The organism is Bacillus sp. GW823-FHT06A11 (genome assembly GCF_058795355.1).
Map to the genome: position 1 here is coordinate 945765 of NZ_JBXAHS010000002.1, position 57671 is coordinate 1003435.

49 protein-coding genes and 1 riboswitch (2 of these 50 cut by a window edge) are annotated in these 57671 nt (G+C 35.8%); of the genes, 47 read left to right on the forward strand and 2 right to left on the reverse strand.

Features of this window, described 5'->3' with window-relative positions:
• From rnpM to mutL, 46 genes are all read left to right on the forward strand, one after another.
• A protein-coding gene (gene rnpM, locus AC1Q8L_RS13485) for an RNase P modulator RnpM (protein WP_000071125.1) crosses the window boundary here: on the forward strand, window positions 1-244 show its 3' portion. 29 nt of this gene lie to the left of the window's left edge; 244 of the gene's 273 nt are visible here — the last part of the coding sequence; its start codon lies off the left edge, out of view; its stop codon occupies window positions 242-244.
• A complete protein-coding gene (locus AC1Q8L_RS13490; RefSeq protein ID WP_001286522.1) occupies window positions 245-556 on the forward strand; it encodes a YlxQ family RNA-binding protein in 312 nt (103 codons plus the stop codon). It begins immediately after the preceding gene.
• Between the two features lie 4 nt (window positions 557-560).
• Window positions 561-2627, forward strand: a complete 2067-nt coding sequence (gene infB, locus AC1Q8L_RS13495; RefSeq protein WP_000036347.1) for a translation initiation factor IF-2 — start codon at window positions 561-563, stop codon at window positions 2625-2627.
• The gene (locus AC1Q8L_RS13500; protein WP_000634350.1) at window positions 2624-2905 is read left to right on the forward strand and encodes a DUF503 domain-containing protein; all 282 of its coding nucleotides are present in this window, start codon (window positions 2624-2626) and stop codon (window positions 2903-2905) included. Before infB ends, AC1Q8L_RS13500 begins: the two co-directional genes overlap by 4 nt.
• 15 nt (window positions 2906-2920) lie before the next feature.
• Complete coding sequence (gene rbfA, locus AC1Q8L_RS13505; RefSeq protein ID WP_000776437.1) at window positions 2921-3277, forward strand: 30S ribosome-binding factor RbfA; 357 nt, start codon at window positions 2921-2923, stop codon at window positions 3275-3277.
• Between the two features lie 86 nt (window positions 3278-3363).
• Window positions 3364-4287 (forward strand): tRNA pseudouridine(55) synthase TruB, encoded by a 924-nt coding sequence (truB, locus tag AC1Q8L_RS13510; protein WP_000399362.1) that lies wholly within the window; start codon window positions 3364-3366, stop codon window positions 4285-4287.
• 43 nt (window positions 4288-4330) lie between these two features.
• Window positions 4331-5302 carry a bifunctional riboflavin kinase/FAD synthetase gene (gene ribF / locus AC1Q8L_RS13515; RefSeq protein WP_000766705.1) on the forward strand — a complete coding sequence of 324 codons (972 nt, stop codon included), beginning with the start codon at window positions 4331-4333 and terminating at the stop codon, window positions 5300-5302.
• A 100-nt stretch (window positions 5303-5402) separates the two neighbouring features.
• On the forward strand, window positions 5403-5672 hold the full coding sequence (gene rpsO / locus AC1Q8L_RS13520; RefSeq protein ID WP_001229392.1) for a 30S ribosomal protein S15: 270 nt from the start codon (window positions 5403-5405) through the stop codon (window positions 5670-5672).
• Window positions 5673-5832: 160 nt separating this feature from the next.
• Entirely contained in the window at window positions 5833-7971 is a 2139-nt protein-coding gene (gene pnp, locus AC1Q8L_RS13525; RefSeq protein ID WP_000076745.1) for a polyribonucleotide nucleotidyltransferase, read from the forward strand.
• Window positions 7972-8123: 152 nt separating this feature from the next.
• Window positions 8124-9023: a polysaccharide deacetylase family protein gene (locus tag AC1Q8L_RS13530; RefSeq protein WP_000868221.1), complete on the forward strand. Its 900-nt coding sequence runs from the start codon at window positions 8124-8126 to the stop codon at window positions 9021-9023.
• 87 nt (window positions 9024-9110) lie between these two features.
• Window positions 9111-10352 (forward strand): M16 family metallopeptidase, encoded by a 1242-nt coding sequence (locus AC1Q8L_RS13535; RefSeq protein ID WP_000593001.1) that lies wholly within the window; start codon window positions 9111-9113, stop codon window positions 10350-10352.
• A gap of 134 nt (window positions 10353-10486) precedes the next feature.
• Complete coding sequence (locus tag AC1Q8L_RS13540; protein WP_001239757.1) at window positions 10487-10738, forward strand: YlmC/YmxH family sporulation protein; 252 nt, start codon at window positions 10487-10489, stop codon at window positions 10736-10738.
• A 170-nt stretch (window positions 10739-10908) separates the two neighbouring features.
• Complete coding sequence (dpaA, locus tag AC1Q8L_RS13545) at window positions 10909-11811, forward strand: dipicolinic acid synthetase subunit A (protein WP_000954735.1); 903 nt, start codon at window positions 10909-10911, stop codon at window positions 11809-11811.
• Window positions 11808-12407, forward strand: a complete 600-nt coding sequence (dpaB, locus tag AC1Q8L_RS13550; protein ID WP_000053596.1) for a dipicolinate synthase subunit B — start codon at window positions 11808-11810, stop codon at window positions 12405-12407. The genes dpaA and dpaB overlap by 4 nt, the downstream gene beginning before the upstream one ends.
• Before the next feature lie 150 nt (window positions 12408-12557).
• Window positions 12558-13604 carry an aspartate-semialdehyde dehydrogenase gene (gene asd / locus AC1Q8L_RS13555; protein WP_000414846.1) on the forward strand — a complete coding sequence of 349 codons (1047 nt, stop codon included), beginning with the start codon at window positions 12558-12560 and terminating at the stop codon, window positions 13602-13604.
• Between the two features lie 23 nt (window positions 13605-13627).
• Window positions 13628-14860, forward strand: a complete 1233-nt coding sequence (gene dapG, locus AC1Q8L_RS13560; protein WP_000692450.1) for an aspartate kinase — start codon at window positions 13628-13630, stop codon at window positions 14858-14860.
• An 11-nt stretch (window positions 14861-14871) separates the two neighbouring features.
• Entirely contained in the window at window positions 14872-15750 is an 879-nt protein-coding gene (dapA, locus tag AC1Q8L_RS13565; protein ID WP_000564763.1) for a 4-hydroxy-tetrahydrodipicolinate synthase, read from the forward strand.
• A gap of 926 nt (window positions 15751-16676) precedes the next feature.
• On the forward strand, window positions 16677-18347 hold the full coding sequence (locus AC1Q8L_RS13570) for a ribonuclease J (protein ID WP_000823089.1): 1671 nt from the start codon (window positions 16677-16679) through the stop codon (window positions 18345-18347).
• 103 nt (window positions 18348-18450) lie between these two features.
• Complete coding sequence (gene tepA, locus AC1Q8L_RS13575) at window positions 18451-19200, forward strand: translocation-enhancing protein TepA (RefSeq protein WP_000139807.1); 750 nt, start codon at window positions 18451-18453, stop codon at window positions 19198-19200.
• Window positions 19197-19400 carry a YlzJ-like family protein gene (locus tag AC1Q8L_RS13580; protein ID WP_000605020.1) on the forward strand — a complete coding sequence of 68 codons (204 nt, stop codon included), beginning with the start codon at window positions 19197-19199 and terminating at the stop codon, window positions 19398-19400. The genes tepA and AC1Q8L_RS13580 overlap by 4 nt, the downstream gene beginning before the upstream one ends.
• A gap of 212 nt (window positions 19401-19612) precedes the next feature.
• Complete coding sequence (locus tag AC1Q8L_RS13585; protein WP_001118792.1) at window positions 19613-21994, forward strand: DNA translocase FtsK; 2382 nt, start codon at window positions 19613-19615, stop codon at window positions 21992-21994.
• A gap of 203 nt (window positions 21995-22197) precedes the next feature.
• Window positions 22198-22299: riboswitch (purine riboswitch) on the forward strand.
• A 233-nt stretch (window positions 22300-22532) separates the two neighbouring features.
• Window positions 22533-23258 carry a GntR family transcriptional regulator gene (locus tag AC1Q8L_RS13590; RefSeq protein WP_000114182.1) on the forward strand — a complete coding sequence of 242 codons (726 nt, stop codon included), beginning with the start codon at window positions 22533-22535 and terminating at the stop codon, window positions 23256-23258.
• A 92-nt stretch (window positions 23259-23350) separates the two neighbouring features.
• Complete coding sequence (locus AC1Q8L_RS13595; protein ID WP_000725773.1) at window positions 23351-24427, forward strand: BMP family lipoprotein; 1077 nt, start codon at window positions 23351-23353, stop codon at window positions 24425-24427.
• 117 nt (window positions 24428-24544) lie between these two features.
• Window positions 24545-26077, forward strand: a complete 1533-nt coding sequence (locus AC1Q8L_RS13600; protein WP_000456925.1) for an ABC transporter ATP-binding protein — start codon at window positions 24545-24547, stop codon at window positions 26075-26077.
• Window positions 26070-27128, forward strand: a complete 1059-nt coding sequence (locus AC1Q8L_RS13605) for an ABC transporter permease (protein WP_001085255.1) — start codon at window positions 26070-26072, stop codon at window positions 27126-27128. Before AC1Q8L_RS13600 ends, AC1Q8L_RS13605 begins: the two co-directional genes overlap by 8 nt.
• Entirely contained in the window at window positions 27129-28088 is a 960-nt protein-coding gene (locus AC1Q8L_RS13610) for an ABC transporter permease (RefSeq protein WP_000008857.1), read from the forward strand.
• 209 nt (window positions 28089-28297) lie between these two features.
• Complete coding sequence (gene yfmF, locus AC1Q8L_RS13615) at window positions 28298-29572, forward strand: EF-P 5-aminopentanol modification-associated protein YfmF (RefSeq protein ID WP_000772413.1); 1275 nt, start codon at window positions 28298-28300, stop codon at window positions 29570-29572.
• On the forward strand, window positions 29573-30859 hold the full coding sequence (yfmH, locus tag AC1Q8L_RS13620; protein WP_000411277.1) for an EF-P 5-aminopentanol modification-associated protein YfmH: 1287 nt from the start codon (window positions 29573-29575) through the stop codon (window positions 30857-30859).
• Window positions 30860-30959: 100 nt separating this feature from the next.
• Complete coding sequence (gene ymfI, locus AC1Q8L_RS13625; protein WP_000759626.1) at window positions 30960-31673, forward strand: elongation factor P 5-aminopentanone reductase; 714 nt, start codon at window positions 30960-30962, stop codon at window positions 31671-31673.
• A gap of 75 nt (window positions 31674-31748) precedes the next feature.
• Window positions 31749-31997 (forward strand): DUF3243 domain-containing protein, encoded by a 249-nt coding sequence (locus AC1Q8L_RS13630; RefSeq protein ID WP_000114444.1) that lies wholly within the window; start codon window positions 31749-31751, stop codon window positions 31995-31997.
• A gap of 138 nt (window positions 31998-32135) precedes the next feature.
• Entirely contained in the window at window positions 32136-32921 is a 786-nt protein-coding gene (locus AC1Q8L_RS13635; protein WP_000574107.1) for a DUF3388 domain-containing protein, read from the forward strand.
• A 21-nt stretch (window positions 32922-32942) separates the two neighbouring features.
• The gene (locus AC1Q8L_RS13640; protein WP_000137474.1) at window positions 32943-33854 is read left to right on the forward strand and encodes a helix-turn-helix domain-containing protein; all 912 of its coding nucleotides are present in this window, start codon (window positions 32943-32945) and stop codon (window positions 33852-33854) included.
• Window positions 33855-33917: 63 nt separating this feature from the next.
• Window positions 33918-34496, forward strand: a complete 579-nt coding sequence (gene pgsA / locus AC1Q8L_RS13645; RefSeq protein ID WP_001052977.1) for a CDP-diacylglycerol--glycerol-3-phosphate 3-phosphatidyltransferase — start codon at window positions 33918-33920, stop codon at window positions 34494-34496.
• Between the two features lie 20 nt (window positions 34497-34516).
• Complete coding sequence (locus AC1Q8L_RS13650; protein ID WP_000990700.1) at window positions 34517-35755, forward strand: competence/damage-inducible protein A; 1239 nt, start codon at window positions 34517-34519, stop codon at window positions 35753-35755.
• Between the two features lie 144 nt (window positions 35756-35899).
• The gene (gene recA / locus AC1Q8L_RS13655) at window positions 35900-36931 is read left to right on the forward strand and encodes a recombinase RecA (protein WP_001283854.1); all 1032 of its coding nucleotides are present in this window, start codon (window positions 35900-35902) and stop codon (window positions 36929-36931) included.
• A 482-nt stretch (window positions 36932-37413) separates the two neighbouring features.
• On the forward strand, window positions 37414-38979 hold the full coding sequence (gene rny, locus AC1Q8L_RS13660; RefSeq protein WP_000099769.1) for a ribonuclease Y: 1566 nt from the start codon (window positions 37414-37416) through the stop codon (window positions 38977-38979).
• 162 nt (window positions 38980-39141) lie between these two features.
• Window positions 39142-39936: a TIGR00282 family metallophosphoesterase gene (locus tag AC1Q8L_RS13665; RefSeq protein WP_001221097.1), complete on the forward strand. Its 795-nt coding sequence runs from the start codon at window positions 39142-39144 to the stop codon at window positions 39934-39936.
• Between the two features lie 149 nt (window positions 39937-40085).
• Window positions 40086-40346: a stage V sporulation protein SpoVS gene (gene spoVS, locus AC1Q8L_RS13670; protein WP_000404341.1), complete on the forward strand. Its 261-nt coding sequence runs from the start codon at window positions 40086-40088 to the stop codon at window positions 40344-40346.
• A 59-nt stretch (window positions 40347-40405) separates the two neighbouring features.
• Window positions 40406-41329, forward strand: coding sequence for a dipeptidase (locus tag AC1Q8L_RS13675; protein WP_000688047.1), 924 nt, complete (start codon window positions 40406-40408; stop codon window positions 41327-41329).
• Between the two features lie 225 nt (window positions 41330-41554).
• The gene (locus tag AC1Q8L_RS13680) at window positions 41555-43312 is read left to right on the forward strand and encodes a 2-oxoacid:acceptor oxidoreductase subunit alpha (RefSeq protein WP_000625417.1); all 1758 of its coding nucleotides are present in this window, start codon (window positions 41555-41557) and stop codon (window positions 43310-43312) included.
• Window positions 43299-44165: a 2-oxoacid:ferredoxin oxidoreductase subunit beta gene (locus tag AC1Q8L_RS13685; protein ID WP_000190155.1), complete on the forward strand. Its 867-nt coding sequence runs from the start codon at window positions 43299-43301 to the stop codon at window positions 44163-44165. Before AC1Q8L_RS13680 ends, AC1Q8L_RS13685 begins: the two co-directional genes overlap by 14 nt.
• A 429-nt stretch (window positions 44166-44594) precedes the next feature.
• Window positions 44595-46124, forward strand: coding sequence for a tRNA (N6-isopentenyl adenosine(37)-C2)-methylthiotransferase MiaB (gene miaB / locus AC1Q8L_RS13690; RefSeq protein ID WP_001005393.1), 1530 nt, complete (start codon window positions 44595-44597; stop codon window positions 46122-46124).
• Between the two features lie 3 nt (window positions 46125-46127).
• Window positions 46128-46559, forward strand: a complete 432-nt coding sequence (locus AC1Q8L_RS13695) for a YlbF/YmcA family competence regulator (protein ID WP_000870460.1) — start codon at window positions 46128-46130, stop codon at window positions 46557-46559.
• Window positions 46560-46685: 126 nt separating this feature from the next.
• Window positions 46686-47228: an outer spore coat protein CotE gene (cotE, locus tag AC1Q8L_RS13700; RefSeq protein WP_001288799.1), complete on the forward strand. Its 543-nt coding sequence runs from the start codon at window positions 46686-46688 to the stop codon at window positions 47226-47228.
• A 180-nt stretch (window positions 47229-47408) separates the two neighbouring features.
• Window positions 47409-50081 carry a DNA mismatch repair protein MutS gene (gene mutS / locus AC1Q8L_RS13705; protein WP_000195993.1) on the forward strand — a complete coding sequence of 891 codons (2673 nt, stop codon included), beginning with the start codon at window positions 47409-47411 and terminating at the stop codon, window positions 50079-50081.
• An 8-nt stretch (window positions 50082-50089) separates the two neighbouring features.
• The gene (gene mutL, locus AC1Q8L_RS13710; protein ID WP_000516465.1) at window positions 50090-52033 is read left to right on the forward strand and encodes a DNA mismatch repair endonuclease MutL; all 1944 of its coding nucleotides are present in this window, start codon (window positions 50090-50092) and stop codon (window positions 52031-52033) included.
• A gap of 278 nt (window positions 52034-52311) precedes the next feature.
• Here mutL and AC1Q8L_RS13715 read toward each other — a convergent pair whose 3' ends face one another.
• Entirely contained in the window at window positions 52312-52497 is a 186-nt protein-coding gene (locus AC1Q8L_RS13715) for a hypothetical protein (protein ID WP_000461138.1), read from the reverse strand.
• Between the two features lie 503 nt (window positions 52498-53000).
• Between AC1Q8L_RS13715 and AC1Q8L_RS13720 the strand changes: the two genes are divergently transcribed.
• Window positions 53001-55784, forward strand: a complete 2784-nt coding sequence (locus AC1Q8L_RS13720) for a dynamin family protein (RefSeq protein ID WP_001235336.1) — start codon at window positions 53001-53003, stop codon at window positions 55782-55784.
• A 48-nt stretch (window positions 55785-55832) separates the two neighbouring features.
• Here AC1Q8L_RS13720 and AC1Q8L_RS13725 read toward each other — a convergent pair whose 3' ends face one another.
• On the reverse strand, window positions 55833-57671 hold the 3' portion of the coding sequence (locus AC1Q8L_RS13725; protein WP_000791039.1) for an LTA synthase family protein. It continues 81 nt past the right edge of the window; the window shows 1839 of its 1920 coding nt (coding positions 82-1920); the start codon falls outside the window, past its right edge — the gene reads right to left on this strand; its stop codon occupies window positions 55833-55835.

A 57671-nucleotide genomic window follows, 5' to 3' on the forward strand; every position in this document is an offset into this window, starting at 1 on the left:
ATGTATCGCGACGCAAGAGATGAAATCAAAACGAGAGCTCGTTCGCATTGTTCGTTCCAAAGAGGGCGAAGTGTCTATTGATTTATCTGGAAAAAAATCAGGACGAGGTGCATATTTGTCAAAAGATAAAGAATGCATTATGCAAGCCCAAAAGAAAAACATTTTGGAACATCATCTAAAAGCGAAAATCGACAGTTCTCTGTACGAAGAGCTTCTTGAGCTTGTTGAGAAGGAGTCGAAATAAGTGTCCGATTGGAAATCGTTTTTAGGACTAGCAAATCGCGCTCGAAAAATCATTTCGGGTGAAGAACTCGTTTTAAAAGAAGTACGAAGTGGTAAAGCAAAGCTCGTATTGCTTTCTGAAGATGCGTCAGCGAACACTACTAAACGTATCACTGATAAAACGACGTACTACAACGTACCAATGAAAAAAGTCGAAAATCGACAACAATTAGGGCATGCGATTGGGAGAGACGAGCGAGTCGTTGTAGCTGTGTTAGATGAAGGCTTTGCGAAAAAGCTACGTAGCATGCTCGATACAAATTACCGGGGGTGAAGGTATGAGTAAAATTCGAGTACATGAATATGCAAAAAAAAATAATATCTCAAGTAAAGATCTTATGACAAAACTTAAAGAGATGAATATCGAGGTTTCGAATCATATGACAATGTTAGAAGATGAAGTAGTAAATAAATTAGATAATGAATATAACACTGGAGCGGAAAAACCTTCTGTTGCAGATGAGTTTGAAGTAGAAGAGAAAGTTGTTCGCAGTAAAAAGAACAGCAATAAGAAAAAGAAAAAAGGCAAAGGAAATGAAGACAAACGTCAAGATAACTTTGCTGGAAGACAACAAACGCAAATAGTAGAAACACCAGATAAAATTACTTTCTCTGGAAGCCTTACAGTAGGTGAACTTGCTAAAAAGTTAAGTAAAGAGCCATCTGAAATTATTAAAAAGCTCTTCATGCTTGGAATTATGGCAACAATTAACCAAGACTTGGATAAAGATACAATTGAGTTAATTGCTACTGATTACGGTATTGAAGTAGAAGAAGAAGTAGTTGTAAGTGAAACTGAGTTTGAAACATTCATTGATGAGCAAGATGATGAAGAAAACTTAAAAGAGCGTCCAGCTGTTGTTACGATTATGGGGCACGTTGACCATGGTAAAACAACATTACTTGACTCAATTCGTAATTCAAAAGTAACTGCTGGCGAAGCGGGTGGAATTACTCAGCATATTGGTGCATACCAAGTTGAAGTAAATGATAAGAAAATTACATTCTTAGATACGCCTGGTCACGCGGCATTTACAACGATGCGTGCTCGTGGTGCGCAAGTAACTGATATTACAATCCTTGTTGTTGCAGCTGATGACGGTGTTATGCCTCAAACAGTTGAAGCGATTAGCCATGCAAAAGCAGCTGGAGTACCAATTATTGTTGCTGTGAATAAAATGGATAAACCAGCGGCGAATCCTGATCGTGTAATGCAAGAATTAACAGAATATGAATTAGTTCCAGAAGCTTGGGGCGGAGATACAATTTTCGTACCAATTTCTGCAATCCAAGGCGAGGGAATTGACAACTTGCTAGAGATGATTCTTCTTGTAAGTGAAGTAGAAGAATATAAAGCAAACCCAAATCGTTATGCAACGGGTACTGTAATTGAAGCACAGCTTGATAAAGGTAAAGGAACTATCGCGACATTATTAGTTCAAAACGGTACACTTCGAGTTGGAGATCCAATCGTTGTTGGAACTTCATTCGGGCGTGTTCGTGCAATGGTAAGTGATATTGGTCGTCGTGTAAAAGTTGCTGGTCCATCAACTCCTGTTGAAATTACAGGTTTAAATGAAGTACCACAAGCTGGAGATCGTTTCATGGCATTCGCTGATGAGAAGAAAGCTCGTCAAATCGGTGAATCACGTGCACAAGAAGCGTTAGTTGCACAACGTGGTGAGAAATCTAAATTAAGCCTTGAAGATTTATTCCAACAAATCCAAGAGAGCGATGTAAAAGAAATCAACTTAATCGTAAAAGCAGACGTACAAGGTTCTGTTGAAGCGATGGCAGCGTCACTTCGTAAAATTGATGTTGAAGGCGTAAAAGTTAAAATCATTCACACTGGTGTAGGTGCGATTACAGAATCTGATATCATTTTAGCTTCTGCATCTAATGCAATTGTAATTGGATTTAACGTACGTCCGGATGTGAACGCGAAGCGTACAGCTGAATTAGAGAACGTTGATGTTCGCTTACACCGCATTATCTACAAAGTAATCGAAGAAATTGAATTAGCAATGCAAGGTATGCTGGATCCAGAATTCGAAGAAAAAGTAATCGGTCAAGCGGAAGTTCGTCAAACATTCAAGGTAACAAAAGTTGGAACAATCGCAGGTTGTTACGTAATTGACGGTAAAATTACACGCGATAGTGGCGTTCGTATTATCCGCGATGGTATCGTAATTTTCGAAGGACAACTTGATACGTTAAAACGTTTCAAAGACGACGTAAAAGAAGTTGCACAAAACTATGAGTGTGGTATTACAATTGAAAGATATAATGACCTTAAAGAAGGGGACATCATTGAAGCATACGTTATGGAAGAAGTGAAGCGATGATTGTCGCTTCACTCTCATTCGAGTGTATGATTTACGATGTGCATTCTTTAAAAGAGAAACGGGCAATTTTGCAACGAGTGCTAACTCGTGTGAAACAGCGCTATAATGTAGCTGTTTCTGAAGTTGGGCATCAAGATGTATGGCAACGTACAGAAATTGCGGTTGTTTCCGTATCCTCAAATCGTGTTATCTGTGAAAAAGAAATGAATCGTGTACTGGAGTACATCGATTCATTTCCTGAAATTGAACGTACGATAACACAATTGGAATGGTATTGAATGAGGTGAAGAGTTATGAAATTACGTGCAAACCGTGTAGGCGAGCAAATGAAAAAAGAATTAGGCGACATCATTAGTCGTAAAATTAAAGACCCACGTATCGGATTTGTTACAGTAACAGATGTACAAGTGAGTGGTGATTTGCAAATTGCCAAAGTATATATTTCTGTTTTAGGTGACGAAGAACAGAAAGAAAATACGTTAAAAGGTTTAGCGAAGGCAAAAGGCTTTATTCGTTCAGAAATTGGCCAACGTATTCGTCTTCGTAAAACACCGGAAATTACCTTTGAGTTTGATGAGTCTATCGGATATGGTCATCGAATTGATACACTTTTACATGAAATTAATAAAGACGGTAAACGTGAAGAATAATGGATAGACATTTGTCTATCCATTTTTTCAATGCAAAATAAGTTTTGGATATTTACTACGAAAGAATTATGATGAGGTGAACATATATGGAAGGTGTAGTATTATTACATAAGCCAAAAGGCATGACATCACATGATTGTGTATTTAAATTAAGAAAGATATTGCGAGAAAAGAGAATTGGTCATACGGGAACATTAGACCCAGATGTAACGGGAGTATTGCCACTTTGTGTGGGGAGAGCAACGAAGATTGCACAATTTTTAACAAGTGAAACGAAAACATATGAAGGTGAAGTAACATTAGGGTTTTCAACAACAACAGAAGATGCTTCTGGTGAAGTTGTGGAGAAACAAGATGTAAACCGTGTTATTACACGTAAAGAAGTAGAAGAGGTACTAGCGGAATTAACAGGCACGATTGAACAAATGCCACCAATGTTCTCAGCTGTAAAAGTAAACGGGAAAAAATTATATGAATATGCAAGAGCAGGACAAGAGGTAGAACGTCCAGTTCGTACAATTACGATTCATGAATTCGTATTACTTGATGACCGTGAAGTTTTTGAAGGAGAAAATATTTCATTCCGTTTCCGTGTAACGTGTAGTAAAGGAACATATGTAAGAACGTTAGCGGTAATGATCGGGGAGAAACTTGGTTTCCCATCACATATGTCTCACCTTGTAAGAACGGCATCTGGTGAATTTTTATTAGAAGATTGCATATCATTTGAAGAAATTGAAGAAAACGTGCAAAATGGAACAGTAGAGTCTATCTTCATTTCAATTGATGAAGCATTAAGTAAGTTTCCAAAAATGGTTGTAGATGAAAAGCAAGCAGAGAAAATCAAGAATGGTATGTTCTTAAAGAATGAATTAGAAATAACAGCACCATTTATTACAGTGTTTGATAAAAATGATCGTTGCTTAGCAATTTATGAACATCATCCGAAACATCCTGGCATGTTAAAGCCGATGAAAGTACTTGTGAATAATCAAGAACTAAAGCTATAATGAATTATTGGAAGGATTATTACAGAAAAAGGTGAATTCAAGCGTGAAACTTATTCATTTAACTCATCCACATGAACAAAATAAATTAGAATTACCACCTACTGTAATGGCATTAGGATTTTTTGATGGCATTCATTTAGGACATCAATGTGTAATTCGAACTGCGAAAAAAATAGCGGACGACCGAGGATATAAAAGTGCAGTTATGACATTTCATCCTCATCCATCTGTTGTTTTAGGGAAAAAGGATGCGCATGTGGAGTATATTACACCAATGCGTGATAAAGAAAAAATAGTCGAAAGCTTAGGAATCGATATATTATATGTGATTAAATTTGATGAATCATTTGCAGGGTTATTACCACAACAATTTGTAGATGATTATATTATTGGTTTAAATGTAAAGCATGTAGTAGCAGGGTTTGATTATTCATATGGACGTTTAGGAAAAGGAAAGATGGAGACTTTACCATTTCATGCAAGAGGGGAGTTTACACAGACTGTGATTGAAAAAGTTGAATTTCAAGAAGAGAAAGTAAGTTCTACAGCATTACGAAAGTTAATTCGAAATGGCGAAATGGAACAAATTCCATCTATTTTAGGTAGAGCCTATACTGTAACGGGAACAGTTATACACGGCGACAAACGTGGGCGTCAAATTGGTTTTCCAACAGCTAATGTAGGTTTAAGTGATGAGTATTTATTGCCACCTGTAGGTGTTTATGCAGTGAGATTAAAAGTTCACGATGAATGGTACGATGGTGTATGTAATATTGGATATAAACCGACTTTTAAAGAAGATGGGCGCCAATTATCAATTGAAGTGCACTTATTTGAATTTAACAAAGATATATACGATCAAAATGTTACAGTAGAGTGGCATATGCGTATAAGAGAAGAGAAGAAATTCAATGGCATTGATGAGTTAGTTGAACAAATCGCAAAAGATAAGAAAACAGCACAAGAATATTTTGCGAGCGAAAAGAATATACTTGCTTTTTCAAATGAAAAGTAGTATTCTATGTTATGTACTTTATGACAACCATTGCTTGGCATTGCGACTCACCGACGCTTGCTAGGTAATTGGGGGTTTAATTAATAGGAGGTGAAATAGGATGGCTTTAACACAAGAGCGTAAAAATGAAATCATTGCACAATTTAGAACTCATGAGACTGATACTGGTTCTCCAGAGGTTCAAATTGCTGTCCTAACGGAGCAAATTAACACTCTAAACGAGCACTTACGTACTCACAAGAAAGATCATCATTCACGTCGTGGTCTATTAAAGATGGTTGGTAAACGTCGTAATTTACTAACTTACCTTCGTAATAGCGATATCACACGTTACCGTGAATTAATCACAAAGCTTGGCTTACGTCGATAGTCAAAGAAGCGGGAATATTCCCGCTTTTTTGTTAGGTAAAAATATATCTTCTACGCTTTATAGCTTACTTAATTTTAGGCAATACTAGAGGTAGAATATTGTGATATACTATCCATTTACATAGAAGAATTGAATACTTTAAATTGAGAGGGGTACTTAAATGAGTCAAGAAAAGCAAGTCTTCTCGATAGATTTAGCTGGTCGCCAGCTAACAGTTGAAACTGGTCAGCTTGCCAAACAAGCGAACGGAGCAGTATTAGTAAGATATGGCGATACAGCGGTTCTATCTACAGCAACTGCATCAAAAGAAGCTAAAAATGTAGATTTTTTCCCACTTACAGTAAACTATGAAGAGCGTTTATATGCAGTCGGAAAAATTCCTGGCGGTTTTATTAAGCGTGAAGGTCGTCCAAGTGAAAAAGCAATTTTGGCAAGTCGTTTAATCGACCGTCCAATTCGTCCACTATTCGCAGATGGTTTCCGTAACGAAGTACAAGTTGTCAGCATTGTAATGAGTGTTGATCAAGATTGTTCTTCTGAAATGGCAGCTATGCTTGGTTCTTCATTAGCGTTATCGATTTCAGATATTCCATTTGAAGGTCCAATCGCTGGTGCGACAGTTGGTCGTATTAATGGCGAATTCGTTATTAATCCAACAGTAGAACAGCAAGAACAAAGTGATATCCACTTAGTTGTAGCTGGTACGAAAGATGCGATTAACATGGTTGAAGCAGGAGCAGATCAAGTACCTGAAGAAACAATGTTAGAAGCAATTATGTTTGGTCATGACGAAATTAAACGTTTAATTGCATTCCAAGAAGAGATTGTACAAGCTGTAGGTAAAGAGAAATCAGAAGTGAAACTTTATGAAGTTGACGCTGATCTTAATCAAGCTGTACGTGAAATGGCTGAGAAGGATATGCATTCTGCAATTCAAGTACATGAGAAACATGCACGTGAAGATGCAATTAACGAAGTGAAAAAGCGTGTAATTGAGCATTACGAAGCTGAGGAAGCTGACGCTGATACATTAGGACAAGTAAATGAGATTTTATATAAAATTGTAAAAGAAGAAGTACGTCGTCTTATTACAGTTGAAAAAATTCGCCCAGATGGCCGTAAAGGTGACGAAATCCGTCCTTTAGCATCAGAGGTTGGTATTTTATCTCGTACACACGGTTCTGGTTTATTCACACGTGGACAAACACAAGCATTAAGTATTTGTACATTAGGTGCATTAGGCGATGTGCAAATTTTAGATGGTCTTGGTGTAGAAGAATCAAAACGCTTTATGCACCATTACAATTTCCCATCATTTAGTGTTGGTGAAACAAGACCGATGCGTGGACCAGGTCGTCGTGAAATTGGTCACGGTGCACTAGGAGAGCGCGCACTTGAGCCTGTAATTCCATCTGAAAAAGATTTCCCATACACAGTACGCCTTGTATCTGAAGTATTAGAATCAAATGGTTCTACTTCACAAGCAAGTATTTGTGGTAGTACTTTAGCAATGATGGATGCGGGTGTTCCACTTAAAGCTCCAGTTGCAGGTATTGCAATGGGTCTGGTTAAATCTGGTGAGCATTACACAATTTTATCTGATATTCAAGGTATGGAAGATCATTTAGGTGATATGGACTTTAAAGTAGCAGGTACAGCACAAGGTGTAACTGCGCTACAAATGGACATTAAAATCGATGGTTTATCACGTGAGATTTTAGAAGAGGCATTACAACAAGCGAAAATTGGTCGTGTGCACATTCTAAATCATATGTTATCTGTTATTGCAGAGCCACGTACTGAATTATCAGCTTACGCTCCAAAGATTATTACAATGACAATTAACCCAGATAAAATCCGTGACGTTATTGGACCAAGCGGTAAACAAATCAATAAAATTATTGAAGAAACTGGCGTTAAAATTGACATCGAGCAAGATGGTACAGTATTCATTTCATCAATAAATCAAGAAATGAACGACAAAGCTAAGAAGATTATCGAAGATATCGTTCGCGAAGTACAAGTAGGTGAGATCTACGAAGGAAAAGTGAAACGTGTTGAGAAATTTGGTGCTTTCGTTGAATTATTCAGCGGTAAAGATGGATTAGTTCATATTTCTGAACTTGCACTTGAGCGTGTAGGTAAAGTAGAAGACGTTGTGAAAATCGGTGATGTAATTACAGTTAAAGTTATCGAGATTGACAAGCAAGGTCGCGTAAATCTATCTAGAAAAGTATTGCTAAAAGAAGAGCAAGAAAAAGAAGCTGCTAAAGAAGAAAACAAACAAGAGCAGCAATAAGTAAAAGCCAGTTAAACTGGCTTTTTTTGTTATGTAAAAAACATGATGTTCATATATTTTTATGTCGGTATAGGTATAGTTTTCATTATAACGCTCAAATTAACAAAGATAAGAAGAAAATGTTTTTATATAGTTAATTTGGGAGGGTTTATATGAAAGTTCGTATATTGGCATACATATGTATATTTTCTTTATATGTCAGTTTAGGCTCTTATTCTGTTTTTGCACAAGATAACTTGCATGAAGAAATTCAAAAGCATGCAAAACAGTATGAGATTGCACCTCAAAATGCGATGATTGATAAAATATGGAAGGCAACACCTGGATATAATGGAAGACAAGTGGATATTGAAGCATCGTATAATAATATGAAGAAGCTAAAGGAATTTGATCAAAAATATCTTGAATTCAAAGAAGTCTCACCGAGTGTTCATTTGGAAGATTTATCACCAGCTCCAATTTATAGAGGGCATCCAAATAAAAAGATGGTAGGATTAACAATAAATGTGGCATGGGGAAATGAGTATTTGCCTCGCATATTAGAAATCTTGAAAAAGCATGATGTGAAGGCCACTTTCTTTTTAGAAGGACGTTGGGTGAAAGAAAATTTGCGGTTTGCAAAAATGATTGTCGATGCAAAACAAGAAGTTGGAAATCACTCATACACACACCCTAATATGAAAACGTTATCTTCAGATGAAATACGAGATCAGTTACAAAAAACAAATCGAATGATAGAAGTAGCAACGAATCAAAAAGTAAGATGGTTTGCTCCGCCGAGTGGAAGCTTTCGAGATGAAGTCGTAAAGATTGCAGATGATTTTCAAATGGGAACGATTATGTGGACTGTAGATACGATCGATTGGAAGCGACCTGAGCCGGATGTACTATTGCAGAGAGTAATGAGAAAAATACATCCAGGTGCTATCATATTAATGCATCCTACTTCGTCTACAGCAGAGGCTTTAGAAACAATGATTATAAAATTGAAGGAACAAAGATATAAAGTGGGGAATATAACTGAATTACTGGATGAAAAACGTGTGGATTAAATACATTTGCATGACATTCATCCTTAAACTTGTTATCATTAAATAATAGCGTTTTATTTAGAGAAACTGGCAGTAGGAGGAAAGTTTTTGATTAAAAAATATACTTGTAAAAATGGTGTAAGAATAGTTATGGAGAATATACCAACTGTAAGATCGGTTGCAATTGGTATTTGGATCCATGCGGGATCAAGAAATGAAAATGAAAAAAATAATGGGATTTCTCACTTTTTAGAGCATATGTTCTTTAAAGGGACAGAAACACGTAGTGCACGAGAGATTGCAGAATCATTTGATAGCATTGGTGGTCAAGTGAATGCATTTACTTCAAAAGAATATACTTGTTACTATGCAAAAGTATTAGATGAGCATGCTAAATATGCTTTAGATGTTTTAGCAGATATGTTCTTTAATTCAACATTTGATGAGGAAGAACTGAAAAAAGAGAAGAATGTCGTATGTGAAGAAATTAAAATGTACGAAGATGCGCCAGATGATATTGTGCATGATATGTTAACGAAAGCAACATATGAAACGCATCCACTTGGATATCCTATTTTAGGAACAGAAGAAACGCTTAATACGTTTACAGGTGATACGTTACGTCAATATATAAAAGATCATTACACACCTGAAAATGTAGTTGTATCAGTTGCAGGAAATATTGATGAAGCATTTTTACAAACAGTGGAGCAATATTTCGGTAGTTATGAAGGAACAACAAACCGTGAACAAGTACATAGCCCAATTTTCCATTTCAATAAGGTAGCCCGTAAAAAGGAAACGGAACAAGCTCATTTATGTCTAGGATATAAAGGCTTACAAATGGGACACGAAGATATTTATAACTTAATTGTATTAAATAATGTTTTAGGCGGTAGCATGAGTAGCCGTTTATTCCAAGAAGTACGTGAGCAACGTGGATTAGCTTACTCGGTATTTTCTTACCACTCTTCTTATGAAGATACAGGTATGTTAACACTTTACGGTGGAACAGGTAGCCAACAATTAGATACACTGTATGAAACAATGCAAGAAACATTAGAGACATTGAAAAATACAGGTATTACAGAAAAAGAGCTTATGAATAGTAAAGAGCAATTAAAAGGAAACTTAATGTTAAGTTTAGAAAGTACAAATAGCCGTATGAGTCGTAACGGTAAAAATGAATTGCTTCTTCGTAAACATCGTTCACTTGATGAGATTATTGAAAGTGTAAACACTGTAACAAAAGAAAATGTGGACGGATTAATTCGCAACATGTTTACTGATGAATTCTCTGCGGCACTTATTAGTCCAGACGGAAAACTTCCAAAAGGAATAAAACTATAATCGATTTTTATGATGTATCTGATAATAACCTTCTCTCTTTTTAAATGAGAGAAGGTTATTTTTTTTATACATATAGAATAGGTACTAATTATAGACAATGCAAATGAAAAATTCAGTAGGGGAGTGGAGTATGTATGCGATTAAGTGAATTAAGTGGTAAAGAGGTTGTAGATATAGAAAAAGCGGAAAAAATGGGAGTCTTAGGTTATATGGATTTAGAGATTAATGAGAAAGACGGACAAATACAAACACTTATAATACCTGTAGGGAAGTGGGGAGGTTTTAAAAAGGAACCACAAGAAGTAAGGGTGGCATGGAATCAAATAAAGAAAGTCGGACATGATATGCTTCTTTGTGATAGTATAGATCGTTCAAATTCGGAGTGAAGGATGGCCATTTTGGTCATCTTTTTTTGTATCTACATAGAAACCTGATAAATCATATGTGCATTTGGATTTTCAATCACCATAAACTCGTACATTACATATGATGTGGAGGAAAAAGAAAAAGTAGGCACTTTTCTTATAAATGACAGAAAAAGAAGGTGAATTAGGGAATGTTGACTGAGATGCATATTGCTGTCATAGGAGGAGATGCAAGGCAGCTAGAAGTAATTCGTAAGCTAGTTGAATTGGATGCGAAACTTTCTTTGATAGGGTTTGATCAGTTAGATCATGGTTTCACAGGGGCAGCAAAAGAAAGTATACAAAATTTAGATTTCACTTCTGTAGACGCAATCATTTTGCCGGTTGCAGGTACAAATGCTAAAGGAGAAGTAGATACTATTTTTTCAAATGAAAAAGTTTCAATAACGAAAGAACAAATTGAAAATACACCAGAACACTTTACTATATATTCGGGTATTGGTACACCTTACTTGGAAAATCTCGTATCTACTACGAACCGAAAACTTGTTAAATTATTTGATCGTGATGATGTGGCAATATACAATTCTATTCCAACTGTAGAAGGTACATTAATGATGGTAATTCAACATACCGACTATACAATTCATGGGTCCAATGTAATGGTTCTAGGATTTGGTAGAACAGGAATGAGTGTTGCGAGAGCATTTCAATCATTAGGAGCCCATGTCAAAGTTGGAGCAAGACGATCTGAACATATTGCACGTATTACAGAAATGATGTTTTCTCCTTTTCATATGCAAGACATAGAGAAAGAAGTAGGGAATATCGATATTGTAATCAATACAATTCCGCACCTCGTTGTAACAGCGAATGTTATTGCAAAAATGCCAGCTCATACGTTAGTGATTGATTTAGCTTCTAAACCAGGTGGTACTGACTTTAGATATGCGGAAAAAAGAGGAGTCAAAGCGTTGCTAGCACCTGGATTACCAGGTATTGTTGCTCCCAAAACGGCCGGGCAAATTTTAGCAAATGTTCTTTCTCAGTTATTAGCAGCAGATGCAATTGCAAAGGAGGAGGAAAAGAAATGAGTTTGAAGGGGAAACGAATTGGTTTCGGATTTACGGGTTCACATTGTACGTATGAGGAAGTTATGCCGCACTTAGAAAAATTAATTGCTGAAGGGGCAGAAGTACGTCCCGTTGTTTCATACACTGTTCAATCAACAAATACTAGATTTGGAGAAGGAGCAGAGTGGATTAAGAAGATTGAAGAAATAACAGGTTTTAAAGCAATTAATTCAATTGTTGGAGCAGAGCCACTTGGACCTAAAATTCCATTAGACTGCATGGTAATCGCTCCTTTAACAGGAAATTCTATGAGTAAATTTGCAAATGCAATGACAGATTCTCCAGTACTAATGGCAGCAAAAGCGACGCTAAGAAATGGCAAGCCTGTCGTATTGGCAGTTTCGACGAATGATGCTTTAGGATTAAATGGGGTAAATCTCATGCGCCTAATGGCCACAAAAAATATCTATTTCGTCCCATTCGGTCAAGATGCGCCAGAGAAAAAACCGAACTCAATGGTAGCTCGTATGGAGTTACTGGAAGATACAGTATTAGAAGCGCTGCAAGGAAAGCAATTGCAACCGGTGGTCGTAGAAAAATTCAGATATATGAATTAAAAAACGAAAAAAAACGGACAATTTTTGATGAAACCATCATTCTTACTGTAGAATATGATAAAATTAACGTTATTAAGATTAGAAGGGGTATTGTATACTCCTTCTGATTCTAAGTTATAGAAGGATTGGTATCTAGAAAGGGGCATAGTGATGGAAAAGCAAAAAACTTTTCATGTCGCTGTAGTTGGAGCAACCGGCGCAGTTGGTGAACAAATGTTAAATACTTTAGAGAAACGAGAATTTCCAATCGGGAAATTAACGTTACTTTCATCTAAACGATCTGCAGGTAAGAAACTTGTATTTAAAGGCGAAGAATTTACAGTTCAAGAGGCAACTCCTGAAAGCTTTGAAGGAGTAGATATCGCACTATTTAGTGCTGGTGGATCTGTATCGAAACAATTAGCGCCAGAAGCAGCAAAACGCGGTGCGATTGTTGTTGATAATACAAGTGCATTCCGTATGACAGAAAACGTGCCACTTGTTGTACCTGAAGTAAATGAAAACGACTTAAAAGAACATAATGGTATTATTGCAAATCCAAACTGTTCTACAATTCAAATGGTAGTAGCTCTTGAGCCAGTTCGTCAGCAATATGGTTTAAAACGAGTAATCGTTTCCACATATCAAGCTGTATCAGGTGCTGGTGCGGCAGCTATTGAAGAACTTCATGAACAATCACAAGCAATCTTAAATGGCGAAGAAGTTAAGGCAAATGTTCTTCCTGTATCAGGTGATAAGAAGCATTTCCCAATTGCTTTTAATGCGATTCCACAGATTGATAAGTTCCAAGATAATGGATTTACATTTGAAGAAATGAAAATGATTAACGAAACAAAAAAAATTATGCATATGCCTGAATTAGAAGTAGCGGCAACATGTGTACGTTTACCAGTTGTATCAGGACACTCTGAGTCTGTTTACATCGAAGTAGAAAAAGAAGGCGTAACAGTAGCAGAATTAAAGAGCTTACTTGCAAATGCGGAAGGTATTGTTCTGCAAGATAATCCAGAAGAGCAGTTATATCCAATGCCAGCTACTGCAGTAGGTAAAAACGAAGTATTCGTTGGAAGAATCCGTAAAGATTTAAATAACGATAAAGGATTCCATCTTTGGGTCGTATCTGATAACTTATTAAAAGGCGCTGCATGGAATTCTGTTCAAATTGCAGAGCGCTTAGTAAAATTACAATTAGTGTAAACGGCTAAGAGAAGGTGCAAAATATGAAAATAATTGTTCAAAAATTTGGTGGCACATCAGTACGTGATGACAATGGACGTAAGCATGCGCTTCATCATATAAAGAAATCATTAGCTGCTGGTTATAAAGTAGTTACTGTCGTATCTGCTATGGGTCGTAAAGGTGAACCATATGCAACGGATACGTTATTAAGTCTTGTAAATCAAGAGGAATCTACTATTTCTAAACGTGAGCAAGATTTATTATTATCGTGCGGAGAGTTAATCTCTGCAATTGTTTTCTCTAATATGTTGAATGAGAACGGTATAAAAGCAGCAGCATTAAATGGTGCACAAGCTGGTTTTGTAACGAATGATGACTTTACGAATGCAAAGATTATTGAAATGAATTGCGATCGTATACATGAAGAGTTAGAAAATGTAGATGTAATCGTCGTTACAGGATTCCAAGGGCAAACGAAAAAAGGTGATACGACAACACTTGGACGCGGAGGTAGTGATACTTCAGCTTCAGCATTAGGTGTTGCACTTCATGCTGAATACATCGATATATTCACTGATGTAGAAGGTGTTATGACTGCGGATCCTCGTATTGTAAAAGATGCACGTCATCTTCAAACTGTAACGTATAACGAAATTTGTAACATGGCTTATCAAGGTGCGAAAGTCGTTCATCCACGTGCAGTTGAAATTGCGATGCATGCAAAAGTGCCACTTCGTGTACGTTCTACGTATTCTGATAGTGAAGGTACGCTTATTTCAGCATATGACGGTGCTACAAGAGGTCGTGATGTAGAAGAACGTCCTGTTACAGGTATCGCCCACGTATCAAACGTAACGCAAATTAAAGTGCTTGCAAAAGAAACGGCATATGATTTGCAACAACATGTGTTTAAAGAGATGGCGAACGAAGGAATAAGTGTCGATTTAATTAATATTTCACCTACTGGTGTAGCATATACGGTGAGTGATAATGTATCAAGTCATGCAGTTAAATTATTAAAGAACCTTGGATATGAGCCAATTGTGACAGAGCATTGTGCGAAAGTATCTATCGTTGGAGCTGGAATGGCAGGATACCCAGGGGTTACTGCGAAAATCGTTACAGCTTTAGCGGAAAAAGGTATTCAAATCCTGCAATCGGCAGATAGTCATACAACAATTTGGGTTCTTGTAAAAGAAACTGATTTAGTGGAGGCTGTAAATGCATTACATAGTGCGTTTGAGCTTTCAAAAGAAAAGCAACTGGAACAATAAGGAGTGAGACCATGATAGATTTTGGGACAATTGCAACCGCGATGGTAACACCGTTTGATATAAACGGGAATATCGATTTTGCAAAGACAACGAAATTGGTAAATTATTTAATTGATAACGGTACAACAGCAATCGTGGTAGGAGGAACGACAGGAGAATCTCCTACATTAACTTCAGAAGAGAAGGTAGCGTTATATCGCCATGTCGTATCTGTTGTCGATAAAAGAGTGCCCGTAATCGCTGGAACAGGTAGCAATAATACGCATGCTTCTATTGACTTAACTAAAAAGGCAACAGAAGTTGGTGTGGATGCAGTAATGCTAGTAGCACCGTATTATAATAAGCCGAGTCAAGAAGGAATGTATCAGCATTTTAAAGCAATTGCTGAAAGTACGCCGCTTCCGGTTATGCTATATAACGTTCCAGGACGATCTATTGTACAAATCTCCGTTGATACAGTTGTTCGTTTATCAGAAATAGAAAACATTGTTGCTATTAAAGATGCCGGCGGCGATGTGTTGACAATGACAGAAATCATTGAAAAAACAGCGGACGACTTTGCGGTATACAGCGGTGATGACGGTTTAACGTTACCGGCTATGGCAGTTGGGGCTAAAGGTATCGTTTCGGTAGCATCTCATGTTATCGGAAATGAAATGCAAGAAATGATTACAGCATTTCAAGCAGGAGAGTTTAAAAAGGCACAAAAATTACATCAATTACTTGTAAGAGTAACTGATTCGTTATTTATGGCGCCAAGTCCAACTCCAGTAAAAACAGCGTTACAAATGGTTGGATTAGATGTAGGTTCTGTACGTTTACCACTTCTTCCATTAACAGAAGAAGAAAGAGTAACGTTACAATCTGTAATGCAATCTATTCCTCGTTAATAAAAATGACCTAGTGTGAAACTAGGTCATTTTTTTATTGATATGAAAATGTTTGAATCTGTTTTAAAGTGAATCTTTTGTAAAATGATTTTAGGATCGCCTTTCTCGTCTGTATATGACCCTATAATATAGAAAACATTTTATGTTGAAAACGAGTATATTACGCTACGCGTTCTCTACTTGTTAAAGTATGATATTGTTCTTTCATTAATTTGGTTCCAACATCTTTTTCTCGATAATGGCTGTCAAATCCTGCTAAAAATTTAACCTTATTAAATTTCTATTAGATTTTGTAATTCATAGCCTTTTGTCATGTAATGCAATGTTTATAAGAAAAGGATCTTACATCTTTAATTTTGTTGAAAAGTAGTTGCTAGTACAGAAAATACTTTCGATTATGTGTTTATAGGAATTGCCTCAAATATGACGTAATCTATAAAAAAGCTTCATTTTATAAGTGTTTTTGTGCAATTCAAGAAAAAAATCTAGGAAATCCATCAAATGAAAGTAATTTAAAGTGTTTAAGTTATTTTTTCAAATAACATGGAGTATAAAAGCAGCGGAAATAAGCCATATACTTTTAGTGCTGTTCCTTTCTTTTACTTTTTCTTTCGCACGATTTAACTTGTGTTCTATTTCTTGTATCAGGTATAATATGGCTAAGTAGCTTAGTACGGGTATGCTTAGCAAAATTGGGAAAAATTATAATTTAATTAAATTTTCATATCATATCGAATAAGATATTTGATTTATATAATGAAAGAGAGGTGAAACCTGGTTTAAAAAATAAACAAGGACATGATATCGCATAACGGTAAGGACATTCGTCTTGGACGGTGAAAATATGGTGGTTGTAGAGTTTCCCCTGGTGTCTCTGCAATTTTAGTGAAATCAGTGTTTGCAAGATTTTTAAACCAGGCAACAACATGAAGAGAAAAGAGAATGAGTCTGTTAAAGTATTTGCTCTTGGTGGAGTAGGTGAAATCGGGAAAAACATGTACTGTGTTGAAATTGATTCTGAAATCTTTATCGTAGATGCGGGGTTAATGTTCCCGGGAGATGAAATGTTTGGAATTGATATCGTTATTCCTGATATTACATATTTAGTGGAAAATCAAGAGCGAGTAAAAGGTTTATTTATTACTCACGGTCATGAAGATCATATTGGTGGAATTGTGTATGTGCTTCGTAAATTATCTATTCCAGTCTATGCAACGAAATTAACAGTAGGACTTATACAAGAAAAACTTGGTGAAGCGGGCATGTTAGGCCGTGTAGACCTAAAAACAATCGATTCAAATTCAACAGTAGAGTTTAACACTACAACAGTGTCATTCTTCGGAACGACACATAGTATTCCGGATTCTGTTGGCGTTTGTTTCCATACATCAAAAGGTGCAATCGTATATACGGGAGACTTTAAATTCGATCAAACTCCAATTGGAAATAGTGGAGCAGATCTTGGGAAAATGGCGCAAATCGGAAATGAAGGTGTACTTTGCCTATTATCTGATAGTACAAATGCAGAGCGTCCAGGGTATACAGGTTCAGAAAAAGAAGTTGGTGTAGAAATTTCTAAAGTGTTCTACGGTGCAGAAGGTCGTATTATCGTTGCTTCATTTGCATCGAATGTACATCGTATTCAACAAGTATTTGATGCAGCTGCCGAAACAGGGCGAAAAGTAGCGGTAGTAGGACGTAGTATGGTGAAAGTAGTAGACATTGCAAGACGTCTTGGTTATTTAGATGTTCCAGAAGGTATGGTTATTTCATTACAAGAAGTAGACAACTTCCCAGAGAAAAAGGTAGCTATTTTAACGACAGGTAGTCAAGGTGAACCGATGGCTGCTCTATCTAGAATGGCAAAACAAGCACATAAACAAATTTCAATTCGTAAAGGTGATACTGTTATCATTGCTGCTTCGCCAATTCCGGGTAATGAAATATCTGTATCAAAAATTATTGATTTGTTATTTAGAGCTGGAGCTGAAGTTGTTTATTACGGCGAAAGAAAAGTTCACGTTTCAGGTCACGGTAGCCAAGAAGAATTAAAATTAATGTTAAATTTAATGAAACCGAAGTACTTTGTACCCGTACATGGTGAGTTTCGTATGCAAAAAGCACATGCGTATTTAGCTGAAGATGTAGGTATTACAAGAGAAAATATCTTTATCGTAGAAAAAGGTGATGTAATTGCTTTTGGTGACGATGAAGCGAACTTAGTCGGTAAAGTACAAGCTGGTAATGTTTTAATTGATGGATTAGGTGTAGGTGACGTTGGTAATATCGTTCTTCGAGATAGAAAGATGTTATCTCAAGATGGAATATTAGTAGTTGTTGTAACACTTGGTAAAGATGAAAAGAAAATTATCTCTGGTCCAGAAATCATTTCACGTGGTTTCGTATATGTTCGTGAATCAGAAGCGTTAATTGAACGATCTACAGAGATTGTACGTATGATTGTTGAGCAGTCAATTAAAGAATATTCGATTGAATGGTCAATGTTAAAACAAAATATTCGTGAATTATTAGGACAGTTCTTGTACGAAGAGACAAAGAGAAAACCTATGATTTTACCGATTATTATGGAAGTATAAAAAAGATCACCCTTATGGGTGATCTTTTTTTCTTTTTAACCCTATCGAATGAAATTTATAACTTAAGAAATAATAGTTATATACGAGTGAAAGGGGATGCGAAATGACAGAACGTGATCGATATACAAATGAAGAAAAAGAAGCTGAGCCAAAAGAAGCTGGAAAAGAGGCTTCAATAGTAGAAAAAATTCAACAGCTTGGACAGACAAATGTACCACAGATGAATGAATCACGTATTCATTGTTTAACGATTATCGGACAAGTGGAAGGTCATGTTCAATTACCGCCGCAAAATAAAACAACAAAATACGAGCATATCATTCCGCAAATTGTTGCGATTGAACAAAATCCAAAAATTGAAGGTTTGCTGTTAATATTAAATACGGTTGGAGGTGACGTTGAAGCTGGACTAGCAATTTCTGAAATGGTAGCTTCACTTTCAAAGCCAACAGTATCTTTAGTTTTAGGTGGGGGACATTCCATTGGTGTACCGATTGCTGTTTCTACTGACTATTCGTTTATTGCGGAAACTGCGACGATGACAATTCATCCGATTCGTTTAACAGGTCTTGTCATAGGTGTGCCACAAACATTTGAGTATTTGGATAAGATGCAAGAAAGAGTCATTCGTTTTGTGACGAAGCACTCGAAAGTAACAGAAGATCGTTTTAAAGAGCTTATGTTTGCGAAAGGAAATTTAACGCGAGATATTGGGACGAATGTAATTGGTGGGGATGCAGTAAAGTACGGTCTTATAGATGATGTTGGTGGTATTGGAAATGCAATTCGAAAATTAAACGAATTAATCGATGTTCGCGCGGAAGGTAGTGCAGAAGGGACAATGTTACAATGATTTTATATACAATTATGCCAGAGCAACTTGTGTATCCGGCCGATTATTCACAATGTGAAAGTCAAAAAGTTGTAAATATAAATGGTGTGGAATTAATGGTTTCTGAAGAGGAACATGGGTGTTATTCTATTGTACGTGTGCTAAGTACGGACCCACTTCACTATTTAGAGTTTGAGCCAGGTCAGAAAATAACCTTTTAGCAAAAAGAAGGATTTTGTTTAGAAGCTATGGTATAATATAAAAAACAAGACGGTTGAGCAGCCATGAGTAGGCTGCTTTCTTCTGTTTATTTAGCATTTTACAAGAAGTGTAAAAATAGAAGATATAAAGACCTGAAAAATAGAGAAAACAGACATATAAATAGAGCGTTTTTAGGAGAGCTTTACTTATATGTAGAACACGAGGTGAAGAAATGGCAAAACAAAAGCAAAGAGGGACGAAGGCAAAGGCAAGACGTACGATAAAGCCAACTTTGTATTATGAAATCGTCGGTTTAACTCTTTTTGCACTTTCGATCATTACGATTTTACAGCTAGGCGTTGTAGGGAAATCGTTTGTGTTATTTTTTCGCTTCTTCTTTGGTGAGTGGTACATAATTGGTGTGTTAGGTGTAATAGCTTTATCGGTTTCCTTTGTTATAAAACGCGGATGGCCGAACCTTTTAAATAAACGGTTAATTGGATTTTATTTAATTGTATTGGCAATATTAATGTTTAGTCATATTACATTATTTAACCTTCTTACAAAAGATGGAGCAGTGCAAAATACTTCTGTTATTGTGAGTACGAAAGATAACTTCTTTCTTGAAATGAAAAAAGGGCCAGATAGCGTTCATTTAGGTGGTGGTATGTTTGGTGCGCTTATGTTCGCGACATGTTACTTCCTATTCGACGAAGTAGGAGCCTATATCATTGGAATTATTTTAGTTATTCTCGGGGTACTCTGTATAACAAATAAACATATTGGAGAAGTGTTAGCTCCAGTTGGTAGAATTCTTAGAAGTCAATTTCAAGTGATACAAGGGGATTATAAAGATTGGAGATCCAAAAGAACGGCTGAACAAACAGAAAAGAAAAAAACAACAAGAAGTACAAGAAGCAAACGTGCTGCAGAACAAGAAGAAGTTATTGAGCCGATGGAAGAAATCCAAATTGATCCGCCAATTATTTCAAATTTCACTGAGAATTATCCTGTAAATGAAGAAGAGGATAAACGAATTGAAGTAGAGCAAGAAGATTTGATCACTTCACCGTTTATTGAAGAGACTCCACCAATTGAAGAATCAAAGAAAAAGCGTGGAGAAAAAATTGTTGAATCGTTAGAGAGTGAAGCGCAAGCACCTCCTATGCAATTTTCAAATGTAGAAAATAAAGATTACAAGCTTCCTTCACTTGATATATTAAAATTTCCAAAGAATAAGCAAGTTACAAATGAAAACGCGGAAATTTATGAGAATGCTCGTAAATTAGAACGTACATTCCAAAGTTTCGGAGTGAAAGCGAAAGTAACCAAAGTGCATAGAGGTCCTGCAGTTACAAAATATGAAGTGTATCCTGATATGGGGGTAAAGGTAAGCAAAATTGTCAGTTTAAGTGATGATTTAGCCCTTGCTTTAGCTGCAAAGGACATTCGTATTGAGGCGCCAATTCCCGGGAAATCAGCTGTAGGGATCGAAGTTCCGAACTCAGAAGTTTCGATGGTAACGCTGAGGGAAGTTCTTGATTCTAAGGCTAATAATCATCCGGAAGAGAAGTTGTTAATTGGTCTTGGCCGAGATATTACAGGTGAAGCTGTATTAGCCCGTTTAAATAAAATGCCCCATTTACTCGTAGCTGGTGCGACAGGTAGCGGGAAAAGTGTATGTATTAATGGTATTATTGTTAGTATTTTAATGCGTGCAAAACCGCATGAAGTAAAATTAATGATGATTGACCCGAAAATGGTAGAGTTAAATGTATATAACGGTGTGCCTCATTTGTTAACGCCAGTTGTAACTGATCCGAAAAAAGCATCGCAAGCATTGAAAAAAGTTGTGAGTGAGATGGAACGTCGTTATGAATTATTTGCTCATAGTGGTACACGTAACATTGAAGGATACAATGATTATATAAAAGAACATAATAGTCAATCAGAAGCGAAACAACCCGAATTACCGTATATTGTAGTAATTGTGGACGAGTTAGCAGATTTAATGATGGTTGCTTCGTCTGATGTAGAGGATGCGATTATGCGTCTAGCGCAAATGGCTCGTGCTGCTGGTATTCATTTAATTATTGCAACGCAACGTCCGTCAGTTGACGTTATTACGGGTGTTATTAAAGCAAATATTCCATCACGTATTGCATTCGCTGTATCTTCTCAAACAGATTCTCGTACAATTCTTGACGGTGGTGGTGCAGAAAAGCTACTAGGTCGTGGCGACATGCTGTTTATACCAATTGGTGCATCGAAACCTGTACGTGTACAAGGTGCATTTTTATCAGATGATGAAGTTGAGAGAGTTGTAGAATATGTTATTGGACAGCAAAAAGCACAATATCAAGAAGATATGATTCCGCAAGATGTTCCTGATACGAAGCAGGAAGTAGAAGATGAATTATATGATGAAGCGGTTCAACTTGTAGTGGAAATGCAAACAGCATCTGTTTCTATGCTACAACGTAGGTTTAGAGTAGGTTATACGCGAGCTGCTCGTCTAATTGATGCAATGGAAATGAATGGTGTAGTAGGTCCATATGAAGGTAGTAAACCGAGAGAAGTACTCATTAATGATGTACAAGAAAAAAGTTCTTAAAAAAAGCCTAATTGTTTTTACAATTAGGCTTTTTTATATAGTGTTTTTGTTATATACTATACTCAGCAACAAAGAAAGGGCTTACATTTATAAGGTCCCTATAGAATACGAATACTTTGAGTGTGTTTTATGTAAATGTTCGATATTTAATACAGAAAAATGTTGGATTTTGTTGACACGTATGAGAGCAAGTGGTAAGATTACTTCGAAAAGAATCACTGCCTCATATAATCTTGGAGATAAGGTCCATAAGTTTCTACCTGGCAACCATGAATTGCTAGACTATGAGGGGAAAAGTGTGTAACAAAGGATGTAAAGGATCTTTGTGCCGAACTTTTTCTCGAAATGAGGAATGTTTATGGTGCAAAGTTTTTTTTATACAGTAAAGAGTGAAAATTTCATTTTAAAAAATTATTATTATTTATTCGACAATTGTGCTTATTTTTAGTGGTTAGTCATTTGTACTATGTTGTAAGTTGAAAAAAGAGAAAAGAAGTCTTACATCAGAGGTCGAATAATTGAAATGCGGGGGAGTCTTATGTCAGTAAAATCCGATAGTCGTCACCTATATTTACGGGTGATTGATCACATCAAAGAAAAAATTAAAGATGGGGCTTATAAAGAACGACAAAAGTTACCATCAGAGTTTGATTTAGCGAAAGAACTTGGCGTAAGTAGAGCGACTTTAAGGGAAGCGTTACGTATTTTAGAAGAAGAAAATGTTGTCATTCGTAGACATGGTGTAGGGACATTTGTAAATGCAAAGCCATTATTTTCTTCTGGAATAGAACAACTTTCTAGTATTACAGATATGATTTCTAGTGTGGGGAAAACACCAGGAACGATTTTTTTATCATCATCTACTACAACTTTAACAGAAGAGGAAAAAGAGAAGTTTAATAGTGAAGATGGTTTTAATGCAGTGATGATTGAACGCGTGCGTACAGCAGATGGGGAACCTGTTGTATATTGTATCGATAAACTTGCAAAAGAAATATTGCCAGATTTATCGGGTTACAATGAGGAATCATTATTAACGGTGATACATAATAACACGCATAAGCGCATAACATATGCGGTTGCTCACATTGAGCCAATTGGCTATCACCCTAAAATCTCACCAATTTTAGAATGTGAGCCTGAAACAGCACTGCTTGTATTAAAACAAATGCACTATGATCAAAATGATGAGCCAATCTTATATTCTATCAATTACTTTAGAGCTGATAAGTTTAGCTTCCACGTATTAAGAAAGCGTATGTAGGTAAGTTCCTTTTTAGGGAGGTGACAGCAAGAAGTAAGGGACAGCAGCGAAAGAATAAATAAATATATATCATTTTTGGAGGGGTTTCTAGTATGAAGAAAAAAGCAGGTCTTTTATTATCATTAACATTAGTAGCAAGTACAGTTTTAGGTGCATGTGGTAACTCGGATAAGGCAAGCAGTGACAAGAAAGACACGAAAGACTTCAAGGTTGGTATGGTAACGGATGTTGGGGGCGTTGATGACAAATCGTTCAACCAATCTTCTTGGGAAGGACTAAAAAAGTTTGGTAAAGATAATGGATTAAAGGAAAAGACAAATTATCGTTACCTACAGTCTGAAAAAGAAGCGGATTATATTCCAAACTTAAAGAAATTTTCAAAAGATAAGTATGATTTATCTTTCGGAATTGGTTATAAATTAGAAGGTGCAATTAAAGAAGTAGCAAAAGAATCTCCAAAACAACAATTTGCAATCGTTGATACTGTAGTAGATGCACCAAACGTAACGAGCATTACATTTAAAGATCATGAAGGATCATTCCTTGTAGGTGCGGTAGCAGCTATGTCAACAAAATCAAATAAAGTAGGATTTGTTGGTGGGATGAAGAGTGATTTAATTAGTAAATTCGAAAATGGATTTAAAGCGGGTGCAAAAGCAGTAAATCCAAACATTGAAATCGTATCTGAATATGCAGAAGCATTCGATAAACCTGAAAAAGGTACAGTTCTTGCATCAGCAATGTACGGTCAAGGCGTAGACGTAATTTACCATGCTGCTGGTGGTACAGGTAACGGTGTATTCACTGAAGCGAAAAACCGTAAGAAAAAAGGTGAAAATGTTTGGGTAATCGGTGTTGACCGTGACCAAAACCAAGAAGGTATGCCTGAAAACGTAACATTAACTTCAATGGTAAAACGTGTAGATATCGCTGTTGAAAAAGTAGCACAAGAAGCGAAAGACGGTAAGTTAAAAGGCGGTAAAGTAGAAGCGTTTGGTTTAAAAGATGACGGTGTTGGTATTGCAAAAACAACTGACAACGTGAAAAAAGTTAACCCTGAAATTTTAACAAAAGTAGAAGAGCTTGAAAAGAAAATTACAGACGGTGAAATTAAAGTACCAGCTACAGATAAAGAGTATAAAGAATATGAAGCTTCTCTAAAAAAATAAATAGAGAAATAGCAAAGGTTAGTTCATAGAACTAACCTTTGTATGTATAAAACTTCCGAATTGCTTAATAAGTTAATAGTGTAATAGGGAATGTTCCCTGTTAAAAGGAGGAACACAATGGAATACGTAATTGAGATGAATAACATTACGAAAGTATTCCCAGGCATTGTAGCGAATGATGATATTACGCTGCAAGTAAAGCAGGGTGAGATACATGCTTTACTTGGAGAAAATGGTGCAGGGAAATCCACATTGATGAATGTACTATTTGGTTTGTACCAACCAGAACAAGGTGAAATTAAAATTAAAGGAAAGTCTGTAAACATTACCAATCCGAATGTGGCAAATGACCTTGGTATTGGAATGGTTCATCAGCACTTTATGCTTGTTCATAATTTTACAGTTACAGAAAATATTATTCTCGGAAATGAACCGAAGAAAAAAGGGAAAATTGCTGTTGAGGAAGCTGCTAAAGAAATTCAAAAACTGTCTGAACAATACGGTTTAGCTGTAGATCCATATGCGAAAATACAGGATATTTCAGTTGGTATGCAACAGCGTGTTGAGATATTAAAAACTCTTTACCGCGGTGCAGAAATTTTAATATTTGATGAACCGACAGCTGTGTTAACACCGCAAGAAATTCATGAGCTAATTCAAATTATGAAAAAGCTTGTGCAAGAAGGAAAATCTATTGTTCTTATTACACATAAGTTGAAAGAAATTATGGAAGTTTGCGATCGTTGTACGATTATTCGTAAAGGAAAAGGAATTGGAACGGTTGACGTTGCAAATACGGATGAAAATAAACTTGCAGAATTAATGGTCGGACGTCAAGTGAATTTTAAAACAGAAAAAATAGACGCGAAACCAAAAGAAGAGGTACTTTCAATTGCAAACCTTGTTGTTCACGATGCACGTCAACTACCTGCTGTAAAAGGCCTTGACTTAACTGTTCGTGCGGGGGAAATTGTTGGGATTGCAGGGATTGATGGAAACGGACAAAGTGAATTAATAGAAGCAATTACTGGTTTACGAAAAGTTGAGTCAGGTTCTATTGCAATTAAAGGGAAAGAAATAACAAATTGGCCTGTTAGAAGAATAACAGAAGAAGGAATTGGTCATATTCCAGAAGATCGTCATAAACACGGACTCGTCCTTGATTTTTCTGTTAGAGATAATATAGTTCTGCAAACGTACTATAAGAATCCGTTTTCAAAGAAAGGGATTTTAAATTTCAGCAAAATTACAGAAAAAGCAAAGGCTCTTATTGAACAGTTTGATGTACGTACACCTAGTGAGCAAACGTTAGCACGCGCTCTATCTGGGGGAAATCAACAAAAAGCAATTATTGCACGTGAAGTAGACCGTGATCCGGATTTATTAATCGCAGCACAGCCAACACGTGGTTTAGATGTAGGAGCAATTGAATTTATTCATAAGAGATTAATAGAGCAAAGGGATAAAGGGAAAGGTGTATTACTTTTATCACTAGAGTTAGATGAAATCTTAAATGTTAGCGATCGAATTGCTGTTATTTATGAAGGGAAAATTGTAGCAATAGTTGATGCGAAAGAAACGAATGAACAACAGCTTGGATTGTTAATGGCTGGAGGAACAAAGAAGGAGCAGGTGGGTACAAATGGCTAAAAAACTTTTAACAGAACGAACGATAAATATTTTAGTCCCAGTACTATCCGTTATTTTTGGCTTACTTGTCGGAGCGATTGTAATGCTAGTTAGTGGTTATGATCCAATTGTGGGTTATAGTGCACTTTGGACAGGGATGTTCGGCAGCGCAAGTGCGATTGGTGAAACGCTTCGTACAATGATACCGCTTATTCTTGCTGGTTTATCAGTGGCGTTTGCATTTCGTACAGGTTTATTTAATATCGGGGTAGAGGGTCAATTGCTAGTTGGTTGGCTTGCAGCGGTTTGGTTCGGTTATGCAGTTTCACTACCAGCTTTCCTTCATATTCCATTATCTATTTTATTCGCAGCATTGGTAGGAGGAATTTGGGGCTTCATTCCTGGATATTTAAAAGGAAAGTTTCAAGTTAATGAGGTTATTGTAACAATTATGATGAACTATATCGCATTATATGTAACATATGACATCATTAAGCGCTTTTTACATGAAGGTAATGATAAAACGTATGACATTAAAGAGAGTGCATCACTATCTTCAGACTGGCTTGCTTCTATTACTGATGGTTCGCGTCTTCACTGGGGAATTATTGTAGCAATATTAATTGCTATTTTAATGTGGTTCTTATTAGATCGAACAACTTTAGGCTACGAATTAAAGTCGGTAGGATTTAATCAGCATGCTTCTCAATATGCAGGTATGAAAGTTTCTCGTAATGTAGTATTCTCCATGACAATTGCTGGTGCATTTGCGGGGATTGGTGGAGCGATGGAAGGATTAGGAACATTCCAGAGTATGACAGCGATGTCTTCGTTTACAGGAGTAGGATTTGATGGGATTGCTGTAGCATTACTTGGAGGGAATAATCCGTTTGGGATAATCCTTTCAGCTTTATTATTTGGTGGTTTGAAAAGTGCTTCCCCTCAAATGAACTTTGAGGCAGATGTACCATCAGAGCTTATTAATGTAATTATTGCATGTATCATCTTCTTTGTTGCATGTAGTTATGTGTTAAGATGGGCGCTTACACGCATGAGCAAGGAGGGGAAATAAATGAGCTTTTTAGATATATTAGCCATTCTTGTGACGGGTACGTTATATACATCGGCACCTATCATTTTCACAGCACTAGGTGGTGTATTTAGTGAACGATCGGGTGTTGTAAATATCGGATTAGAAGGACTAATGCTATTTGGTGCATTTATTGGAGTTGTTACAAACTTATTAATGGGTGATACTTGGGGAACGATGACTCCGTGGATTGCGTTATTATTTGCGGCAATTGGTAGTGGATTATTTGCATTACTTCATGCGGTAGCTTCTATTACATTCCGAGCAGATCAAGTTGTAAGTGGTGTAGCAATTAACTTCTTATCTCTTGGTTTAACGGTATTTGCAATTAAGAAGATTTTTGATAAAGGGCAGACTGACTTTATTCAGTATCGTATTGAAAAGATTGATATTCCAGGCCTTTCGGATATTCCGGTTTTAGGGAAAATATTTTTCTCGAACGTACCAATAACGTCGTATATTGCCATTATTTTAGCATTCGTTGTTTGGTATGTTATTTATAAAACACCGTTCGGTCTTCGTCTACGTGCTGTTGGTGAACACCCAATGGCAGCGGATACGATGGGGATTAACGTATATAAAATGCGCTATATTGGAGTCTGTATTTCAGGAGTGTTTGCTGGAATTGGTGGAGCGATTTTTGCAATGTCAATTTCTAATAACTTCTCAGGGGCAACTATTACAGGACAAGGTTTCTTAGCTTTAGCTGCTATGATTTTTGGAAAGTGGAATCCACTAGGCGCACTAGGTGCAGCTCTATTCTTTGGTTTTGCACAATCTCTTAGTGTAACGGGCGGAACAATTCCTGTATTAGATCAAATTCCAAGTGTTTTATTAACGATATTACCATATGTATTCACAATATTAGCGCTTGTTGGTTTTGTAGGTCGTTCTGAAGCTCCGAAAGCATTAGGAACTCCTTATGAAAAAGGAAAACGATAAGTATTTTATAAGTATAAAAAAGCTCGCACATTAGTGTGGGCTTTTTTACATAGAATATATTTAATACGGAATTGTACTATGTTCCTTACATATTAAAGTTTTTAGAAAGAATCATATGTAAGCATAATAAGGAAGAAAAGTTGATTTTTTATTTCTAAAAACTGTATATTGAAGAGGAATATTCCTATATACGTAAAGGAGGGCTATAAATGAAACTAATGGAACAACAACTACATGAGTTAGGTGGTTTGCGCGTACATATTATTCCGACTGATAAATATAAAACGAATACCTTTGTATTTCGTTTTAAAGCGCCTTTAAATGAGGAGACGGTGACAGAGCGTGCCCTATTGCCATACGTATTGCAAAGTGCGACAGAAAAATTACCTTCTGTAATTCGTCTTCGTCAATATTTAGAAGAATTATACGGGTCTTCTTTAGCAGTAGATGTAAGTAAAAAAGGGGAAGACCATATTATCTCCATTTATGTAGACATTGCAAATGAAGTATATTTACATGATGCACCACCGTTATTTGAAAAAGCGCTTTCTATGTTGTCGGATATTGTGTTACATCCAGCGACGGAGGGGAACGGTTTCCTACCTTCTATCGTAGAAAGTGAAAAAAGAGCACTGTTACAGAGAATTGAAGCTACTTATGACGATAAAATGCGTTATGCAAACGAGCGTTTAATTGAAGAAATGTGCAAAGTAGAACCGTATCGTTTAAGTGCAAATGGAAAAAAAGAGAGTGTTGCTTCTATTACAAATGAAAGTCTGTATCAATATTATCAAAAGGTGTTAGCGGAAGATGAGATGGATCTATATATTATTGGTGATATTTCAGAAAACGCCGTTGATCTTGTAAGTAAGTATTTTTCTATTTCAGCTCGTCCAGTGAGAGAAAGAAATGTACTCCTTCATAGACGAAATAATGAAGAAAAAGAAGTTGTTGAAAAACAAGAATTAAAACAAAGTAAATTACACATCGGTTATCGTACATTTGTCACATATAAAGATGAAGATTATTTTGCATTGCAATTGTTCAATGGATTGTTTGGTGGTTTTTCTCATTCGAAGTTATTCGTAAATGTGCGTGAAAAAAATAGTTTAGCGTACTATGCAGCATCGCGCTTTGAAAGTCATAAAGGTTTATTATTTGTTATGTCAGGAATTGAAGCGAAAAATTATGAAAAAGCAGTTGAGATTATTAAAGAACAAATGCTTGCGATGCAAAACGGAGAGTTTTCTGAAGAAGAAATACATCAAACAAAAAGTGTCATCCAAAATCAAATATTAGAGGCGATTGATACACCGCGTGGATTTGTAGAAATGCTATATCATGGTATTATTTCAGATCGTACACGTCCAGTTGAAGAATGGCTTACAGGTATAGAAAGTGTGACAAAAGAAGAAATTGTAAAAGTTGCTAAAAATATTGAACTAGATACAATTTACTTTTTACAAGGAACGGAGGGAGAGTAAATGGAGAAAATTATTTATGAGCAATTAAAAGAAACACTCTATTATGAAAAACTTCCTAATGGATTAGATGTATATGTTTTACCGAAACAAGGATTTAATAAAACATTTGCGACGTTTACAACGAAATATGGTTCAGTAGATAATACATTTGTACCATTAGGGAAAGAAGAAATGATTCGTGTACCTGATGGGATTGCACATTTTCTTGAGCATAAATTATTTGAAAAAGAAGATCACGATGCTTTCCAATTGTTTAGTAAACAAGGAGCATCGGCAAATGCTTTTACATCCTTCACACGAACAGCTTACCTTTTTTCATGTACTTCAAACGTAGAACAAAATTTAAATACATTACTAAACTTTGTGCAAGAGCCTTATTTCTCTGAAAAAACAGTTGAAAAAGAGAAGGGGATTATTGGGCAAGAAATTCAAATGTATCAAGATAACCCAGATTGGCGTTTGTACTTTGGGTTAATTGATAGCTTGTTTGTAAAACACCCAATTAAAATTGATATTGCAGGGACAATCGAATCTATTAGTAAAATTACGAAAGATTTATTATATGAATGTTATGAAACATTTTATCATCCGAGCAATATGTTATTATTTGTTGTGGGTGCAATTGATCCAGAGAAAACAATGGATTTAGTACGTGAAAATCAAGCAAAAAAAGATTATAAAAACCAGCCAGAAATTGTGCGTTCATTTGAAGAGGAACCAAATGAGGTAAATGAAAAGAAAAAAATTATTTCAATGCCTGTGCAAACACCGAAATGTTTAGTTGGTATTAAAGCGACTAATTTAAAAGAAAAAGGGCAAGCGCTTTTAAAACAAGAAATTGCGCTTACGTTACTTTTAGATTATTTATTTGGAAAAAGTTCTGTTCATTACGAAGCTTTATATAATGAAGGGCTTATTGATGATTCATTCTCGTATGACTATACAGAAGAAAATAACTTCGGTTTTGCAATGGTTGGCGGTGATACGAAACAACCTGATGAATTGGCAGATCGTTTAAAAGATATTTTATTAAAAACAGATTATGATCAATTAGATGCGGCGGCATTAGAACGAGTGAAGAAAAAGAAAATTGGTGGTTTTTTACGCTCGTTGAATTCACCAGAATATATTGCAAATCAATTTACACGATATGCGTTTAATGAATCTAGTCTATTTGATGCATTGACTGTATTAGAAGGGCTAACCGTTCAAGACTTACAAGAAGTAGCAAAATTATTGTTATCAGAAGAAAAAATGAGTGTTTGTCAGGTGTTACCGAAAAAATAACATTTTAAAGATACCCTCATCTTATCATTGAAAAATTGTAAGATGAGGGTATTATTTAGTTGTGTGAAAAGTGAACTTGTAGAGATAAGAGAGGGAATTTATGAAAAAGTATGCGTTAGTAACTGGAGGGAGCGGAGGGATTGGCTCTGCTATTTCGAAACAATTAATTCAAGATGGATATACAGTTTATGTTCATTACAATAACAGTGAAGGAAAGGTATTGGAATTGCAGAAAGCATGGGGGGAAGTTATCCCTGTGCAAGCGAATTTGGCTTCTAGTGATGGAGCAGAGCAATTGTGGAGACAAATTGAACATCCTATTGATGTTATTGTATATGCAGCTGGGAAGAGTATTTTTGGACTAGTAACAGATGTAACAAACGATGAATTGGATTATATGGTAGAACTTCAAGTGAAGAACGTATATAAATTACTTTCAATGGCACTTCCGCCTATGATTGGGAGGAGAAGTGGTAATATTGTAATTGTTTCATCTATATGGGGACAAATAGGGGCTTCTTGTGAAGTGCTTTATTCAATGGTAAAAGGGGCGCAAAATTCATATGTGAAAGCTTTGGCGAAAGAAGTGTCTTTAAGTGGATTACGTGTGAATGCGGTAGCACCAGGAGCGATTGAAACGGAAATGTTAAGTGTTTTTTCTGAAGAAGATAAAATGGGAATTGCTGAAGATATACCATTAGGTAGAATAGGGTTACCAGAAGAAGTAGCAAAAACAGTTGCATTCCTCGTATCACCAGGAGCATCTTACATAACTGGACAAATCATCGGAGTGAATGGTGGTTGGCACTGCTAAAAATTTCTTACATAAAAAATGAATAGTTGCACAAATTAAGCATGATTTTATTACTCAATAGTGAGGTGCTTAATTATGTCAGTATTAGATAATTTTGATCAGTGGAAGAGCTTTTTAGGAGATCGTTTAGAGCAAGCGCAAGGAAAAGGTTTAGACGGCGGTGCGGTATCAGATATGGCATTTCGTGTTGGCGACTACCTTGCTAATGAAGTAGAAGGACGCAATGACCAAGAGAAATTATTAGCTGAGCTTTGGAAAGTTGCTGATGAACAGGAGCAACATACCATTGCAAACTTAATGGTTAAGTTTGTACAACATAAGTAAAAGTAGAGAGGAGATTCTCCTCTCTACTTTTTTTGTATAATAATTACACAGGATAGATTATACATTTAGCTTCCCTATTAAGGTGAAATCATATAATATAGTACGTAGGTGTAAAGTAAGCAAGGGGAGTGATCTTGGATGATTGAATGGTATTTTGAATATGAAATACATAAAAACCGACCTGGCTTGCTTGGTGACGTTTCTTCGTTAATCGGTATGCTCGGCATTAATATTGTCACAATTAATGGTGTAGATAATGCACGACGTGGGTTACTTCTTATGTGTGATAATCAAGAGCAAATCTCTAGACTTGAATCAATTTTAAATACGATGGATAACATAACGGTAACGAAATATCGTCCGCCCAAGCTAAGAGATAAGCTAGCAGTTAGGCATGGTAGGTACATACAACGAGATGCAGATGATAAGAAAACATTTCGATTTGTGCGTGATGAATTAGGCTTACTTGTAGACTTTATGGCAGAAATTATGAAAAAAGAAGGCCATAAACTAATTGGGATACGCGGAATGCCTCGTGTCGGAAAAACAGAATCCATTGTTGCTGCAAGTGTTTGTGCAAATAAAAGGTGGTTATTTGTATCATCTACTCTTATTAAGCAAACTGTTCGTAGTCAATTAATTGAAGATGAGTATAGCGATGACAATATTTTCATCCTAGATGGAATTGTGTCAACGAAGCGTGCTAACGAAAGACATTGGCAGCTCGTTCGTGAAATTATGAGATTGCCTGCAACAAAAGTTGTAGAACATCCTGATGTATTTGTGAGTCAGTCAGAATACACATTGGATGATTTTGATTATATTATCGAGTTGCGCAACGATTATGATGAAGAAATTCAATATAATTTAGTAGATGAAATTGAGCAAGGTACGCAAAATAATTTCTCTATGTTTGACTTTTAAAGAAATATTGAGGTGTTAGTAGTGACGGAATTGGGACAAAAGCTGAAAGAAGCAAGAGAAGCGAAAGGCTTGACTATTGATCAGCTGCATGAGATTACAAAAATTCAAAAACGCCATTTAGTGGCAATTGAAGAAGGCAATTATGATGTATTGCCAGGAGCTTTTTATGCGCGTGCATTCATTAAACAATACGCAGATGCGGTTGGATTAAATGGAGAGGAACTGCTTGTAGAACATCAGAGTACGATACCACAATCTGAGAAGCGTGAAGTTCCACAAGTATCAACGGGACAAAAAACACAAGAAACAATGCAAAAATCTTCATCATGGCCAATTGCAGATCACATGCCGAAAATCTTAGTTGCGTTGTTAGTAATCGCAGTTGGAGTGGTAATCTGGTTTGTGTTTCAAGCGTTAACTGGAAAAGATGATGAAAAAGTTCCGAGTGCTCAAAGTGAGAAAATTGAAGTTCAAAAAGCAAAAGATTCTCCGTTAGATACGAAGAAAGATGAAGCGAAAGCGGAAGAACCAAAAAAAGAGGAACCAAAGAAAGAAGAACCAAAGAAAGAAGAGCAACCAGCACCACCAACGGGACAGCAAGAAGTGAAAGTAGTTGGAACAACTGGTAAGGTATCTACTTTGGAAATTCATAATAATAAAACGTTAGAATTGGAAATCATAGCGAAGGGTACAAGCTATGTAGATGTTAAAGATGATGCGGGTAACGAAATTTTAAACACTACAGTACAAGGTGGTCAAACAGAAAAACGTGATGTATCAACATTAAAAGAAGTACGACTTAATATTGGAAATGCAACGAATGTTGAAGTTAAACTGAATGGCCAAGTGGTTGCTTTCCCATTGGACCCAGAAAAAGAACTTCACCAAAGATTGGTGATAAAAAACCAAGGGATAGGGCAACCTGCACAATAACAGTCATCGCTTCGATGACTTTTTTCAATGAACAAATGTTTTTGATATGATGGAGGAATAGCTGTGAATTTACCAAATAAAATTACAATATCTAGAATCTTCTTAATTCCAATTTTCATGGTAATTATGTTAGCGCCCTTTAATTGGGGTTCATACACAATTGGTGATGTTGATTTACCAATTCAACATTTAGTGGGGGCACTTATCTTTATCGTTGCTTCAGCTACAGATTGGATTGATGGACATTACGCAAGGAAGTATAATCTTGTAACGAACTTAGGAAAGTTTCTTGATCCGTTAGCTGATAAATTACTGGTTTCAGCAGCACTTATTACATTGGTAGAGATGCGATATGTACCGGCTTGGATTGTTATTGTAATTATCAGTCGTGAGTTTGCTGTAACAGGTTTACGTCTTGTACTTGCTGGAACAGGGGAAGTAGTTGCGGCAAATCAGCTAGGGAAAATTAAGACATGGACACAAATTATTGCGATTGCAGCATATTTATTACACGATGTACCTTTAAATTTAATCCATATTCCAGTTGCGGATATCTTCATATGGATTGCATTAATCTTTACTGTTATTTCAGGATGGGATTATTTCTGGAAAAATAGAGCTGCTTTTGTAAACTCAAAATAGAAGTTTATGGGGGAATTGGGATGAATGCTGAGATTATTGCGGTTGGAACTGAATTATTACTTGGACAAATTGCAAATACAAATGCCCAGTTTTTATCTGAAAAGTTGGCTTCAATTGGAATTAACGTGTACTATCATACTGTTGTTGGTGATAATAATAAGCGACTGCAAAAGGCGATTGAAGCTGCGGAAGAACGTGCTGATATCCTTATTTTTACAGGTGGGTTAGGACCGACAAAAGATGATTTAACGAAAGAAACGATAGCGACTAGTTTAGATGAAAAGCTTGTGTATGATGAAAAGGCATTAGACTTAATAAGTAATTACTTTAAGCGTACAGGCCGTGAATTTACGGAGAATAATAAAAAGCAAGCGCTCGTTTTAAATGGAGCAACAGTATTTGCAAATGACCACGGTATGGCGCCGGGTATGGGGGTAAATAAGAACGGAAAAGTTTATATTTTATTACCAGGGCCGCCAAAAGAAATGAAACCAATGTATGTAAGTTACGTAGAGCCTTTTTTACGTAATTTTACAACAGGAGAAAACATTTATTCACGTGTGCTTCGTTTCTTCGGTATTGGGGAGTCCCAATTAGAGGTGAAAGTTCAAGATTTAATTGATGGACAAACAAACCCAACAATTGCCCCGCTAGCAAATGATGGAGAAGTGACATTACGTTTAACCGCTAAGCATCAAAATGTTAGCGAAGCGGAGAAACTAATTCAACATGTGGAAGATTTGATTTTAGAAAGAGTAGGAGAATTTTTCTACGGATATGACCAAGAATTTTTGCATTATAAGGCAATCGAGTTATTGAAGAGAAAAGGGTTAACTTTAGCATGTGCAGAAAGTTTAACAGGTGGTCTTTTTGGAAATCAAGTAACTGGAAATGCTGGTGTTTCTTCTGTATTTAAGGGCGGTGTCATTTGTTATCATAATGATGTGAAGCAACATGTTTTACGTGTGCCTGAAGAAGTATTGCATACTGATGGTGCAGTTAGTAAGGAATGTGCTCGTTATCTTGCTGAAAATGTTAAGGATTTATTAAAAGCGGATATCGGAATTAGTTTCACTGGGGTAGCAGGGCCAGATGCTTCAGAACAGAAAGAGCCAGGAACAGTATTTGTTGGATTAGCGATTAAAGGTGAACAAACTGCAGTCTTTCCTCTTAATTTAAGTGGAAGTCGTCAACAAATTAGAGAACGATCAGCAAAATATGGATTTTATCATTTATATAAAAAGCTAGAAGAGATATAAGTTTCTTCTAGCTTTTTTTATAGTTAAATTCCGTATTTGTGTGATGGAAAATAAAAAAATCGAATAAATGTTCGATTTTTGTTGGCAAATTGAATTGAAAATAGGTATAATAAGATTAGCAATTCAGTTAAGGAGGAATTTTGAATGAGTGATCGTCAAGCGGCATTAGATATGGCGTTAAAACAAATAGAGAAGCAATTCGGTAAAGGTTCAATTATGAAATTAGGAGAACAAGCGGAACGTAGAATTTCTACAATTTCAAGTGGTTCTTTAGCACTTGATGTGGCGCTAGGGGTAGGCGGATACCCACGTGGCCGTATTATCGAAATTTACGGACCTGAAAGTTCAGGTAAAACGACAGTTTCATTACATGCAATTGCAGAAGTACAACGTCAAGGTGGACAAGCAGCATTCATCGATGCGGAGCACGCAATGGATCCTGTATATGCACAAAAATTAGGCGTTAACATAGATGAATTACTATTATCACAGCCTGATACAGGGGAGCAAGGATTAGAAATCGCAGAAGCACTTGTACGAAGTGGTGCGGTTGACATTATCGTAATTGACTCTGTAGCAGCTCTTGTACCGAAAGCAGAGATTGAAGGAGACATGGGTGACTCACACGTAGGTTTACAAGCACGTTTAATGTCACAAGCACTTCGTAAGCTTTCAGGAGCAATCAACAAATCAAAAACAATTGCAATCTTTATTAACCAAATTCGTGAAAAAGTTGGGGTTATGTTCGGAAACCCAGAAACAACTCCAGGTGGTCGTGCGTTGAAATTCTATTCAACTGTCCGTCTTGAAGTGCGTCGTGCGGAGCAATTAAAGCAAGGTAACGACATCGTTGGTAATAAAACAAAAGTAAAAGTAGTGAAAAATAAAGTAGCGCCACCATTCCGTGTTGCTGAAGTTGATATTATGTACGGAGAAGGTATTTCAAGAGAAGGTGAAATCTTGGATATGGCTTCTGAGCTTGATATCGTTCAAAAGAGCGGTGCTTGGTATTCTTATAATGAAGAACGTTTAGGACAAGGTCGTGAAAATTCGAAGCAATTCTTAAAAGAGAATACGGACTTAAGAGAGGAAATTGCCTTCTTTGTTCGTGATCATCACGGAATTGGTGAAGATTCTGGTGTGGAAGACACGGAAGATTCAACTCTTCAAGATTAAAAAATAAAAGACACGGGTCCCGTGTCTTTTATTTTTTACCTTCTATTAAAGGGGTATCTATCGTAGTGGTTAAAATATTTTTTTGACTCAAATGGGATGTGTAAAGAGGAATATTCATGCGTTTTAAGGGGATAAAATGGTATTTACTAAGGTTTTCCAGGATAATATGCTATCAATTTTTCAAATTCAGATAACATTCAGGACTGAAGGTAAAGAAAGTAAAAGTAGACAACGCTTGACAATGAAAATTACGATAGATACAATGAGAATGTATATTTTTTCTTATATACGATATACTCTTCTCAAGAAGAGAAGTAATATTCGGAGTAAGGTTTAAAACTTACCGAAATAATAATATGACATTTTAATTGTGAAATGAAGAAAGTCCCTTAAAAAAGCGGGACGACGGTCTTTGCTGTATGTTGTAATTTAATGTACATGCCGACAGTCTTTTTTCATTCATAGCAAGGGGAGGTGAAATCATGAGTAGTACAGTTTGGATACTCATCTCCATTTTGCTTGCAACAACAGTCGGTGCAGTTGTTGGCTTTTTTGTTCGAAAGTCTATTGCTGAAGCGAAGATTAATGGTGCGGCTAATGAAGCGAAACGTATTCTAGACGAAGCGAATCGTGAGGCTGAAGCACTTAAGAAAGAAGCGCTTTTAGAAGCAAAGGATGAAATTCATACACTTCGTACAGAAGCTGAATTAGAAATTCGTGACCGTAGAAGCGAATTACAAAAACAAGAAAATCGTTTAATGCAAAAAGAAGAGAACCTTGATCGTAAAGACGAAACGCTCGATAAACGCGAGCAGCAGTTAGAGAAGAAAGAGGATTCTCTTGTAGCGAGACAACAACAGATTGAAGAGTTGGAAAGCAAAGTGGGAGAGTTAGTTCAAAAGCAACAAACAGAATTAGAGCGCATTTCCAATCTGACACGCGAACAAGCGAAAGCAATTATTCTTGGTAAAGTAGAAAATGAAGTTTCTCATGAAATCGCTGTTATGGTAAAAGAAAGTGAAGTTCGCGCGAAAGAAGAAGCGGATAAGAAAGCAAAAGAGATTTTATCTCTTGCAATGCAAAGATGTGCAGCTGATCATGTTGCTGAAACAACCGTTTCGGTTGTAAATCTTCCAAATGACGAAATGAAGGGACGTATTATCGGGCGTGAAGGTCGTAATATTCGTACGTTAGAAACGTTAACGGGTATTGACTTAATTATCGATGATACACCAGAGGCGGTAATCCTTTCTGGATTCGATCCAATTCGTCGTGAAACAGCTCGTATCGCTCTTGATAAACTAGTACAGGACGGACGTATTCACCCAGCGCGTATTGAAGAGATGGTCGAAAAATCAAGACGTGAAGTGGACGAGTATATTCGCGAAGTCGGAGAGCAAACAACGTTTGAAGTGGGTGTTCATGGATTACACCCAGATTTAATTAAAATTTTAGGTCGTTTAAAATACCGTACAAGTTATGGACAAAACGTCTTAAAACACTCTATGGAAGTTGCATATTTAACTGGACTTATGGCAGCAGAGCTTGGCGAGGATGAAAAACTAGCAAGACGTGCTGGTCTATTACATGATATCGGAAAAGCGATTGACCATGAAGTAGAAGGTAGCCACGTTGAAATTGGTGTTGAACTCGCAACGAAATATAAAGAGCATCCTGTAGTTATAAACAGTATCGCATCTCACCATGGTGACACAGAACCAACTTCTATCATTGCAGTTTTAGTTGCAGCAGCAGATGCTTTATCAGCTGCAAGACCGGGAGCTCGTAGTGAAACGCTTGAAAACTACATTCGTCGTCTTGAAAAGTTAGAAGAGATTTCAGAGTCTTATGAAGGCGTTGAAAAATCATTTGCAATTCAAGCAGGACGTGAAGTTCGTATTTTGGTAAAACCAGATACAATCGATGATTTAGAAGCTCATCGTTTAGCTCGTGATATCCGAAAACGTATTGAAAATGAACTGGATTACCCAGGACATATTAAAGTAACTGTTATTCGTGAAACACGTGCAGTGGAATACGCAAAATAAAGTGGTGAAACACCACTTTATTTTTTTGTGTTGGAATTGGATAAAATAAAGACAGTTAGTTATATAGCGTAAAAGTGAAACAAACTTATAATAAACATATTATAAGGAATTTCCTTAATGCTATAGCAATAAAAAATGCAGTACATAGAAAGGGTAAGACATATGAGAATATTATTTGTTGGGGATGTAGTAGGATCTCCTGGTAGAGGTATGATTCAACAATACGTACCGGCATTAAAGAAAAAATATACACCTACAGTAACAATCATTAATGGAGAAAACGCAGCAGGTGGCCGTGGGATTACAGAAAAAATATATCGAAACTTTTTAGAGTGTGGGGCGCAAGCAGTTACACTTGGAAACCATGCTTGGGATAATCGTGAAGTATTTGAATTCATCGATGATGCAAAATATCTTGCAAGACCAGCTAACTTCCCAGAAGGAACTCCAGGAAAAGGACTTATCTTTGTGAACTGTAATGGAACAGAAGTTGCAGTTATTAACTTACAAGGACGTACTTTCCTTCCTCCGATTGATTGTCCATTCCGTAAAGTGGATGAATTAATTAATATTGCGAAAAAACGTACGAATATTATCTTTGTTGATTTCCATGCGGAGACTACAAGTGAAAAACAAGCGCTAGGTTGGTATGTAGATGGACGTGCTACAGCAGTAGTAGGTACGCATACGCATGTCCCTACAGCGGATAACCGTATTTTACCAAGCGGAACGGCATATATTACAGATGTTGGGATGACAGGGCCATATGATGGAATATTAGGTATGGACCGAGAAGCGGTATTGAAGAAGTTTTTAACGAACTTACCAGTACGATTTGAAGTAACAAGTGGTAGAACGCAATTAAGTGCAGTGTTAATTGATGTGGATCCAAATACAGGAAAAGCAAAGAAAATTGAGCGTATTTTAATTAATGACGATCAACCATTTTTTGAGTAAATTTCCGTTAAATTTTAGATAAGTTATTATATTTTAATTTTTTAGAAAAATTACGAAAATTTAGCAGGAATACGCGCCATTCCTCGTGAATATAAGTTAAAGTGAAATAATTGCTAATACTTTTTAAAGAAACGAGGAGGAAACGCGGAATGGAAATATTAAAAGTTAAAGCAACGTCGGTCCCTAATTCTGTAGCTGGTGCACTTGCAGGTGTTATTCGCGAACGCGGAACAGCAGAAATTCAAGCTATTGGTGCAGGTGCATTGAACCAAGCGGTAAAGGCAGTAGCAATCGCAAGAGGATTTGTAGCGCCTAGTGGTTTGGACCTGATTTGTATCCCAGCGTTTACAGATATTATGATTGATGGCGAAGAGCGTACAGCAATAAAATTAATTGTAGAACCTCGTTAAGTTTTAAACAACCTGTTTGCAGTATGCAAACAGGTTGTTTTTATAATGGAGGAATGAAAATGAAAATTTTTGATGCTCATTGTGACGTGCTTCTTCAGTTATGGAGTGCACAAGGGAAAAGGAATTTTAACGATGATTCACAATTACATATTACATTTGAACAGTTAAAGAGAAGAAAAGGAAGTATACAATGTTTTGCTATATATGTACCAGAAACAGTGGCATATGAAAACCGATTTGAAGCAGCATTACAAATGGTAGATATTTTTTATAATGAAATTTTATCCCTACCAGGTGTAAAGTTTATTCAGACAAAAGATGATATTAACATGTTAAAACAGGACGAGGTTGGAGCGATATTAACACTAGAAGGATGCGAAGCAATTGGAAAAGAAGCAATGAAATTACGGTTGTTGTATCGCCTAGGAGTACGTTCTTTTGGACTAACATGGAATTATGCCAATCTCTTAGCTGATGGTGCGCTAGAGACACGTGGGGCGGGTTTAACGAATTTTGGTAAACAGGTTGTACAAGAACTGAATGCGCTACATGTATGGACTGATGTGTCTCATCTAAATGAAAGAAGTTTTTGGGATGTTATAGAGATTGCAAAAAATCCTATTGCTTCCCACTCAAATTGTATGAAACTTTGCGAGCACCCACGTAATTTAAACGATGAACAACTTAAAGCTCTTATAAAGAAAAATGGCATGATCGGTGTCACTTTTGTACCGCAGTTTCTAACAAGTGAAAGGCAAGCAAATATAACTGATATCATAAAACATATCGAATATATTTGCTCGCTAGGTGGAGAAAACAATATAGGGTTTGGTTCAGATTTTGATGGGATTGTAGATACGGTTGTCAATGTATCTGCCTATGGAGATTATGAAAATGTCATGAATGAGCTGTATAAATACTATGCTGCATCTACTGTAGAAAGATTTTTATATGATAATTTTGTTGAACATATGAGTTTTTAAGTTTGTGGTTTAAAATTCAGAAAAATTAAAATTAATTCATTTGATTTTATTGCTTTTTTTAAGACCTAATACTAGAATGAAAAACAAAATAGCTTTATACTAAAGATTCAGGGAAATCAGAAGAGGCATAATTTGCGTCCGTTGTAGTTTATTTGCATAAAAAATGCTAAACTATTACTGTAAAAAAATACACTACAATGAATGCAGCCAAAAGGGGTGTAGGAGATGATTAGTCAACTTTCATGGAAAGTTGGAGGCCAACAAGGTGAAGGAATTGAAAGTACAGGAGAAATCTTCTGTATTGCATTAAACCGATTAGGATATTACCTATACGGTTACCGCCACTTCTCATCACGTATAAAAGGCGGCCATACAAATAATAAAATTCGTGTAAGTACAACAGAAGTACGCGCGATCTCAGATGATTTAGATATTTTAATTGCTTTTGACCAAGAAACAATTGATTTTAACTTCCACGAACTACGTCCAGGTGGAATTGTAGTTGCGGATGCAAAATTTAATCCAACAATACCCGACAATACAGATGTAAATCTATATGTGATACCGTTTACAGATATTGCTTCAGAATTAGGCACATCATTAATGAAAAACATGGTTGCTGTTGGAGCATCAAGTGCAGTATTAGGATTAGACGAAACAGCTTATTTAGATGTTGTTGAAGAAATCTTTGGTCGTAAAGGAGAGCAAGTCGTTCAAAAGAATATGGACGCAATTAAACGCGGCTCTCAATATATGAAAGAATTACTAGGTGAGAAAGTAAACATGATGCAGCTTGAAAAAGCTGATGGTAAAAAACGCATGTTTATGATTGGAAACGATGCAATCGCATTTGGTGCGGTAGCTGGTGGTGCTCGTTTTATGTCAGCATACCCAATCACACCTGCATCAGAAATTATGGAATACTTAATTAAAAAATTACCGAAAGTCGGCGGAACAGTAATCCAAACTGAGGATGAAATTGCAGCTTGTACAATGGCAATCGGCGCAAACTATGCTGGTGTTCGTACATTAACTGCATCTGCTGGTCCTGGTCTGTCATTAATGATGGAAGCAATCGGTTTAGCAGGTATTACAGAAACCCCATTAGTAATTGTTGATACACAACGTGGTGGTCCAAGTACGGGATTACCAACGAAACAAGAACAGTCTGACTTAATGGCGATGATTTACGGTACGCATGGTGAAATTCCAAAAATCGTAATGGCGCCAAGTACAGTTGAAGAAGCTTTCTATGACATTGTAGAAGCATTTAACTTATCTGAAGAATATCAAGTTCCTGTTATTTTCTTAACAGATTTACAGCTTTCGTTAGGAAAACAAACAGTAGAACCACTTAAATTAGATAAAGTGGAAATCCGTCGTGGTAAGCTTGATTTAGAAGCAGAATTACCAGAACGTGAAAATAAAGCATACTTCAAGCGTTATGAAGTAACTGAAGACGGCGTTTCGCCGCGTGTTTTACCTGGTATGAAAAATGGTGTTCACCATGTTACAGGTGTAGAACATGATGAAACTGGAAAGCCATCGGAATCAGCAATAAACCGTAAAGATCAAATGGACAAACGTTTCCGTAAAATGGAGAACTTGAAGTTTAATACCCCTGTTTATAAAAATGTTAAGCATGAAGAAGCAGATGTATTGCTTGTTGGATTTAACTCAACTCGTGGTGCGATCGAAGAGGCAATGACGCGTTTAGAACAAGAGGGTATGAAAGTAAACCATGCTCATGTGCGTTTAATTCACCCGTTCCCAACAGCTGAAATCGATCCACTTGTGAAAAAGGCGAAGCGTGTTGTAGTAGTAGAAAACAATGCAACAGGTCAGCTTGCTAACATTATGAAAATGAATCTTGGTAATGGTGAGAAAATTTCTAGTCTTTTAAAATATGATGGAAACCCATTCTTGCCGAAAGAGATTTACAACGAATGCAAAAAAGGGGTTGTATTAAATGGCAACATTTAAGGACTTTCGTAACAGTGTAAAGCCAAACTGGTGCCCAGGTTGCGGAGACTTCTCAGTGCAAGCTGCAATTCAACGTGCAGCAGCTAACGTTGGCTTAAATCCAGATGAACTTGCTGTTATTTCTGGTATCGGCTGTTCAGGCCGTATTTCAGGTTATATTAATTCATATGGTGTGCATAGTATTCATGGTCGTGCCCTTCCAATTGCACAAGGTGTGAAAATGGCAAATCGTGATTTAACAGTTATCGCTTCAGGTGGTGACGGTGATGGATTTGCGATTGGTATGGGACATACAATCCATTCTATTCGTCGTAATATCGACATTACGTACATCGTAATGGATAACCAAATTTACGGGTTAACAAAAGGGCAAACTTCACCACGTAGTGAAGCGGGATTTAAAACGAAAAGCACACCACAAGGTTCAATTGAACCATCACTAAATGTAATGGAAATGGCTTTAACAGCTGGTGCGACATTTGTGGCGCAAAGCTTTTCGAGTGATTTAAAAGAATTAACACAAATTATTGAAGCTGGTATTAACCATAAAGGATTTTCATTAATTAACGTATTTAGCCCATGTGTTACTTACAATAAAGTAAATACTTACGATTGGTTTAAAGAGAACTTAACGAAACTAAGCACAGTAGAGGGATATGATCCATCTAATCGCATGATGGCTATGCAAACGTTAATGGAAAATAACGGTTTAGTAACAGGTTTGATTTATCAAAATACTAAGCAACCATCATATCAAGAACTTGTTAAAGGCTATAGTGAAGAGCCTTTAGTGAAATCTGATTTAAATATGGATCAGAAAATGTTTGATGAGCTTGTTGCTGAATTTATGTAATGTAAGAAGAGGAGGTTGCCGATTTGGCAACCTTTTTTATGTGCAAAAAATATAGGGTAGTTTTATTTACTTAGAAAATTCAGAATGGTAAAATAATATGTAAATCGTTGTATGAAAATGGCAAGTTCATTGCTTATGAAATGTAAGATACTAAAGGGCCTCTGAATTGTTAAAATTGGCGAAACACGTCATACTATGGTAATGTTTATAGGGATAAAGCAATATGCTTTTGGGTAGGACAACAAGAAATGATAAAAAGGGAATGTCTATTTGCGTGGGGAAGACTTCATTCTTATGAATGATTAGATTGATTACTCAAGTTTCAAAGGACAAGTTATCTCCAAGCTATCTAACCATTTTTGAGGTGAGTCTAAGCGCATTAAAATGGACTATAGAGTGTGTATAGTTAAGGGTGAAAGGAGATTACCGATGAACGAGCAACAACGATTAGCAAGTCAACAAGCAAATTCCTCTACGAAAAAAGAAGAGAAAGATTATAGTAAATACTTTGAAAGTGTATATCAACCACCTTCCTTAAAGGATGCGAAAAAGCGCGGGAAAGAAGAAGTTAAAATTGAGCGGGATTTTGGCTTACCTGAAGAGTTTCGCAATTTTGGTACAGGCCGAAAGTTCTATATTCGTACATATGGTTGTCAAATGAATGAGCATGATACGGAAGTAATGGCAGGTATTTTCACAACACTTGGATATGAACCAACTTTTTCAACTGAAGATGCAGATGTAGTTTTATTAAACACTTGTGCCATTCGTGAAAATGCTGAAAATAAAGTGTTTGGTGAACTAGGCCATTTAAAGTCACTAAAACGAAGAAATCCGGACCTTTTAATTGGTGTATGTGGTTGTATGTCTCAAGAAGAATCTGTTGTAAATAAAATTATGCAAAAAAATCAGCATGTAGATATGGTGTTTGGAACGCATAATATTCATAGATTACCGTACATTCTAAAAGATGCGATGTTCTCGAAGGAAACGGTAGTTGAAGTTTGGTCAAAGGAAGGCGACGTAATTGAAAACCTTCCGAAAGTACGTCGTGGTGATATTAAAGCTTGGGTAAATATTATGTATGGCTGTGATAAGTTCTGTACGTATTGTATTGTACCGTATACACGAGGAAAAGAGCGAAGTAGACGTCCAGAAGATATTATCCAAGAGATTCGTCACTTAGCTGCGAATGGTTATAAAGAAATTACATTACTTGGACAGAACGTAAATGCATATGGTAAAGATTTTGAAGATGTAAAATACGGTCTTGGTGATTTAATGGACGAACTTCGTAAAGTTGATATAGCCCGTATTCGTTTTACAACGAGCCATCCACGTGATTTCGATGATCACTTAATTGAAGTACTTGGCAAAGGTGGCAACCTAGTAGAACATATCCATTTACCAGTTCAATCTGGAAGTACAGATATGTTGAAAATTATGGCGCGTAAATATTCGCGTGAGCATTATTTAGAACTTGTAAGAAAAATTAAAGAAGCAATTCCAGATGCAGTATTAACAACAGATATTATCGTTGGTTTCCCAAATGAAACAGATGAGCAATTTGAAGAAACGATGTCGTTATATCGTGAAGTAGGATTTGATACTGCCTTTACATTTATTTATTCTCCTCGCGAAGGTACACCAGCTGCAAAAATGAAAGATAATGTACCGATGGAAGTAAAGAAAGAACGTCTTCAACGCTTAAATACACTAGTAAATACGTTGGCAATTGAAAAGAATAGTCGTTATAAAGGTCAAATTGTAGAAGTGTTAGTTGATGGGGAAAGTAAAAATAATCCGGAAGTACTTGCAGGTTATACTCGTACGAATAAACTTGTAAACTTCGTTGCTTCAAAATCTTTAATTGGTCAGCTTGTGAAAGTAAAAGTAACGGAAGCAAAAACTTGGTCTCTTAACGGGGAATTAGTTGAAGAGCCGATTGAGGTGAAATAATAGATGAAAGTATATTCGAAAGATGACATTGTTGAACAAGCGAAAGAATTAGCAAAAATGATTTCTGAAACAGAAGAGGTTGATTTTTTTAAGAAAGCAGAGGCGCAAATTCATAAAAATGAAAATGTAAAGCGCGCAATCGATGAAATTAAAGCACTGCAAAAACAAGCAGTAAACTTGCAACATTACGGGAAATGGGAAGCTTTAAAAAAGGTAGAAGCTGAAATTGATGCATTGCAAGATAAGTTAGACAGTATTCCAGTTGTACAAGAATTTAAATCTTCACAAACATATGTAAATGACTTATTACAGTTAGTTGCTAGTACAATTTCTAACAACGTAACAGATGAAATATTAATTTCAACTGGTGGCGATGTACTTAAGGGTGAAACTGGCGCAGCGGTAGAAAGTAAAAAAGGAAATTGTGGTTGTTAAAGAGATGTCATATTGACATCTCTTTTTTTTAGTTGATTAAACGTAAGTTCTTCTCAAAAAAAGAATGACACATTCCGCTATTGTCACGCATATGATTAAGTGAATAGTGATTGAGGAGGGTTACGAATGTCCGAATTTAGAGAGATTATTACAAAAGCAGTGGTTGGAAAAGGACGTAAGTATACAAAGTCAACGCATACATGTGAATCGAATAATGAACCAACAAGTATTTTAGGGTGCTGGGTAATTAACCACTCGTACGAAGCAAGAAAGAATGGGAAGCATGTGGAAATTGAAGGTTTCTATGATGTGAACACTTGGTATTCATTTGATGGAAATACAAAGACTGAAGTTGTAACAGAACGCGTGAACTACACGGACGAAGTCAGCATTGGTTATCGTGATAAAAACTTTTCTGGTGACGATTTAGAAATTATTGCTCGTGTTATTCAGCCACCAAATTGTTTAGAAGCGCTTGTATCACCAAACGGTAATAAAATTGTTGTAACTGTAGAACGTGAATTTGTAACAGAAGTAGTTGGAGAAACGAAAATTTGTGTAAGTGTAAATCCTGAAGGCTGCGTAGAATCAGATGATGATTTCCAAATTGCTGATGATGAATTTGAAGAATTAGATCCGAACTTTATCGTTGATGCAGAAGAAGAGTAATAGAAAGCTAGGGAGAAGTTCTTCCTAGCTTTTTACTTTACATAAGTGGCGCTGAATGAACATGATTCTTTATGAAATATGTTATAATGAAGATAGACTCCTGAAATAGGAGATATGGATGTCCGTGAAATGTGACATATATGAAAATTGATTACTATGTAAGAATTATGGAGGAAAAGTATGACGCAATATACCCCTATGATACAGCAATATTTAAAGGTTAAGGCAGACTATCAAGATGCCTTTTTATTTTTCCGATTAGGCGATTTTTATGAAATGTTCTTTGAAGATGCCGTTAAAGCAGCTCATGAGCTTGAGATTACATTAACGAGCCGAGATGGTGGCAGTAGTGATCGTATACCGATGTGCGGTGTACCCCATCATGCAGCTAAAAATTATATTGAACAACTTGTTGAAAAAGGATATAAAGTTGCTGTTTGTGAGCAAGTGGAAGATCCAAAAACAGCTAAAGGTGTAGTGCGCCGTGAAGTAGTACAACTAATTACGCCAGGAACGATGATGGAAGGGCGTACAATTGATGAGAAAGAAAACAACTTCTTAGCCGCATTAACACATTTTGAAGATGGATCATATGCTTTAGCTTGTAATGATTTAACGACTGGACAAAATACAGTAACGTTATTGACTGGTTCAGTAGAAGATATTTTATTGGAAGTGTATGCAACTGGTTCGAAAGAAATTGTTGTAGATTCTTCATTTTCTAAAGATGAATTAAATAAATTAACTGAAACGTTAAAAATGACAATTTCATATGAAGATGCAACGGCAATTCCTGAAGGATTAGAACATCTTGTGAAAAATGTTTCGCAAGCAAAGTTAATTAAAGCAATTGGACGCTTATTTAACTATGTGATAAGAACGCAAAAACGTTCATTAGATCATTTACAACCTGTAGAAATTTATTATACGAATCAATTTATGAAAATTGATGTGCATTCAAAGCGAAATTTAGAGCTGACGGAAACACTTCGAACGAAAGAAAAAACAGGATCATTATTATGGCTATTGGATAAAACAAAAACAGCTATGGGTGGTCGTATGTTAAAACAGTGGATGGAACGTCCACTTATTCAGAAAGAAAAAGTTGAAGAGCGTTTAGAAATGGTTGAAACATTTGTAAATGATTACTTCTTACGTGAAGATTTAAAAGAAAAATTAAAAGAAGTATATGATTTAGAACGTTTAGCAGGAAAAGTTGCATTTGGTAATGTCAATGCAAGGGACTTATTACAGTTAAGACGATCTTTACTTCAAGTGCCAGCTATTTTAGAAGCGATTAGTTTGTTAGATAATGCTTATGCAGCAAGGTTAATTCAAGGAGCGGATCCATGTGAGAGCTTAACTGAATTACTAGGAAGAAGTATTCAAGAAAACCCACCGCTTTCTATTAAAGATGGAGATATTATTAAAGACGGTTATAATGACAAGCTTGATCAATATCGTTACGTTAGTAAAAACGGAAAAACGTGGATCGCTGAGCTTGAAAAACGAGAGCGTGATATTACAGGAGTTAAATCGTTAAAAATCGGGTACAACCGTATTTTCGGCTACTACATTGAAGTGACGAAGGCGAATCTTGCAGCACTTCCAGAAGGCCGCTACGAACGAAAACAAACGCTTGCTAATGCTGAACGTTTCATTACAGATGAACTGAAAGAAAAAGAAACGTTAATTTTAGAAGCAGAAGAAAAAATTGTACAACTAGAATACGATTTATTTACAGCGCTTCGTGAAGAAGTAAAAGTATTTATTCCGAAATTACAACATTTAGCAAAAGTAATTAGTGAATTAGACGTACTGCAAAGTTTTGCGACAGTTAGTGAAGAAGAACAGTTTGTAAAACCTGTACTAACAACGAAGCGTGAAATCTTTATTAAAGATGGTCGTCATCCTGTCGTTGAAAAAGTATTGAACGGGAAATTGTATGTACCGAATGATTGTATTATGCCAGAGAAGATGGATGTCTTTTTAATTACAGGACCGAACATGTCTGGTAAAAGTACGTATATGAGACAATTAGCACTTGTAACTGTTATGTCGCAAATCGGTTGTTTCGTACCAGCAACAGAAGCAGTATTACCTGTATTTGATCAAATCTTTACGAGAATTGGTGCAGCGGATGATTTAATATCAGGTCAAAGTACATTTATGGTCGAAATGTTAGAAGCGAAAAATGCAATTGCAAACGCATCAGAAAGAAGTTTAATTTTATTCGATGAAATTGGACGAGGTACATCTACGTATGATGGTATGGCACTTGCACAAGCAATCATTGAACATATTCATGACCAAATTGGTGCAAAAACGTTATTCTCTACGCATTATCATGAATTGACTGTGTTAGAAGAGAGTTTAGATCAACTGAAAAATGTACACGTTTCAGCAATTGAAGAGAATGGAAAAGTAGTATTCCTTCATAAAATTCAAGATGGAGCAGCTGATAAAAGTTACGGAATTCACGTTGCGCAACTTGCAGAGCTTCCAGATAGCTTAATCGCCCGCGCGAAAGAAGTGTTAGCACAACTAGAAGGACAGGAAGAAATTATTATTCCAAAGCGTGTAGAAGTAAAGGTACAAGAAGTTGTTCCAGAACCTGTAGTTGTAAAAGAAGAACCGGCAGAAATACAAGAAAAGAAAGAAGAGACTGAAGAAGAGTCACAACTATCTTTCTTTGGAGGAGACCAATCTTCAAAAAAACAAGACAAGCCTGTGCTTGATCAAAAAGAAAGCGCAGTGCTTGCGCAAATTAAAAAAATTGATTTACTTGATATGACACCTTTAGAAGCGATGAACGAATTGTATCGCTTACAGAAGAAGTTAAAGAAAGGATGAGTAAGTAGATGGGGAAAATTCGCAAACTCGATGACCAACTCTCAAACTTAATTGCGGCAGGGGAAGTAGTAGAGCGCCCTGCTTCAGTCGTAAAAGAACTTGTGGAAAATTCTATCGATGCGAATAGTACATCTATTGAAATCCACTTAGAAGAAGCTGGGTTATCGAAAATTCGTATCATTGATAACGGTGATGGTATTGCAGAAGAAGACTGTATCGTCGCTTTTGAACGCCATGCGACGAGTAAAATTAAAGATGAAAACGATCTGTTTCGCATAAGAACACTCGGTTTCCGCGGTGAGGCATTGCCGAGTATTGCCTCTGTTAGTGAATTAGAATTAATTACTAGCACAGGTGATGCGCCTGGTACACACCTCATAATTAAAGGTGGAGACATTATAAAACAAGAGAAAACTGCGAGCCGAAAAGGAACAGATATTACAGTACAAAACTTATTCTTTAATACACCAGCGCGTCTTAAATATATGAAAACCATTCATACGGAGCTCGGGAATATTACAGATATCGTGTATCGTATTGCAATGTCACATCCAGAAGTATCGTTAAAACTGTTTCATAATGAAAAGAAATTGCTTCATACATCAGGTAACGGTGATGTAAGGCAAGTACTTGCATCGATTTACAGTATTCAAGTTGCGAAGAAGCTTGTTCCAATTGAAGCTGAATCTTTAGACTTTACAATTAAAGGCTATGTAACATTACCAGAAGTAACAAGAGCATCTCGTAATTATATGTCAACGATCGTAAATGGTCGTTACGTTCGAAACTTTGTACTAATGAAAGCAATTCAGCAAGGATACCATACATTACTGCCAGTCGGCCGGTATCCAATTGGCTTCTTATCGATTGAAATGGATCCAATGCTAGTTGACGTTAACGTACATCCAGCGAAGTTAGAGGTTCGTTTTAGTAAAGAACAAGAATTGCTAAAGCTGATCGAAGAAACATTGCAAGCTGCATTTAAAAAAATACAGCTCATTCCAGATGCAGGCGTAACAACGAAGAAAAAAGAAAAAGACGAAAGTGTGCAAGAACAGTTCCAGTTTGAGCATGCAAAGCCGAAAGAACCATCTATGCCGGACATTGTTTTACCAACTGGAATGGATGCAAAACAAGAAGAACCGCAGGCTGTGAAACAGCCACCACAACTGTGGCAACCGCCGAAACAAGAATGGCAACCACCACAGTCGCTCATAAGAGAAGAACAAAGTTGGCAACCATCTACTAAACCGATAATCGAAGAACCAATTCAAGAAGAGAAATCGTGGGACAGTAATGAAGAGGACTTTGAACTAGAGGAATTAGAAGAAGAAGTTCGGGAAATAAAAGAGATTGAAATGAACGGGAATGACTTACCACCACTTTATCCAATTGGACAAATGCATGGAACATATATTTTCGCTCAAAATGATAAAGGCTTATATATGATTGACCAGCATGCCGCGCAGGAACGTATTAATTATGAATACTTCCGTGATAAAGTAGGAAGGGTAGCGCAAGAAGTACAAGAGTTACTTGTACCGTACCGTATTGATCTATCTCTTACTGAATTTTTACGTGTCGAAGAACAGTTAGAAGAACTAAAAAAAGTCGGGCTATTTTTAGAACAATTCGGCCATCAATCCTTTATCGTCCGCTCGCATCCAACATGGTTCCCGAAAGGACAAGAAACAGAAATTATCGATGAAATGATGGAGCAAGTTGTTAAACTAAAAAAAGTTGATATTAAAAAGTTACGTGAAGAAGCAGCCATCATGATGAGCTGTAAAGCATCCATTAAAGCGAATCAATATTTAACGAACGATCAAATATTTGCCTTACTGGAAGAATTACGTACAACAACAAATCCATACACATGCCCACACGGAAGACCGATTCTTGTGCATCATTCTACTTATGAGTTGGAGAAGATGTTTAAGAGGGTTATGTAGAGTGAATAAAATTACTTTTCAAAAGGGAGCAACATTTACTGTTGCTCCCTTTTAATATGTAGATTTAATTGTTAAACGAAAATAAGGTGGAGTAATTTTGCAGTTTATTTCTTGGTTGCGTTAGCTTAAATTTATCTATGTATAAAAAAGCGCTGTATACAGCACTTTTTAAAAGGTGCATGAATTGTATAATAAAGGTTTCTACATTACTAACCAAATAACTATGCATGGCCAAATGTTGCTTCTTATTTGGCTAATTGTTATAAGGATCTATACAATTATTTATTTTTATTATTATTGATTTTTTCAGTGTATAGAACTTGCTCTTTATAGTGCTTCTTAATTGGAAAGTTATGTGTACCTGTCCCGTTCTTGAATTTTTTATCAATGGGGTTCTTTAGAGGAACTGTTGTAGTTTCAGTAAATTCATATGGGTAATTTATTTTAGATTTATCTTCAAACATGAAAATGCCTCCTTTTAGGATCTCCTAAATTCTTTACTATAACATGATATGCATATAGATTTTTTTTGGACTAGTTATTTATATAGGTTAATGGAATTTAATTACATAACCACTGAAACATTTTAAAGGAAAACAATTTGAGAAGAAATGGTAAGGATAGCTGTTAGCTCCTATTGTTGTTTTTTTGTTTGACAGCACAGTGAATTATGCATATAAATTCAATATAGATTGTTTTTATAATATGGTTTATATGGGGTTTTCCTGATAATATAATGTGGGATATTATAGTGTTATTAGGTTATTAGGAACATTTAATGCTGTTTCATAACTGAAAGGAAATTGAAAAAAAACTGAAACTTTTCTCATAAAAATTCAATCTAACTTGAAAAATGAAAGGAAAATGAAATTTTCCAAAAGATATTCTTTGTTAAGATAAAAAGCATACATACAAAAAGTATTGACATATCTTAAAAATGTATTTTCAAGATATAGTGGGGGAAAAGATGAGATTAGAAAAACAATTAATAAAAAAGGTGTATTATGAAACATTCCTAATGGAAAATGAAACAAAACCAACTCTTGACGTACTTGGACAAGCTTATGTAAACGAAGAAAAAAATCAGATTTCTGATGGGTCTTATATTCGTTTTGCACAAGGTGAATTTTATTATCGTCATCAAGATTTTGAAGCAGCTATTTTTAAATGGGAGAAGGTTAGTAATGAATTAGCACCATGGGCACAAAAAAATATTGCGGATGCTTATTTCGAACTTAATCAATTATCATTTGCTGAAAATATTTATACTTCCGTTACTACTGATAATAAAATATTGATGACCGAAATTAGATTACAATTACTTTCTCTTTACATTGAGCAAAATAATTTTGACTCAGCTTTCGGTGTTATTAAAGAAGCAGTTTCTTTAAATCCTGATTATCCGAATGTCACAAAAATTGCCCGTTCCTTTTATGAGGAACAGCAAGATTTTGATAGTGCAGTAGAGCTTGCTGTGAATGAGTTAATTCGAATAGAATCGTATCCGTGGTTTGAGGTGTTAAAAGGATATATCGATAAAGGGTTTACTAAACATATTTCACCAGACTATTTTTATGATGCATTAGCTACATTAAATAATGTAGATCAAGTACAATTTACACAAATGGTTTCATCACTTTGGAACAGTTATAAAGATGAACAAAATTATTTATTATGGCTTAATACAATAAATGAATTTTTCTTACATATTGAAATACATTCGTCCGATATATGGAACAAAGTTTCTGCTCTTTACGAAGAAACGTACTTTGCATTAATTCAAGGTCAATATACGCTTAGACAATTAAACGATATCATACCAAATCTGTTAGCAAATTGGTTAAAGGTAGTCAATCCATCTTATGCTGTATTTCCATCTGCAGCTGTATTGGCATGGGATGAGATTTTCCCTTCCAAAATAGATTCAGCAAATATAGAACATGCGGAAAATTTACTGTCACATTCTATTAATCATGTAAATGGCTTAGAGTACAGCTTACATCTTTTTGAATCTATTACACAATGGGCACAAAAGCACAATATAGAAATAGGTCACCGATTTAAATGGCTAGTTGACGAGCTCGCAGATTTAAGAACAAATCGTATTTTAGTAACGGGAACTTCAGGAAACGGAAAAACTACATTTATTAACTCTATATTAGGAGAAAATATATTAGAAAAATCAATTTCAAATGTAGTAGTTTTAAAAAATGATGCTCATATAGAAATAAACGCCATAACAGACTCAGCAATTACAACAACGGAAGATGTCTCTGATTACCATAATATGATGTCTCAGCACCATCAAACATATAGAGATAGAGCGTGTGTTGAATTTAAATTACCATGCAGATTTTTAAATGAAAATAAACTTACATTTGTAGTGACACCTGGCTTTAATAGGAATAACGACACTAGAGATGAGATATTCGAATATTTAAATTCTGTAGACGAATTACTATTCGTATTGAATGCGGATTCACCTTTTACTGATAAAGAACGTGACATTCTATTAAGTATTCAAGAACATACGCCAAATTTACAAATTCATTTCTTATTAAATAAAATCGATAACATTTACAGTGAAGCAGAAGTAAAAAGGGTATTACATGATACGGCAGCGAGAATAAACACATATTTCCCACATGCGAGAATTTTCCCTTATTCTTCGTTATATACAAGTAGTCAACAATTAAATGATTTAACTGAGTTTATTCATTTTAACTTTAATCATAAACATATCGATGCAGAACGTACTGAAAAGTTATTATATTTCATTCGAAAAACAATTACATATCTTTTGGATAAACGTGTTGAGAAAGAAAACAATCTAGTGGATGCTATTAATTGGAATGAAGATATGCTAGTGAAACTAAACGGTAGCATTAATAACCTTACTGCATTTGAGAGGGAAAAAATTCATTTCATTACACAATCATATCGTTCAATGAAGACTGAAATTACGAATGATCTTACTGAAAATATCCCGAAGATATTAAAGAGTTGTTCTAATATAATTAGTGAAGAAAGTGATTTCGGGCACATGGATACGGAACTAAATAAAGAAATGAATGAAAGAGTGCATAAATATTTAGAACAAACTGTACTACCTAATCTTGCTCTTTCTATGCAAAATTGGATTGCAACTTCTAATAATGAGCTTCTTCAAAGCCAAACGTATTTAGAAGAACTTAGTGAAGGGCTTAATTCACTATTTGGAGAAAATAGAATACAGTTAGAATGTGACTTTAAAGTGCTTGATGACTGGCGCAGAGATACTGACAGGATGACGACTAGAATACAAATGGATGAAGTAAATATTTTACGTCGATTTACGCCAGCACAATTTTTACTGAAAAGTGCCGGTAAATTATTTGGAGTTCTTCCTAAAAATAAATCTATGCTATATAACAAATACAAACAGTATGTAGAAAATGAAGATTATACTGAGGTAACGGCTTCTATTATGAAGAAATTTTTCTTGCAATTTGAGCTGTTTGAAAACACACAAGAGCGAGATATTAATATATTCTTTAGGAATCCATTTAACTCCTTAAAGCAAGCTGTAGAAAACACGCATTTAGAAATACAAGAAAAACAAGAGATATTACATAAGATGAAATCAAATCCTGAAATCTATCATGATTCTATCATGCTCTTTGAATTGAGATTGCGTCAATGTGAAGTAATTTTAAATATAGGTAATGATAATACCTATACGGATGTAGCTTTAGAAACAAGCGTAGAATAAAAGTAAAAGGGAGCAACTGTAATAAGTTGCTCCTTTTTCATATATAGATTATTTTTCTGTTTCTTTAATTTTAGTTTGTACTTCGCCAGTTTTAATTTTATTGCTTTCTGAGAAGCGTAATAAATCGCCTTCAATAATTTTGTCAGACATTCGTAATTCATTTTGTGCACGTTTAATGAGGGCTTGAGCTTCTTTTTTTGGTAAATCTACAATTTCACCTGTTATACGGTCGTAGAAAGTGTTGTTTTTGTATGCATACTTATCTGTAATGAAGCTACCATCACGTAAAACAACAAAGCCAGTATATTCATCTGAAAACATATCATGGCCAAAACGAATATCATTCGTAGAATCAACACCTAATAAATTTAGAATAGTAGGTTTCATATCGATTTGTCCAGTAGGCTTTGAAATAGTTTGACCTTCTGTTTGTCCAGGAATATGAATATATAAAGGTGTACGTTGTAAATTTAAAGTATCAAATTCTGTTATTTGATCTTTTTCTAAAAACTGTGCCATTGCACGATTATGTTTTTCGGAAATACCATAATGATCACCGTATAACACAATAATAGAATCATCGTAAAGCCCCTCGGCCTTTAGACGTTCAATAAATTTTTTAATTGATTCGTCTAAGTAACGTGCTGTTACGATGTAACGATCAAATACGCCATTACCAGAGTTGTATGGTTCAATGAATTTTGTATCTTCATCATACGTAAATGGATAATGGTTTGTTAAAGTAAGGAAACGAGCATAGAATGGTTGATTAACAGTTTTTAATATATCTACTGATTGATCAAAGTATTCGATATCTTTTAATCCCCAATTTAAATTTGTTTCTGGTGTAATTTTGTAATCAAGCTCATTATAGTAACGATCATAACCAAGAGCAGAGTACATAATATTACGATTCCAAAATGTTGCGTTATTCGCATGGAATACAGAAGTGAAATAACCTTGCTGACGTAAAATTTCTGGAGTTGCAGTATAATCATTGTTACCGTGTGTGAAGAATACAGCCCCTCGATTTAATGGATACAACGACGTATCGATTAGAAATTCAGAATCGGATGTTTTCCCTTGACCAGTTTGATGGAAAAAGTTATCAAAGTAATAACTTTCATTTATGAATTCATTTAGGAATGGTGTAACTTCTTGCCCATTGACTGATGCGCCTATTAAGAAGGTTTGCAAGGATTCAAGAGTGACGACAATTACATTTTTTCCTTTCGCTGCACCAAACATATTAGGGTTTGGCTCGCTTTGGTTTGCTTTTACGTAGTTTTCAGTTTCTTGTAATTTACTACTATCAGCAAGCGCTTTTTGTGAACCGGCTTTTACTTGCAGTGTTAAGTCATATACTTGGTGAGTATATAGGCCTAAATTTTTGACAAGCATTACTCGGTCGAATGATCTCGTTAATAATTCAGGGCGCTCTTTTTCTGCAAGATGTAGATTCGCAAAGAATACACCAATTGTTAAAAGAAAGTATAACAAGCGTGTAGAATGAGTTACACGTTCGGTTTTAAAGACCAATGATTTCTTTTTTAATAAAATAAAGAAGAAAACAATGTCTACGAATGCGAGTATAATTTTGTAGTTTAATATTTCTATAATACTGCCGCCTAATTGTCCAAAGTTTGAGGTTTGTCCAAGTACTGGTAATGTAACGAAATCACTATAAAAATCATAGAACATTACATTTCCAACGAGTACGATTGTTAATAAGAAATTAATACATAGCGCTATATAATTTCGCTTTTCACCAGTTGAAAATAATGCTAATCCAACAAATGCTAATGATGCGGCTAGAGGACTAATAAACAAAATAAGCTCTTGCGTTGAAGACTCGATTTTTAAATCAAAACTGAATCGCGTAATAAG

Bases quoted from the DNA above. Each gene is read 5' to 3' on its own strand.
- infB (WP_000036347.1), top strand. From the start codon at position 561: ATGAGTAAAATTCGAGTACATGAATATGCAAAAAAAAATAATATCTCA.
- AC1Q8L_RS13500 (WP_000634350.1), top strand. From the start codon at position 2,624: ATGATTGTCGCTTCACTCTCATTCGAGTGTATGATTTACGATGTGCAT.
- rbfA (WP_000776437.1), top strand. From the start codon at position 2,921: ATGAAATTACGTGCAAACCGTGTAGGCGAGCAAATGAAAAAAGAATTA.
- truB (WP_000399362.1), top strand. From the start codon at position 3,364: ATGGAAGGTGTAGTATTATTACATAAGCCAAAAGGCATGACATCACAT.
- rpsO (WP_001229392.1), top strand. From the start codon at position 5,403: ATGGCTTTAACACAAGAGCGTAAAAATGAAATCATTGCACAATTTAGA.
- pnp (WP_000076745.1), top strand. From the start codon at position 5,833: ATGAGTCAAGAAAAGCAAGTCTTCTCGATAGATTTAGCTGGTCGCCAG.
- AC1Q8L_RS13530 (WP_000868221.1), top strand. From the start codon at position 8,124: ATGAAAGTTCGTATATTGGCATACATATGTATATTTTCTTTATATGTC.
- AC1Q8L_RS13540 (WP_001239757.1), top strand. From the start codon at position 10,487: ATGCGATTAAGTGAATTAAGTGGTAAAGAGGTTGTAGATATAGAAAAA.
- dpaA (WP_000954735.1), top strand. From the start codon at position 10,909: ATGTTGACTGAGATGCATATTGCTGTCATAGGAGGAGATGCAAGGCAG.
- dpaB (WP_000053596.1), top strand. From the start codon at position 11,808: ATGAGTTTGAAGGGGAAACGAATTGGTTTCGGATTTACGGGTTCACAT.
- asd (WP_000414846.1), top strand. From the start codon at position 12,558: ATGGAAAAGCAAAAAACTTTTCATGTCGCTGTAGTTGGAGCAACCGGC.
- dapG (WP_000692450.1), top strand. From the start codon at position 13,628: ATGAAAATAATTGTTCAAAAATTTGGTGGCACATCAGTACGTGATGAC.
- dapA (WP_000564763.1), top strand. From the start codon at position 14,872: ATGATAGATTTTGGGACAATTGCAACCGCGATGGTAACACCGTTTGAT.
- AC1Q8L_RS13570 (WP_000823089.1), top strand. From the start codon at position 16,677: ATGAAGAGAAAAGAGAATGAGTCTGTTAAAGTATTTGCTCTTGGTGGA.
- tepA (WP_000139807.1), top strand. From the start codon at position 18,451: ATGACAGAACGTGATCGATATACAAATGAAGAAAAAGAAGCTGAGCCA.
- AC1Q8L_RS13580 (WP_000605020.1), top strand. From the start codon at position 19,197: ATGATTTTATATACAATTATGCCAGAGCAACTTGTGTATCCGGCCGAT.
- AC1Q8L_RS13585 (WP_001118792.1), top strand. From the start codon at position 19,613: ATGGCAAAACAAAAGCAAAGAGGGACGAAGGCAAAGGCAAGACGTACG.
- AC1Q8L_RS13590 (WP_000114182.1), top strand. From the start codon at position 22,533: ATGTCAGTAAAATCCGATAGTCGTCACCTATATTTACGGGTGATTGAT.
- AC1Q8L_RS13595 (WP_000725773.1), top strand. From the start codon at position 23,351: ATGAAGAAAAAAGCAGGTCTTTTATTATCATTAACATTAGTAGCAAGT.
- AC1Q8L_RS13600 (WP_000456925.1), top strand. From the start codon at position 24,545: ATGGAATACGTAATTGAGATGAATAACATTACGAAAGTATTCCCAGGC.
- AC1Q8L_RS13605 (WP_001085255.1), top strand. From the start codon at position 26,070: ATGGCTAAAAAACTTTTAACAGAACGAACGATAAATATTTTAGTCCCA.
- AC1Q8L_RS13610 (WP_000008857.1), top strand. From the start codon at position 27,129: ATGAGCTTTTTAGATATATTAGCCATTCTTGTGACGGGTACGTTATAT.
- yfmF (WP_000772413.1), top strand. From the start codon at position 28,298: ATGAAACTAATGGAACAACAACTACATGAGTTAGGTGGTTTGCGCGTA.
- yfmH (WP_000411277.1), top strand. From the start codon at position 29,573: ATGGAGAAAATTATTTATGAGCAATTAAAAGAAACACTCTATTATGAA.
- ymfI (WP_000759626.1), top strand. From the start codon at position 30,960: ATGAAAAAGTATGCGTTAGTAACTGGAGGGAGCGGAGGGATTGGCTCT.
- AC1Q8L_RS13630 (WP_000114444.1), top strand. From the start codon at position 31,749: ATGTCAGTATTAGATAATTTTGATCAGTGGAAGAGCTTTTTAGGAGAT.
- AC1Q8L_RS13635 (WP_000574107.1), top strand. From the start codon at position 32,136: ATGATTGAATGGTATTTTGAATATGAAATACATAAAAACCGACCTGGC.
- AC1Q8L_RS13650 (WP_000990700.1), top strand. From the start codon at position 34,517: ATGAATGCTGAGATTATTGCGGTTGGAACTGAATTATTACTTGGACAA.
- recA (WP_001283854.1), top strand. From the start codon at position 35,900: ATGAGTGATCGTCAAGCGGCATTAGATATGGCGTTAAAACAAATAGAG.
- rny (WP_000099769.1), top strand. From the start codon at position 37,414: ATGAGTAGTACAGTTTGGATACTCATCTCCATTTTGCTTGCAACAACA.
- AC1Q8L_RS13665 (WP_001221097.1), top strand. From the start codon at position 39,142: ATGAGAATATTATTTGTTGGGGATGTAGTAGGATCTCCTGGTAGAGGT.
- spoVS (WP_000404341.1), top strand. From the start codon at position 40,086: ATGGAAATATTAAAAGTTAAAGCAACGTCGGTCCCTAATTCTGTAGCT.
- AC1Q8L_RS13675 (WP_000688047.1), top strand. From the start codon at position 40,406: ATGAAAATTTTTGATGCTCATTGTGACGTGCTTCTTCAGTTATGGAGT.
- AC1Q8L_RS13680 (WP_000625417.1), top strand. From the start codon at position 41,555: ATGATTAGTCAACTTTCATGGAAAGTTGGAGGCCAACAAGGTGAAGGA.
- AC1Q8L_RS13685 (WP_000190155.1), top strand. From the start codon at position 43,299: ATGGCAACATTTAAGGACTTTCGTAACAGTGTAAAGCCAAACTGGTGC.
- miaB (WP_001005393.1), top strand. From the start codon at position 44,595: ATGAACGAGCAACAACGATTAGCAAGTCAACAAGCAAATTCCTCTACG.
- AC1Q8L_RS13695 (WP_000870460.1), top strand. From the start codon at position 46,128: ATGAAAGTATATTCGAAAGATGACATTGTTGAACAAGCGAAAGAATTA.
- cotE (WP_001288799.1), top strand. From the start codon at position 46,686: ATGTCCGAATTTAGAGAGATTATTACAAAAGCAGTGGTTGGAAAAGGA.
- mutS (WP_000195993.1), top strand. From the start codon at position 47,409: ATGACGCAATATACCCCTATGATACAGCAATATTTAAAGGTTAAGGCA.
- mutL (WP_000516465.1), top strand. From the start codon at position 50,090: ATGGGGAAAATTCGCAAACTCGATGACCAACTCTCAAACTTAATTGCG.
- AC1Q8L_RS13715 (WP_000461138.1), bottom strand. From the start codon at position 52,497: ATGTTTGAAGATAAATCTAAAATAAATTACCCATATGAATTTACTGAA.
- AC1Q8L_RS13720 (WP_001235336.1), top strand. From the start codon at position 53,001: ATGAGATTAGAAAAACAATTAATAAAAAAGGTGTATTATGAAACATTC.